Below are 56,255 nucleotides of genomic sequence, written 5' to 3'. Positions count from 1 at the left end.
GATCCATCTGCTTGAACGCTTCCGGATCGCGCATGCCCTGCGCGCGGCTGTCGCACAGTTCCACCGCGATCGCGTCGAAGCTCTCATGCGCGAGCAGTGCTTCCACGGCTTCGACACTGGTGCGTGATACGTGGGCGGTGCCAAGCACCACGTACTCCACGCCGTCTCGCGTTACACGCTCAATGGGCTGGTCGTGCAACACCGGCGGCAGGGAATCGGCGATATCGGTCTGGCTCATGCGTGGTGTCGGTGTGGTTTAGGCTAAAGACGGCATGGGGATGGTGCTGGCGCGATCCAAGCCGCGCCGGTGCGGTTGTTCAGTCGCGGAAGCGCTTGAGCAGATCGCTGTAGGCGTCGATGCGACGATCGCGTAGGAACGGCCAGATGCGGCGCACATGCTCGCTGCGCGCCATGTCCACGTCCACGATCAGCAGTCCGCGCTGGTCCGTGCTGGCCTGAGCCAGGAATTCGCCCTGCGGCCCGGCGACGAAGCTAGTGCCCCAGAACTGGATGCCGTTGGTGACGCCGGCTTTGTCGGCTTCGAAGCCTGTGCGGTTGCAGGACAGCAGCGGCAGGCCGTTGGCCACAGCGTGACCGCGCTGCACGGTGACCCATGCCTCGCGCTGGCGATCCTTTTCACCCTGATCGTCCTGCGGATCCCAGCCGATGGCGGTGGGATAGAGCAGCAGGTCCGCGCCGGCCAGCGCCATCAGACGGGCGGCTTCCGGATACCACTGGTCCCAGCACACCAGCACGCCGAGGCGGCCCACCGAGGTGTCGATAGGGTCGAAACCCAGGTCGCCCGGTGTGAAGTAGAACTTCTCATAGAACGCCGGATCGTCCGGGATGTGCATCTTGCGGTACTTGCCGGCGATGGCGGCCGAGCGGTCGAACACCACGGCGGTGTTGTGATACAGCCCGGTGGCGCGCTTCTCGAACAGCGATGCGACCACAACCAGCTTCAGCTCCTCGGCCAGCTTGCCGATGTGCGCCGTACTGTGCCCCGGGATGGTCTCGGCCAGGTCGAACTCGTCGACCGACTCGCGCTGACAGAAGTATGGGCCGTTGTGTAGTTCTTGCAGCAGCACCAGCTCCACGCCCTTGGATGCGGCTTCCCGCAGGCCAGCCTCAATGGCGTCGAGATTGGCATCACGGCTACCACGGTCGGTTTCCTGTAACAGGGCGACTTTGAGGGGCTTGCGGGTCATCGGCGGGTCTCGGTAAGGGCTGCCGGGGGAGCAGGCTGCACAGTTTAACGGATACGACGAAGCGGGCCCCATGCGGGACCGGCTGGCGGTTCATGGTTGGAGCGGGCTGGACCGGTTTTCACCGGCCCAGCGCCTCAGACGATGCCGGCGGGTAACTGCATGGTGATGCAGTGCAGACTACCGTTCTGCCAGATCAGCGGACGGCACGGCACCTGTACCACTTCGCGGCCCGGATGAGCCTCGCCGATGATGCGGGCGGCCTCGTCGTCGGCCACGTCGCCGTAGGCGGGTACCAGCACGGCGTCGTTGACGATCAGGTAGTTCGCATAGGAGGCCGCGAGGCGGCGCCCCTCGTCGATGATTGGCTTGGCCCAGGGCAGGGGGTAGAGCGTGTAGGGCTTGCCATCCGGCGTGCGCAGCGCAGCGAGCTCCTCGCCCATGCGCTTGAGCTCGTCATGGTGCAGATCGCTGACGTCGTCGCAGGCCTGGTACACGATGCGATCACCCGGAGCGAAGCGCGCCAGCGTGTCGATGTGGGCGTCGGTGTCGTCGCCTTCGAGGTAACCGTAGTCGAGCCACAGCACGCGCTTGGCATGCAGGCTGTCGCTCAGGATCTCGGTCATGTGTGCGCGAGACTGCTCAGGATGGCGCTGGGTCAGGCAACGCCAGGTGGTCAGCACGGTACCCGCGCCGTCACTCTCAATGCCGCCGCCTTCAAGAGCCCAGTCGATGCGCTTGTGCAAGGCATTGCCGAACACGCCTTCCTGCACGAGTCCGGCGATCAGCGCGTCGTCCTGGTCGGCGCCGAACTTCCCACCCCAGCCGGTGAAGCGGAAGTCGGTGAGCTGGAAGCTGCCATTCTCGGCCTTCAACGTGATCGGGCCGGAGTCGCGCAGCCAGGTATCGTCGTACGGTTGCTCGACAAAGCGGACCTTGGAGAGGTCGACGCCTTCACCCGTAAGCAACGCTTGCACACGCAGGCGCAGCGTGTTGTCACCCACCACGATGATCAGCGACTGGAAGCGCGTAACGGCGGCGGCGAGTGCCACATAGGTGGTCTCTACGTCGGCCAGACGGTCGGCCCAGTCGGTGCCGGCATGCGGCCAGGCGATCAGCACGGCCGATTGCGGCTCCCATTCCGCCGGAAGGCGAAGGCTATGGTCAGTCATCGTGAACGGTTCTCTTGCGGGGCGGCAGCCCGATGGCCTCTGAGTGGGTCAGGGCATTTCGGGCAGGGACGATGGAGGGCGCAGAGTGTAAACGATGCTGCGTGACAGCACGGAAAAGACAACGCGGCCCGTGTTTCCACGAGCCGCGCTCAAACGATTGATCTGCCGGTCAGTTGGCGGAAGCGGGATTAGTGTTGTTGCCGGCCGGTGTGTTGAGCACGGCATGGATCACGTGACTCTTCTCGAAATACACGATGAAATTCGAGTAGTCCCAACGATTGATCACCGGGTGCTTGGCACTGTCTCCGCCACGTGGCGTGAGCTTGTGCTGCGGGGCGCCGTACTTCTTTTCGACCTCCGCCATGCTCATGCCGCGAGAGGGCAGGTCCATCGACTGTTCCTGCTGCACGCGGTTGACGAGCAGACTCTCCGCATGTGCGGCAGATGGCGCGCCAAAACCGGCGGTGGCCAGCAGGACAATGGACAGGCTAATGCTGGACTTGCTGAATCCGAACTTGTTCACGGTTCCCCTCTCCGCACAAGGCGTTGCGGCGTCGTTGTAGCAGAACTGTCCGGGCTTATCCACGCGAATCTGTGGCGATTGCGACGCCGTGGGCATTCATGGTGGGGATTGGGGTGTCCGGACCGTTATCATGGGGGGCTTCGGGCGACAGAACGCCCGGTCCGGATTAAGTGCCTCCCATGATTTCGTTTCGCCATTTCGCTCTCCGCCGCGGCAGCCGGCTGCTGCTTTCCGACATCGACCTGGTGATCCAGACCGGCTGGCGGCTTGGTGTGGTGGGGCGCAACGGTTGTGGCAAGTCCAGCCTGTTCGCCGCGTTGCAGGGGCAGGTAGAAGCCGATGCCGGCGACTTGGACATGCCGGCCAAGATCCGCTTGGCCTCGGTGGCACAGGAAACCCCCTCGCTGCCTGACCCGGCCATCGAGTACGTCATGGGGGGCGACGAGGAGCTCGCCAAAGCGCTGCGCGACGAAGTCGACGCGGAGGCGCGCGGCGATACCGAGGCGATGGCGCGCGCCCATCACCGCATTGAAGAGCTGAATGGCTACGACGCACGTGCACGCGCGGGGCGTCTGCTGCATGGTCTGGGCTTTGCGCCGGAAACACACGAGACGCCTGTGAAGGAGTTCTCTGGCGGCTGGCGCGTGCGCCTCAACTTGGCGCGTGCGCTGATGGCACCATCCGAACTGCTGCTGCTCGACGAGCCGACCAACCATCTCGATCTCGATGCCGTGCTGTGGCTGGAAGAATGGTTGCGCCGCTACCAAGGCACCTTGCTGGTGATCTCGCATGACCGCGAGTTCCTCGATGGCGTGATCACCCACACGCTGCACCTCAACGATGGCAGCGGCAAGCTGTATACCGGCAACTACAGCGCGTTCGAACGCCTGCGCGCCGAACAGCTGCGCCAGCAGCAGATCGCGCATGAGCGCGAGCAGGCCGAGCGTGCGCATTTGCAATCGTTTGTGGATCGCTTCAAGGCGAAGGCAAGCAAGGCCAAGCAGGCGCAGTCACGCGTGAAGCGACTGGAAAAACTGGCCGGTACCGAGGCGGTGCGTGCGGAGCGTCCGTTCCATTTCCAGTTTGCCGTGCCCGCACGCCTGCCCGATTCGATGGTGCAGATCGAAGACGTCGATGCCGGCTACCCCGGCGACGATGGCGCCGCGCCGACGAGGATCTTGCGCGACGTGCGTTTTCGTCTGGAAGCGGGAGAGCGCATCGGCCTGCTCGGCCCCAACGGCGCCGGCAAATCCACCCTGGTGAAGACCCTGGTCGGCGAACTGACGCCGCTCGCGGGCGAGCGCAAGGGGCACAAGGATCTGAAGATCGGCTACTTCGCCCAGCACACAGTGGAAAGCCTGCACGAAGGTTCCTCGCCGTTCGACCATCTGCAGGAAAAGGCGCCCGGCGTGGCCGCGCAGGCCTTGCGCGACTTCCTGGGCTCGTGGAATTTCGCCGGTGACCGCGCATTTGAATCGGTTGACGGGTTCTCCGGCGGAGAGCGCGCGCGTCTCGCGCTGGCATTGATCGCCTGGGACAAGCCGAATCTCCTGCTGCTCGACGAACCAACCAACCACCTTGACCTGGACATGCGCGAAGCGCTGGCCGATGCGCTGGCCGAATTCGACGGCGCTCTGGTGTTGGTTTCGCATGATCGCCACCTGCTTGGCTTGGTCTGCGACAGCTTCTGGCGCGTGGCCGACGGTGCGGTGGAGTCGTTCGATGGTGATCTCGACGATTACGCGCGCTGGCTGCGTAGCCGTGGTGCGGCTGCAAAGAAGAACAAGGGCAAGGACAAGGATAAGGATGCCGGGAAGCCGGTGCCGCGCGCCGAGTTGCCTGAAGAGCGTCGGCGTGACGTCGCCGCGCAGCGCGAAAATGAGAAGGTCGCGCGCCAGCGTGTGAAGAAGCTCGAGACCCGTATTGCCACGCTAGAAGGCGAGCTGACCACACTCGAGGCCAAGCTAGCTGATCCGACGACGTACAACGGCCCCACTGCTGACATGATGCGGTTGAGTCAGAAGCAGACCGAGCTTCGCCGCGAGAAGGAAACCCTCGAAGGCGAATGGCTCGAGCTCTACGAACAGTTGGAGGCATGAGCGACCGCATGGCCGACCCGGCCCGCCAAGTGATCGATATCTGGCTGCCGGACCTCGCCCGGTTTGCGTCCGATCATCCACTGCGGGCGCTGTTGCGCAAGGCTGACCCACTGGACGATGGTGCGCGAGGCTACATGGATGGTCTTGCATCTCGCTTTGGTCTGGGCGGCTCGTTGCCAGCGGGATCATTGACGCGAGAGTTGATCGCGGGCCATGCAGGAAGCGACTCTTGGCTGTGCGCTGATCCTGCCTGGGTACAACCGGATCTCAACGGGGCACGCCTGCTAGCCTGTGGTCAGATGCAATTGTCCGATGACGACGCCAAGGCGCTTGCAGAGTCGCTGATGCCGTTGTTCGAGGAAGTCGGCATGACGCTCCGGGTGTCGTCATCCGATCACTGGCATGTGCAGTTGGCCGTCGATGCGCAGATTCCCGATTTCGCCGCGCCGGAGCAGGCACTGGGCGAGGATCTGTACCACCACCTGCCACAAGGCGAGAAGGGGCGCCCCTGGCGCATTCTGCTCAATGAAGTCCAGGTGATGTTGCATCAGCACCCCCTCAACGAAGAGCGACGCCGTCTAGGCCTGCCACCGGTCAATCATCTGTGGCTGTGGGGGGGCGGTGTTCTGCCGGCTTCCGTGCATACCGCCCTGGCGCATGTTGTTGGCGATGACCTGTTACTGACCGCACTGGCGAAACAGGCGCGCGTTTCATGCGCGCCGCGGACGAAGGAAGCCGTGTCCGCTGCGGTGCCAGGGACGCTCATCGACCTGCAGGATCTGCCGGTAGACGACATCGCAGCACAATGGACCGACGATCTTCTCGCCCTGGCCCAAAAACATGCGCTGCAGCTCAGCTTTGCTAGCGGCGAGCGCTGGGTGCATCGCCCATGGCACCGGCTTCGCTTCTGGCGAGGGAGCGGTCCGTGAAAAAGATAAGTCTTCGGCGGCGCGAGGCATTCGGCGCGCCTTCGGGTTGGGGTTCGGACGTCCATCCAGTCCTTCAGCAGGTTTTCGCAGCGCGTGGCGTGCTGTCGCCGAGCGACGCTGAGTACCGTCTTGCGCGCCTGTTATCGCCGCAGCAGTTAGGTGGACTCAACGAAGCGGTCGTGCTTTTGTCGGAAGCGATTCGTGACGATTGGACCATCCTGATTGCCGGTGACTACGACTGTGATGGCGCAACCGGCACCGCGGTTGCCGTGCGTGGGCTGCGCATGCTGGGCGCGCGTCGCGTCGACTACGCTGTGCCGAATCGTTTCATTCACGGCTACGGACTCAGCCCTGCACTGGTGGATTCATTGCAGCCGACGCCGCAATTGATCATCACCGTGGACAACGGCGTGGCGAGCGTCGCCGGAGTGGCCGCGGCGCAGTCGCGCGGTATCCGCGTCATCGTTACGGATCACCATCTTCCGGGCGAACAGCTGCCTACTGCCGATGCGATGGTGAATCCCAATCTAAGTGGCGATAGCTTCCCAAGTAAGGCATTGGCCGGCGTAGGGGTGATGTTTTATTTGCTGCTGGCGTTGCGTGCATCGTTGCGCGAGCAGGGAGCTTTCGCGCCTGGCAGCGAGCCTGATCTTTCCGTACTGCTCGATCTGGTGGCGGTGGGTACGGTCGCGGACCTGGTCCCGCTCGATTTCAATAATCGTGTGCTGGTCGAGGCGGGTATGCGGCGGGTGCGCAGTGGACGAGGCCACGCTGGCGTCATGGCGTTGGTGGAAGCCAGTCAGCGTAGCGCGGCAACCCTGTGTGCGAGCGATCTTGGCTTTGCGATCGGTCCGCGTTTGAACGCTGCTGGTCGACTTGAAGACATGCGCATCGGCGTGGAATGCCTGCTGACGGATGACCCCGTGCAGGCGCGTCGTTACGCGGACCTGCTCAGTTCGATCAACCAGGAGCGGCGCGAACTGCAGGCGGCCATGGTTGCCGAAGCCGAGGTCATGGTGTCGCGTGCGGCCGATATCGACGCGGTCGGCGTGGCCTTGTTCGAACCCAGCTGGCATGCAGGCGTGGTGGGGTTGGTGGCATCGAAGCTGAAAGAGCGACTGCATCGCCCGGTGATTGCTTTTGCACCGGCCAGCGAAGACATGCCGGATGAACTGCGCGGCTCCGGGCGATCCATTCCTGGGTTCCACATCCGCGATGCGCTAGTGATGATCGATGCGCGTCATCCGGGCCTTATTCCGCGTTTCGGCGGTCACGCCATGGCCGCTGGGCTCAGCTTGCGTACCGAGGACTATCCGCGTTTCGCGGAGGCCTTCGACGCTATTGCGCGCGAATGGCTGGACGAGGATCACCTGCAGGCCGTGCAACACACGGATGGCGAACTGCCACCGGGTGCCGCGACGCTGGAGCTCGCGCGCGAGCTGCGTGCGGCAGGGCCCTGGGGACAAGCCTTTCCAGAACCGGTATTCGACAACCTGTTCGAGTGTGCCAGCTGGCGCCTAATGGGCGAACGGCATCTGCGCCTGAGCTTGCGCGACCCGCGCGATGGCTCCGTGCACGATGCCGTGATGTTCAACGCGTATGAAGGCACTCCGCCGCCAGTGGTCCTGCGCGCTGCCTATGAACTTGTCATCAACGACTGGCAGGGGCGCGAGAGCGCGCGTCTACTACTGCGCTATATGGAGCCGGCCTGAGGCGTCAATCAGATCACCAGCTTCAACAGCTGGCTAAGAATGACCTTGGCAGGTATGACCGACAACCAGATGGGCGCGAAAGGTAGCAGCGTGACCAACGCGAGCGAAATGGCCGCGCGCGGGTCGAACAGCACCGGACGCATGGCGTAGACGTTCGCCGTCACGCTGTACAAGTCGGTTGTCGACGAGAAATCGGGTTTTTCGAGTGACTCCTGGTCCACTTTGCTTTCGGGTCCCAGCCACTTGTCCTCGAACTGGGTGCCAAGTCGACTAGCCAGGGCGCCGTACTCGAAAACGCCGCGTCGCCAGGTCATGAGCAACGAGCGCCCAAAGACCAGGGGCGGACTGATGAATATGGCGACCACCACGATGGTGGTGGCAATAGGGACGGCGGGATGATCCAGGGGGTTGAGACCAAGATGGAATACCTCGTTCGCAAAGGTTCCTGCCGTGATGATGCCTATGGTCAGGGCCAGCGACATGAACATCCGTGGTGAGAAAGCGACGAACTGCAGCCCTGCTGCTTTGTCTGGGTGGGACGAGATCAGGTGAAGGTTCATCCGAGAGACCTGATGCAGAAATCGCGTCCACACGCCGACACGCCACACCCAGCTGAGCAACAGGCCGAGAAGCAGCGGGAGGCTGATCAATAGATGCCACCAGCCGGCAAGTGACAGATGCGTTGCGTCCGCAGCGTAATGCCACGCAGGGAGCAGGCCGGCATGGATCGTGAAAGCGATGATGATGACGAACGCATAGACCAACAGGGTCATCCCTGCGGAGGGCCAGATGCCAAGACTGAGGCGGCGTGTCGACGCCACCGCGTCGTCGAACCGTTCCCGATCGGATGCGTCGATGATCTTGGAGACGAGAAAGTGACGCGCAGTCAGATCCAGGCGAGGAAGAATGATGTACTCCGACAGAATCAGGATGGGCACGGCCAGCACATAGCGCGCATGCACTGCAATGTCGACGAAGAACGCGTGTAGCAGCTCCCTATGTCCGGACATGAGGGACTGCACCGCGCTCAGTAGAGCGAGTGGCAGCCAAGCGAGCGCAACGGCGATGAATACACGCCGGAAGGCCTGGGCGCGATGCTCGGGTTTGATCAAGCGAAGCCGCCGAAGCACCACAACGTGCTTGGATTCTTCGAAAATGCTGGAGGTGGCCTCGCTCATCCGATGTGCTTCGACATTCGCGTTTCGATGCTCAGAAATGCCAGGTCAGGCTAAGCGCAGGTCCGCTCAGCTCCACGCTTTTCAGGAACTCGTCGCCGCTGTTCTTCTTGTATTCCACATCCCGGTAGTTGAGCGCGATGTCTCCCCAATGGAAGCCGTAGGCCACGCCGACCATAAGTTGGTAAGTGTTGTCTGAACCACCGGTGCCGATATCCGCGTAGTAGGGAAAGAACCAGTTGCTACCTGCGAACGGTGACCATCGGCCTCGAATGCCGACAATGCCGTCGGTCACATGCGTTTGGTTGCTGAGATGGCCGCTATCGGAGATGTTGAGATTGCCGCGGTTGCCCGTCAGGCTGAAATTCCAGTTGAGATTGCCCTTGAGCCATAGATAGCGCGCGCCGAATACCAGGTCGATGTAGCCCTGTTGGCCATGGGCCAGGGTATAGAGTCCAGCCAGCGTCACCATGCCACCCTTCATGTTCCATCGCGTGTCGAGATTGGCATTAGCGCCAAATCGCTGGCCACCGATGTCGGTGAAGCGACCTTCTTCGTTAGAAAACTTCACCCAGTCGAGGTCGCCATAAAAGCCCCAGTCTCCCTTGCGAACAGTGCCATCGAGCATGAAGGCGCCGCTGAGATAGCTGAAGATGTCGTTGTTCGACTTCTGCTCGATCGTGCCACCGTTGTCTGGCAGCTGATACCGAGTCTTGGCGCTGATGCCCGGCAGCCATCCATACGGTTGAATGCTTCCGTGCCAATCGCCGTCCCAGTAGTCCGGCGTGTCCGCCTTCGCGATGGGCACCCAAAGGAAACCCAGGCACAGCACAGCGAATAGGGCGCGGGGAGTGGCGAAGCGCGAAGACTCGATGCGGTGCATGGTTGTCGTCCTTTTCTGTCAGGGATGGACGATATGGTCCTTCGCCATCACTGACGCTCACAGCGAACTACTACCTATGTCTTGGTCGGTAAATCTACGTGACCTCCGGTTGGGTATGTCGTGGAACTGTCTGTCTAAGTAGTTTTACTGAGTTCGCTTCCGCATAAATGCAGTGGTCAATGCATGGTGTGGGGTATCAAGCTGATACGAGTGCGAGAGCTGCATGGGAGCGGCACAATGAAGACGATGAGAAGCGACGGGTTCTGGCGGATCTGCCTGCTTTGCTTTTTGTGTGTGCCTTTGCTGATGGTCGGACCGACTCTTGCGCAGAGTCAGCAGGGCGGCACGCAAAAGATCTACAGCAACCAGCAACTCGACCAGATGCTCGCGCCGGTCGCGCTGTATCCCGATGCATTGCTCTCGCAGGTGCTTATGGCCTGCACGTACCCGAGCAACGTGGCGGATGCTGCGGCCTGGTCGGCATCCCACCCGAAGACGCAGGGCGACGATGCCGTGAAACAGGTATCGAGCCAGCCATGGGATCCAAGCGTCCAGTCGTTGGTGGCGTTTCCTCAGGTGCTGGCCCAGATGAAACAACACCCCGACTGGGTGCAGAACATCGGCGACGCCTTCCTTGCCCAGTCGGACGACGTAATGGCATCGGTCCAGCGCCTGCGTCAGCAAGCGCAGAAAGCCGGCAACTTGAAGTCGACCGACCAGCAGAAGGTGGTGGTGCAGCAGGCCTCCGCGGGGTCAAGCGCACCGAGCACGACGGTCATCCAGATCGAGCCTGCCAATCCGCAGGTGGTCTATGTGCCTGCTTACAACCCGACCGTGGTCTATGGGACGTGGGCGTATCCCTCTTATCCACCCACTTATTGGCCGCCGCCGCCGGGCTATGCGTATCCGGTGGCAACGGGGCTGGCGGCGGGTCTCGCGTTTGGCACCGGCATTGCCATCGCCAACTCGCTGTGGGGTGGTTTCGACTGGGGCCACAACGACGTCAACATCAACGTCAATCGCTACAACAACATCAACGTTAATAACCGTATCAGCGGCAACGGCAACGTGGGTTGGAATCACAATCCGGACTATCGTCGCGGCACGCCCTATCACGATCAGGCCAGCCGTGAACGTTATGGTCAGGGCGTGGGCGGCGCCAATCAGCGTCAGGCGTTCCGTGGCAACGATTCGGCAGCCAACGCCAGTCGCGAACACGCCCTGCAGAGTTTCGACCGCTCCACCAACAATGGATCTTCCACGGCAGCCAGGCGTTCTGCTGGTGAAAGTGGCGGCGCCCTTAATCGTCCGGCCAGTGGAAACCGGGCGGGCGGCCAAGGCACCGGAGGTGGTGCGGAGCGCGGCAATATCGGCGGGCAGACGCGTAATGGCAACCTAGGTGGCGAAACGCGAGGGAACTTCTCGGGCGATCGGTCCGGGGCAGGTCCGCGCAACAATGCGTTCAGCGGTGGGCAGTCGCCGGGTTCGGCACGGACGCAGTTTGATAGGGGGCAGGCGAGTCAGCACTCGATGTCGAATTCCCGCGGCGCCGGTGCCGGCGCCGGGCGGCAAGTATCCCGACCGGCGCCTAGCCGGGCTGGTGGCGGATTCCATCGTCGTTGAGGAGCCAGACCATGAATCGCATTCCCAAGATCCGTAGCCTGGTCCTGAGCCTGATGGTTAGTACTGGCGTTGTCTTCGCTGGCACTACGCTGGCGCAGCAGGGGAGCTATCCAACGGCGGATGCTGCTGCCAGTGCTTTCGTGCAGGCAGTGCGCAACCATGATCAAGCCGCGCTGACCAAGGTGCTGGGCACTAACTGGAAGGACTACATTCCCGTTGAAGGCATGCAGCAGGACGACGTGGATCTGTTCCTGAAGCGCTATGACGAGAGTCATCGTATCGACACTGCGGATGGCAAGACGCATCTCGACGTGGGCTCAGAGAATTGGGTCCTGCCGCTGCCGTTGGTGCAAGGGAGCAGTGGCTGGCACTTCGACCTAGTTGGCGCCGAACAGGAAATACGTACGCGTCACATCGGCGAAAACGAACTGGCCGTGCAACAGGCCATGCTTGCTTACTACGATGCACAGCGGGATTACGCGTCGGAGGACCGTGATGGCGACAAGGTGCTGCAGTACGCACAGCGCCTGATCAGCTCACCAGGCAAGCATGATGGCTTGTACTGGCCGACGTCGGGTGATCAACCGCCGAGTCCGCTTGGTCCGAATTTCACGCACGTGAAGCCCGGTCAGGGTTACTACGGCTATCACTACAAGATACTGACGGCGCAGGGTGCGTCCGCTCCGGGTGGTGCCTATAACTACGTAGAAGGCGGGCGCATGACCAACGGTTTCGCTCTTGTCGCCTGGCCGGTTCAATACGGCGAAACAGGCGTGATGAGTTTCATGGTGAGTCACGACGGCCAGGTGTTCGAAAAGGATCTCGGAAAGAACGGCGCTGGTCTTGTGCAATCAATGAAATCGTTCGACCCAGATAGCAGCTGGAAGGACGTGGACGTTTCGCCAACCAATTGAGCTAGGTTGAACGGAAATGAGGGGCCTGAAGGTTGTGCCCAAGAGCGAGTCGCACGGTTAGGTGCATTTACCTAGGATTATTCCGAGTATTTGCGCTGTCCGTGCGTGCTCCAGTCCGGCAAAGTCACATCCATCTGATGTGACAACGATGGCCGGACAATGGAGTCGTCATGGGGACCTTCCTCGCGGCTGGCAGGTGGCTGCTGTTCTTCGGAGTAGTCCTGCTGGGCTGCACTGGTTTGCACGCACAGGATGTCGCGGTTCACTCGGATCCCGGGGAGCGAAGTTCGCCGCAGTCACCCGAATCGCCGCTTGCGACTGTTCCCGATGGCAAGAAGCCCTCCTGGTGGGACAATTTTCGTGATCCCAACGATGGCGCGCCGGACATGTCGCGCTGGCTGTTGCAGCACAAAGGCGCTTTGCTTGTTCCCATCGTCATTACCGAGCCCGCCGTGGGAAATGGCGGAGGACTGGCTGCGGTGTTCTTTCATCCGCCGAAGCAATCGGAGGAGTCCAAGGAAAGCGGGTTGCACATCCCGCCCGATATCTATGGTGCGGCGGCTTTCAAGACGGAGAACGGGACCTGGGGGTACGGTCTGGGTGGGTCGTTCCATTTTAAGGACGACACCTGGCGATATGCGGGCGTCATCGGCAAGGCCTACGTCAATCTGAACTACTACACGCAGGGTTTGCTGTCGGCTCCCAAGGAGATCGGCTACAACCTTGATGGTGTCTTTTCCTACCAGCAGGTTTCACGCAGGCTGGGTGGTAGTGACCTGTTCGTGTCGGCACGCTGGCTGTACATGGATCTGGACAGCCGGCTCAACATTCCCAGCGACGATCAATACTTCAAGCCCAAGGAATTCGCCAAGCGCGCCTCCGGCCTGGGGCTTGGGCTGAGTTACGACTCTCGGGACAACACGTTGACGCCATCGAAGGGCTGGTTGTGGCGACTCGAAGCCACTGAGTATGCGCCGGCCATTGGCAGTGACAACACCTTCCAGAGCTATCGCGCGCACGCCTACGGCTATTTCAAGCTAAGCCAGGATTGGGTGCTGGGAACGCGAGTGGACTATCGCGCGGTGCGTGGCAATGCCCCCTTTTATCAGCAACCATCAATCGACTTGCGCGGCATAGCCTACGGGCAATACCAGGACCAGAACGTCGGCATGCTGGAGGCAGAGCTGCGGTGGAACTTCACGCCGCGATGGGCGCTGTTGGGATTCGGTGGAGCCGGCAAGGCATGGGGCCGCACATTGGATTTCGGCGATGCCAGCACGCATACGGCCGAAGGGGTCGGCTTCCGCTATCTGATCGCTCGCGCCCTGGGGCTTTACGCTGGCCTCGATTGGGCATGGAGCGAGGGAGATCACGTCTACTACATCCAAGTGGGAAGCGCGTGGCGCTGAAACCCTCAGGCTCTGTAGAGCCTGAGGGTTGAAAGTGGACTATGCAGGTCAGTTGACTGTGTAACCCTTGCCTTTCATACAGGCACCGTAGGCCTGCGCCAGATTCGCTGTGTTCTGGTTCTGCGTCGCGGCGGCGGCGGTGTTCTGCTCCCGCCTTTGTTGGCGTGCTCGCATGCCGCCGGCGACCACGCCGGCGGCAGCACCGACGGCTGCGCCATGTCCGGCATCGTTATTGGCGACGCCGCCCACTACGGCGCCTGCTGCGGCACCGCGCACGGCGCCACCGACGCGTTGCCCGCCGCCGACGGCGAGGCCGGTTTCCGGTGCAGGGGATGCCTGAGTGGGTGCATTGGTTTGCGCCCAATACATGCAGGCATTCTTGTCTGTCTGCTGCTGGTTGGTGCTTTGTCCGTTGGCGGGATAGGCCACGGGAAGTTGTTGTGCCGCTGCCGTACCGGTGACGAGGAGGGCTGCAAGTCCGAGGTTGCGCAGATAATAGATAGCCATAGTTGTTCTTCCTGATGCGTCCAGGGAGTTGGGCTGCAGGGTGCCGCAGCCCAGGTGGCTTTAGCGGATGATGCCGTCCGATTTCAGCTTGGGAATAATGGTTTTCGCCAAGTCCTGCGTGGCCTGGGGAATGTTGCTGGTGCCCACGCCTTCGGTGGTTACAGACCAGATGACCTTCTGTGAGCTGACGTCCCATACGGTGGTTTCGAGCGTAACCGCGTCGTACTGGGTCACGTCGGGAGTAGATGCCCAGGCACCGCCATACCAGCCGTAGAAACCTCCGAAGCCCGGGCCGCTTGGCGTGACGTTGAGCTTCTGTTCAACACGCTGCACGCGCGTCGTAAGGATCACCTGTGCACCCGTGTCCTTGATCACGTCGGTCAGTTTTTCCGAGGCTGCTCCTGCGGGGATCTGGGAGTAGCTTTGTTCAGCCTGTACGCCAGCAGCCTGCAGTTGCTGTGCGAAGGTGTCTTCGAACACGTGACGGTAGGTGTCGCTCTTGGTGATACCCATGACGAGCACGTTGCCGGCGGGCGGCCCCGGCCATGAGGGGTCTTTCCATTGGTTGCTGACACTGAACGTTGAACAGGCGGCAAGCAGGACGGCGCCGAGTGGAGCTACATATCGGAACAGGTTCATCGTGAATCTCTCATTTGATACTTGTGAATGGGTGCTGCACTAGGGATGGAAGTCGATGACTAGGGGAGGGGCTTATCCTCCGTTGCCAGGTGTACGTCGTACGGACCCACCGGGATAAGCCCCAGTCGCTCCGCTTCTCGAATCAGCGCCACGCCATGGTGTACGCCCAGAAGATCCAGCAGCGATTGCCGGTGGCTTTCGACCGTGCGCACGGAGATGCCAAGTTCCGCGGCGATTTCGCTGGTTCGCTTGCCTTTGGCCATGGACTCGATGACCTCCCGTTGCCGCCGAGTGAGGCGGCGTAGCGCCTCGGGCGCATCGAGCAACGACGCCATCAACTGGGGGCTGATGAACTGGTTGCCCGCGCTGACCTCTGCCATGGCAGAGAGCAGCTCACTGCTGGGCGATTGCTTGAGCACATAGCCGTTGGCGCCAGCTTGCATGGCCTCGCGCACGATTAAGGGTTCGCCATGAGTCGAAAGCACTACGACGGGAATATCGCTGCCTTGTTGTCGCAGGCTACGCAATGCCTGCAAGGCGCTGAAAGGCGGCATGGCAATGTCAGTGATGACGAGGTCGACCTGGCCGGCCATAACGGCTTCGATGAGTGCCTCTCCGTCGTGCACGAGCAGGACGGAACGGGCGCTCTTGGCAAGGAGGCCGGCCAAGCCCTCGGCGACGCACCGGTGCTCATCAGCAAGCAATACACGCAACCGGCGTGTGCTCTTCGCCCTCGGCCGAGCATTTGTCTTCATGTGGGAACGATGGGCAACGCCCAGCGCCCGATGATCTGCGTCGGAAAAGAGGCCGGGGCGCGCCAGGGTGGGCTGGTGCTTCCCGATGCGGGTTGCGCGTGCTTCAGTTCCATGGTCGGTCGAGTCTCGTCGGGCCGCTGATTGTTCTATCTCAGCTTGTCTTGTCGAGGCTCGCTTGGTAAGCGAACTTTCACTCAAATAGGGTCGGTAAATTTACCGATCAGTACGAAAATTCTTTAGCTTTGGCAGTTGAGTGCCGCAGTGAATCCAGCCAGGTCAGCCATCACCTCAGGTTCTGATTTGGGTCTATAAGAACGATCTAGTGTCAGAGTTCAAAGCGATCCGCCACCGGCCTCGTAGAACTACGTAAATCGTCACGAAGCGATGACGGCTGGTGTGGGCCAATGCTGATTGGCTTCGGTTGTCCGACGATGTCTACTCCTTAGGGGCGGCAGCTGCTAATCAGCGGCGAGGCGAAAGGATGTACGGAGCGGAAGGGGTCATGAGCGGGAAAGCACCCATAGGTGCGTGGTCCCAATACCTGTCACGTGGCATAGGCGTTGGCCTGGCCGTGTTAGTGGCTCAGTGGGTGTCTTTGGCGCTCTGGGATCATTCGCTCGATTCGCAGATCATCTGTCTACCCGGCGCCATGTTGCTCGCGTTGCTGTTGTGCGCAAGCTATCGGTATTGGCTGGCCTACGTCATCGGTTGGCTGGGTGGCATGCTGCTGATGGCATTGATGATGGGCTTGCCAGGCAAGGGCATCGCCATCGTCAGTGTTGCCGTGCTGTTGCTCGTCAACGTCACGGCTTGGCTGTTGAGTCGCCTGCGCAAGGGCCAATCAGTCGACAACTTCTTCCAGCTTCTTGTTTTCCTGGCTATTGCGGCAGTTGCATTGCCCACGGCAACTGGCGTGTTGGTGTTCTGGTTGTCCGACTTGGTGGAGCTACCTAGCTGGCTGTCCCGTGCGTGGTGGCACGTCGCGTTAGCGAACTCACTGGGCTATGTCTTGCTCACGCCCGCGATCCTCAGCCTTGTCCATCCCAGTTCGTCCGCGCGCCGTGCTGCCCTGCCTGGATGGGACGTGGTGCTGATCACTGCCGGAGCTCTGTTCGTCCTCTGGCTAGGCTGGCGTGAACTCGGGGCGTTCACCTTGATAAGGCCGCTCATGCTACTGGCGCCCGTGCCGTTAGCCATCTTTGTTGCGATGAGGGCACAGGTGGTTGGTACATGCGCGGTCAATCTGGTCGTAGGGCTGATCGCTATCCAATTGAGCCTCGCCCATGAAGGGCCATTCGTTCAAATGGAATCCGAACTGACAACAATCAGTGTGCAGTTGTGGATGCTTGGTGTGGCCGTCGCATCGCTGTACCTCTCGGTACTCGTGGAACAACGCAGGGCGACACAGCATGCGTTGCTCGTCAGCAGCACCGAGGTTCGCGAGCTCGCGGGTCGACTGATCGTGGCGCAGGAACAGGAGCGCGCCCGCATCGCGCGCGATCTTCACGACGACATCAACCAGCGCCTGGCCGTGGCATCCATTCGGCTGAGCGCGTTGCGCCGCAAGGTAAGCGAGAACAACAAGCAGGACGTAAGTCAGCTGCAAAGCGAGCTGATCGCGCTATCAGAAGATGTGCGGCATCTATCCCATGATCTCCATCCGAGCATGCTTACGCAGACAGGGCTTACCGCGGCGCTTGCCGGCTTATGTCAGAACATGCGCCACCGAAGCGGGCCGGTCATTGAGTTGCGCGTCTCGCCACAAGCAAAGGATCTACCGGAGGATGTGGCGCTTTGCTTGTACCGCGTTACGCAGGAGGCCCTCGGTAATGCCTTGCGTCATGCCGAGGCGAAACGTGTCGAGGTGGCGCTGCAGATCGAGCACCATCAGGTAGACCTTACCATCGCAGACAACGGCAAGGGATTTGTCGCAGAGGGAGAGGGGCGTCGAGGGCTGGGATTGATGAGCATCGACGAGCGCACGAAGTTGCTCAATGGCAGCTATCGACTGCAATCAACTCTAGGAAAAGGGACTGAACTATGCATACGAATACCGTTAGAAATCCACGAGTCAGTTTGAAACCAAAACTGATCATTGCCGACGACCATCGCATGGTAGCCGAAGGCGTACAACACATCCTCGATGAGGATTTCGACTTGCTTGATATCGTTGCGGACGGCGAAGCGCTGGTCGATGCGGTTCAGCGCTTGGAGCCAGACCTTGTGGTCGCGGACATCAATATGCCGCGTTGCAATGGCATGGACGCTCTAAAGCGGTTGCGCCAGGCAGGAATGGAAACGCGATTCGTGTTTCTGACCATGCATATGGAGCCCGCATTGGCGGTAGCGGCGCTTCGTGCGGGTGCCCGTGGCTACATTCTCAAGAATTCGGCGGGCGAAGACCTGCGCAATGCCGCGCAACAGGTCATGTCTGGAGGTACTTATGTGACGCCAGCGCTTGGCGCTCGCTACATCAGCGGGCAAATGGCAGATATGCGCAATCTCACCGCCAAGCAATTGCAGGTGCTTCGACTGGTGGGCTCTGGTCTGCGCTCCAAGCAAATTGCACTGCAGCTGGGGCTGTCGGTGAGAACCGTTGAGGCGCACAAGTACACCATGATGCAGGTGCTTGGCGTGCATTCCACGCTGGAATTGGTGCGGCGCGCTGAGGATCTCGGCCTGTTGTTCTGAGCGGATGGCAGGAGGCGCGGTCGCCAGGCGTATCGGTAGTACTTTTACTTAGCGGCGACTGGGTTTTCTTTCTGTGGCGGAAGCTTTTACGTTGGAAGATGCTGCAACCGATGCATAACTATGCATGGGAGCCAGCGTGAGACGAGCCACTCTCGTATTGGCCGAGGACCACCTGCCCATTGCCGAACAACTGCGGGAGTTGCTCGGCGAAGAGTTTGACGTGCTTGCTGTCGTAACCCACGGTGAAGCCTTAGTCAAAGCTGCGCGCCGGTTGCGGCCGGATGCAGTGGTGACCGATATCAGCATGCCTGGCATGGATGGCATGAAGGCGGCGAGGGAGATTCTGGCGGATCGGCCGGAGACGCCTGTGGTCTTCATTACGGTGCAGGATGATCCGATGCTGGCCCGTACCGCGCTGTCCGTGGGCAGAGGCTATGTGCTCAAGGCGTCGGCTGGCGAAGAGCTCATCGATGCCGTTCGTCATGTCTTGAAAGGGAGCTACTTTGTTTCCCCTGCGCTGGGTCGAATCGATCTGCTCATGGACGATCAGGCATCGGGTGGAGCCAGCTAAGCTTTCGATGGCGCATATATGCGCAACGGCTTCTCGAGGCTTTGCCGCATCGTGGCGAAGCCTTCCCAGGGTTCGCTGCGCAAACGCGACAAACGTCGCCGCGCGGATCGGATGTCAAACGCATCGCCGCTCGCGCAGCGGCCGAGGTCTTGCCATCGCATGGGCATGGCAACCGGAGCGCCGGGACGTGCACGCAAGGACCACGATGCTACGCTCGTAGCCCCCCGCGTATTGCGAAGGTAGTCGATGAAGATGCGGCCTTTGCGCTCAGCCTTGCTTGCTTTTGCAGTGAAGGAGGCGGGCTGTTCGTCGGCCAGGCCATGGGCAAATGCGTTGGTGAATTGGCGGGCGTCATCCCAGCGGCACGATGTATGGAGAGGTACGACAACGTGCAGTCCCTTACCGCCCGTTGTTCGTACGAAACTCTGGAGAGAAGCTTCTACGAGGCGCCCTCGTATCCATCGAGCTGCATCGGTTGCCTCCGGCCACGATACGCCATCGCCAGGGTCAAGATCGAAGACGAGATAGTCGGGCTCTTCAAGCGAGGTCGCTCGTGATGCCCAAGGATGGAATTCGATGGCGTTGTATTGCACCAGCTCGATGACAGCACCTGCGTCGCTGGGGCAGATGTAGTCGGCCATAGCGCCACTTTCCTCGTGCAACGTTATGTGTTCCACGTGCTGCAGTCCGCGCATAGGGTGCTTCTGAAAGAAGCCGGGCTTGGTGGTGCCTTCCGGAAAGCGATAGACCGACGTGGGGCGACTCGCGATGCCTGGGAGAAAGCGCGGCATGACAGCCTGGTAGTAGTTGGCAATGTCCTGCTTGGTAATATCGTCGGCAGGAAACACCAGTCGTTGGGGATGAGTCACGACCGGCTCAGGGCGTGGGGTGATGGTCATGGTTGATGCTCTCCATCTTCCCCGGCGATGGCGCATCGTTCGGGCCATGCGGCCAGCAGAGCCATCAGTCGCTCCGGTATCGCCGGTGGCGTATCACCACGAATCTCGACCATTTTGCGCTCGGTTTCGCGGATCTGCAGCTCACCCACGGGATGCCGCCGCAATTGGCCGCGAAGAAGCTCGTTCTCTTGCTCGAGTTGACGATACAGACGGAGCAGTTCGTCGAACGCCTCGAACGTTGGGAGATGTAGCTCTTGCATGCCATCTGTCATCAGCACAACTCCACGACGATGGGGTTCCGAAACTGACGAGAGGGCGGTTAATGACAGGTGATATATCCATGTGCACAGAGCCTGTTGTTCATCTGTGTACGTCCTCGCGTTCACGGACAACAAGCGCACGTGTATCTGTTGTGAAACAGGTAACACGTCGTGCCTATTTCTATTGTCGTAGTCGCTTTCCTACATAATATCAGGGGCACTTCTGATAGGCATGTCGGTGTAACAAAGGCATGCTCTTTTAGTATTTGATGGATAGGTCGCGTCGTGAAGAACGGGCGTGATCAGCTGGCGGCAGGACTCTTCCCCCCAAAGGGCTGCATGATGGTCACCTATTCGCTGAAGCAATGTCCTGACGGCTCGTGGTGTGTCTGTCGTCTAGGCTTTTCTCTGTTCAATGATCTCCGGCTTGGTGCGGCCATCAAGCTTGCGCGTGAAGTTGCACGCGATGAGCACCTGCGCTCGGGGCGCTCCGTTTGTGTCGAAATGCCCGGTACGGATGGTGCGATCCGCTTGGCTCAGTACGCTCGCCCAAAGCCGTCGCTGGAGCAGGCGGCGTAAACACACCGCGGCCAAAGCGTAGGGGCGCCTTGGCTATCGGACGTGTCGCATGGGGCCGGCTTAGCAAAGTCAGCGAACTTCCGTGCATTGCTGGCGCGTGGAGCACGCACAAAACGTCGTGTTCGGCGAGGTTCCACGCTTCGCTTCATTGCATCGGATCGCGTCGACGCAACCCTCGCGCCAGATTGCCTACCTCAAACCGTTGAGCACTTAGGGCGACAGCAACGCCCCGTGTCTCGCTGAAACGACAAACGCCGCACCCTGGGGCGCGGCGTTTGCCGGGGGACGGTGGTGCTTGTGTGGCTTAGGCGGCCTTGCGGGCAACCGTACCGATAGAGGCGTGAGCCGACTTCACCGATTCGACCTTGTTGTCTTCGCCCAGGTTCACACCTTCGGCGCGAACGAACTCGATGTCGGTGACGCCTAGGAAGCCAAACACTGCGCGCAGGTAGGTCTCCTGGAAGTCCATGGGCTGGGCCGCACTGCCCTGGCTGTACACACCACCACGCGAGGACACAACGATCAGGCGCTTGCCACCAGCCAAGCCTTCGGGGCCATTGGCGGTGTAGCGGAACGACTTGCCGGCGACGGCGACTCGATCGATCCACGCCTTGAGCTGGCTCGGGATGCTGAAGTTGTACATCGGGGCACCCATGACCACCACGTCGGCAGCCAGAAATTCCTCGATCATCTGGCTACCCAGCACAGCGGCCGGATCGCTAGCGTCGGCCACGGGGGTCCAGTGGGGAAGCGGATTGGCAGCCAGATCGTGGTAGATGACTTCCGTACCGGGGTTGTTATGGGTGAGTTCGGCTACGATGGCAGCGGTCAGACCGCGCGAAACGGAGTGGCTACCCAGGGCGCTTGCGTCGAGATGCAGCAGTTTCATGGTATTTCCTCAGTTGACGGGCCGGGTCGACCGGCGACGTGACTAAGGTATTCTTCGGACAATCGGCTGATAAGTCCGGTAAAGTTGAACGTATTGTTCTAATAAGGAAACAGCGATGACCGTGCTGGATGGCGCCCTGCAGGATCTCAACGATCTGTATTTCTTCGCCGCGGTCGTTGAACACGGCGGGTTTTCGTCCGCCGGGCGTGCCCTGGGTATCCCGAAGTCCCGCCTGAGCAAGCGTATAGCCCAATTGGAGGAACGCCTAGGCGTACGCCTGCTCCAGCGAACCACGCGCCGTTTCGTCGTCACCGAGGTGGGGGAACGCTTCTACGGCCACTGCCGCGCCGTGCTGGAAGAGGCGCGGGCCGCGCAAGAGGCTGTGGAAGAAGTGCGTTCCGAGCCACGTGGCGTAGTGCGTGTCAGTTGCCCGGTGTCATTGGTGCAGACGGTGGTGGGTCACATTCTTCCCGATTTCCTGGCGCAGCATCCGAAGATGCAGGTGCGTCTGCAGGCGACCGACCGTCGCGTGGACGTCATCGGTGAAGGATTCGACATCGCTATCCGCGTGCGCAGCAAGCTCGACACTGACGCAACGCTCGTCGTGCGTACCTTCGGCCAGTCGAACGTCCTGTTGGTGGCCAGCCCCGAACTGCTCAACCGCCTTGGACGACCCAATGAGCCATCTGATGTCTCGCAGATGCCGGCGCTCAGCAACCACGAGCACGAAGGCGCGCAGAGTTGGGAGCTGCTCGACAAGGAAGGCGAGCGTGTCGTCGTGGATATCAAGCCGCGCCTGATCTGCGGCGATTTCAATGCATTGCTGCAAAGTTGCAAGAGCGGTATCGGTGTAACGCTGCTGCCTGAGTTTGTCTGCGGCCCGGCTATTGGGCGCGGTGAGCTCGAGGTTGTTCTGCCTGATTGGAGTGTGCCCCAGGGCACCATGCACTTTGTTTATCCCAGTCGGCGCGGCCTGTTGCCCGGCGTGCGGGCCTTCGTCGATTTTCTTGCGGAGAAACTGCCCAATGCTGTGCGCGAGAATCACGCGCAGTGCGGCAAATACCTCTAACGCTGGCTCGCAATGGGTGCCGTGTTAGCATCAATGTTTAGCCCTCCAGACATCCGGACCATGCAGATCGATACCAAGCTTCCGAAAGTCGGCACCACCATCTTCAGTGTCATGAGCCAGCTGGCGGTGGAACACAAAGCGGTGAACCTGGGGCAGGGCTTTCCGGACTTCGAGCCGCCGCAACCACTGCGTGATGCGATTACGCGAGCAATGGCCGAAGGGCGCAATCAGTACGCACCGGGTATTGGCCTGCCTACCTTGCGTGAGCAGATCGCGCTGAAGACCGAGCGCCTATATGGTCACAAGCTGAGCGCCGACACGGAAGTGACGGTGACGTCGGGTGCCACTGAGGCCTTGTTTGCCGCTATCGCCGCCGTAGTGCGAGCGGGCGACGAGGTCATCGTGTTCGATCCCGCCTACGACAGCTACGAGCCAGCCATCGAGTTGCAGGGTGCGCGCGCGGTGCATATTCCGCTGCAGGCGCCGAGTTTCTCCGTTGACTGGCAGCGCGTGCGTGATGCGATTACGCCGAAGACGCGCATGATCCTCATCAATAGCCCGCACAACCCGACGGGCGCGGTGCTTTCCGCCGCGGACCTGGACGAACTGGCCGCGATCGTTCGCGATACCGAGATCGTGGTGCTGTCCGACGAGGTGTACGAACACATCGTGTACGACGGTGAGCAGCATCAGAGCGTGCTTCGCCATGCGGAGCTGGCAGGCCGCAGCTTTGTCGTGTCCTCGTTCGGTAAGACCTATCACTGCACTGGTTGGAAGCTGGGCTATGCGGTGGCGCCAGCGGCGCTCAGCGCAGAGTTTCGCAAAGTGCACCAATACCTTACGTTCTGCACGTTCCATCCCGCGCAGGTAGCCTTTGCCGAGTTCATGGCAAGCACGCGAGAGCATTATCTGGAGCTGCCAGATTTCTATCAGGCCAAGCGCGACCGCTTTCGCGAGCTCATCAAGCCTTCGCGCTTCAAGTTGCTCGATGTGCCGGGTGGCTATTTCCAGCTGGTCGATTATTCCGCCATCAGCGACAAGGACGACGTATCGTTCTGCGAGTGGATGGTGAAGGAAGGGGGCGTAGCAGCGATTCCGCTCACGCCGTTCTACGAGAAAGCGCCGGGCACGCACCTGTTGCGGCTGTGCTTCGCCAAGAGCGACGCCACGATGGATGCCGCAGCGGAGCGTCTATGCAAGCTTTGAGGATAAGCCTGGTCCAGGGCGCGACTCGATGGCACGACGCGCCCGCCAATCGCGAATACTACGGCGAACTGGTTCGCCGCGTGGCCGGGCAGACGGATCTCGTCGTGTTGCCAGAAACCTTTCTTTCCGGCTTCAGCAACGACACGCGTGCCAGCGCCGAGATGATGGACGGCGAGGGCGTGGCTTGGATGCGTGCGTTGGCGCAGGAAGTCGGCGCTGTGTTGTGCGGCAGCCTCGCTATCCGCGAGGGCGAAACGGTCTACAACCGGTTGATCTGGGCGCGCCCGGACGGCAGCTTCGCGCAGTACGACAAACGTCATCTGTTCCGCATGGCCGGCGAACATACGCGCTACGGTGGTGGCAGCGAGCGCCTTATCGTGGAGCTAAAGGGTTGGCGCATCCTGCCGCAAGTTTGCTATGACTTGCGTTTCCCGGTGTGGCTGCGCAACGGGCGTTGCGAGGAAGCGACTGGCGGCATGGAGTACGACCTTGCCTTGTTCGTTGCCAACTGGCCGGCTCCGCGCCGACAGCCGTGGCGCACGCTGTTGCGTGCACGCGCCATCGAAAACCTGAGCTATGTGGTGGGGCTGAATCGCGTGGGCGTGGACGGCAACGATCTGCCCTATGCCGGCGACAGCGTTGTGCTTGATCCCGTGGGTGAACCGCTGGTGGAACTGGGGGCGCAAGAGCAGGTGGTGACGGTGACGGTTGATCCCGCGCCACTGCTCGCGCATCGCGAGCGTTTCCCGGCGTGGATGGACGCGGACAGCTTTACGCTTGACGCAGGCTGATCCGTTCGGGGTGCGCGCGATCATTCCGCGCGCGGTTTGGCCGTTGGCTTAGCCAACGGTTTTCCCACTTCGAACTGCATGCGTTGGAAATCGATCGTCCAATGATCGAAGGCTTGCAGAATATCGCCGCCAAGCACGTTCGGGGCCTTGACGTTGCCTGCATCGCTCAGCGAAATCGCCAAGGTCGGCAACACCGTCTGTTGATCGCCAATGCGCACGTTGACCTGCGGCCACGCGGCCGATTCGTTGTCCCGCGAACCTCCAGCGCCCGCAACGTGTTCTTTATGCGTCTTCAATCCCTTGATCACGGACGGATGCTCCGTGGCGAAGCCTGACGAGAGAGCGGAGCGCGCCCCGCCGCTGTCCAGGTGCATGGCGACCGGGATGTTATTCAGGAAGACGTTTACGTAGAGATCGCTTCCAGCCATGCGCAGATTGCCGGTGGCAGCGGATGAGGCATCGCTGCGCGACGGCAGGAGTTTGCCGCCACTGGTGAACTCTAGGCGCTGAAGCTGGCGCAGCACAGGGAAGCCGAGGATGGCATCGATGTGATAACCACCGGGCACCGGCATGCTCAGCTGATCGTCGTCGAGGACCAGGAAGGCCACATGGTTCAACGACAGACCTGCGAACTCAAGGTGATCGGCGATACCGATCCGTGAAGCAACGGCCTGGCGACTGGCACTGCCGACGCTGGCGGTGCCATCGAGCAGACGCAGGCCCAGCTTATGTGCGGTAGACAGTGACACGGTGGACAGATTGGCGCCGGTGTCGAGTACGACCTCCTGCGGCTTGCCATTGATCACTGTGATGGAACGGGGCAGGCCAACTTTGTCGCGGGTCACATCCTCTGGCTTTGGCGCGTAAGCCTCCACCTGTTGCTTCGGTGCCGCGGCGAACTGTTCGGCGACCGCAGCCATCTGGAGCGCGTTAGCCCGGTCATCGGCGCTGGCGCCTTGCTCGGTCAGCGCCTTTTCCCACGCGTGTGCCGCGTCGGCAGCCTGGCGGTAGTCCCCATCGGCAAAACTGGCATCGGCCACAATGGGCCATGCCAGCACGCGCTCCGCCGGGGAGCGAGCGCCATCGGCGAAATAGCGGGTGACCAATTGACGTGCTTCTGCGGCATTCAGCTGAGTTGCGGCCAGCCGTGCCTGCGCGAGCAAAGCCAGGCCGGGATCCTCAATACGAGGAAGTGAATTTGCCAGCGCAAAGACTTCGCCGTCGGCAGCGTTGCGCAAGCTGTCTTCCGACTGTTGGCGCGAGAGGGCCTGTGCTGCTGGGGAGCCACCTGTTGCGAGGGCGAGGCTTGCGTAAGTGACCAGCAGGGCGAACGGCAGGAGCCGGTTCAGGGCTGATTGTTTCATGATATGGTGCCTGTATGACGGATAGAAATTATCGTAATACAGAAAAAAAGTATCATGCAACAGCGTTACTCGTGGCGCGGGCGGCGCGTCGGCTGGCGATGGTGGCTTGGCTGGCTGCTTTAGCCTGCCTTGTGGTCACTGCCGCGGGCATATGGGGCAATGGCGGAATGCAAGGTGGCATGGCAGCGGTCTTGTCGACCGGTGGCTTGCCTCGCGGATGGGCTGCGCTCATGGCAGCACTGCTGGCGCTGGTGACATGTGCCGCGCTAGTTGAGTTAGCGCGCATGCTCGGCCGCGTTCGTCCCGAGTCTCTGTTTTCGAGCGCGGTGACGAGACATTTCAGACGTTTTGCGGGTTTGCTGATGATCGCCGCGGTGCTTCGGGTGCTATTGCCGGCAGCCGCTTCGCTCTGGCTGGCCGCGCAATCCGGCGCACATTCGGCGAGTCTTGAATTCAGCGGCGATGACTTGCTGTCGATATTGCCTGTTGCAGTGTTCTTCTTCGTGGCGCGGCTGTTTGACCAGGCAGCGCAACTGGAAGATGACCAGCGCTCGATCGTGTGAGGTACTGATGGCGATCGTGGTTCGACTCGACGTCATGCTGGCGATGCGCAAAGTGCGCTCGCGCGAACTTGCCGAGTTCGTCGGTATCACCGAATCCAATCTGTCTTTGCTCAAGTCAGGCCACGTGCGTGGCGTGCGTTTCGAAACGCTGAGCAAGATCTGCGAATTCCTCGCATGCCAGCCCGGTGACCTGCTGGTCTATGTGCCGGACGAGGAAGACGAAGGGAGTTGAAGTGCGACCGCCGAATCCTTGCCTGTCGACAAGGATTCGGTGGCTCACAAGATAGACAGCACGGCTTCCGGTGGACGCCCCAAGGCGGCCTTGCCGTTTGACACCACGATAGGGCGTTCGATCAGGCGCGGGTGGCTCGCCATCGCCGCGATCAGCGCGGTGTCGTCGAGCGACGGATCGTCGAGGCCGAGTTCGGTGTACTCGGCCTCGTTCTTGCGCATCAGTTCACGCGGCGTCATGCCGAGCATGTCGAGCAGCTGCGCGAGCTCGACAGTGCTGGGTGGCGTATCCAGATAATTGACTACGTCGCACACAACGCCGCGTTCCTCCAGCAGCGCCAGTGTGGCGCGCGATTTGGAACAGCGGCTGTTGTGATAAATGCGGACGGTCACGGTGTCTGATTCGTTCAGCGGTTACCCGAGCGGTTGCCGCCACGGCCACCGCCACCTTGCGGACGACCACCACCACCCTGCGGACGGCCACCCGTACCGCCCTGCGGACGGCTACCGCCACGGCCTTGCGGACGACCGCCTTGACCACCCTGGCTGGCACCCGGACGACCGCCGGGCTTGCCACCGCGGTTGCCACCGGCTCCACCACCAAAGCCGCCGTACGGACTGCCACTGCGTCCTTCCGCGCCGCCAGCGCGGTTACCGAATGGTTTACCGCCCGCTGCGCCGCCGCGGCTGCCCGTGCCCGCCGCCGCGCCGCGACGGTTACTCGCCGGGCCGCCACGACCGCCAGTGCCACCACCACCCTCGCGAGATTCACCAGCGAACCAGGTGCGAACCGACGGCAGCTCCTGGCCCGGGGCCACGCCACGACGGTTCTTGCGTTGCATCCCGCCGCCGCCGCCACCACGTTCCGGGCGAGCAACGTTGCCGTTCACTTCCTTGCCCGGGTGTCGACGCTGCTGCTTGCCGCGTGCGGGTTCTTCGCGAATACGGTCATAGGCGCGCAGCTCGCGCGCTTCGTCCTGGTAGCCGGCGCTATAGGAGCCGCTTGCGCCGCCTGCGGGACGGTACTCGGTGACATTGCGCGGCGCGCGGCGCTGGTGCAGCACCGGGCTCAGCGTGAGTACCGGCTGCGGTGCGCCGAGGCCGGTGGTCTTGCGCAGGTCCTTGACGATTTCTTCGCCCAGCGACTCGCAGTCGCCACGACGCAGTGCGCGCGGCAGTTCAACGCTGCCGTAGCGGATACGCTTGAGGCGGCTCACCAGGAAGCCCTGAGAGTCCCACAGGCGACGCACTTCGCGGTTGCGGCCTTCGCGGATAACTACGCGGAACCAACTATGGCTACCGCCGCGGCTGATCACGGCGATCTCGTCGAAGCGGGCGGGGCCGTCTTCCAGTTCCACGCCGGCCTTGAGCTTCTCGATCATCTCATCGGGCACTTCGCCGTGCACGCGACACAGGTATTCGCGCTCGAGCCCACTCTTGGGGTGCATCAGCGCGTTGGCGAGTTCGCCGTCAGTGGTGAGCAGCAGCAGGCCGGTGGTGTTGATATCAAGGCGACCCACGGCGACCCAGCGCGCACCCTTCAGGCGCGGCAGCTGTTCGAACACGGTGGGGCGACCTTCTGGATCTTCGCGAGTGGTCACCACGCCTTCCGGCTTGTGATAGACCAATACTTCGGTCTCATCGCGGTTATCGGTGGCAACGATGAACTGCTTGCCATCCAGCACGACGCGATCGCCCGCGTGCACGCTGGCGCCGATGGTGGCGGGCGAGCCATTGAGTTCCACCTCACCGGCCTGGATGCGCTGTTCGAGCATGCGACGCGAGCCGAGGCCTGCGTTGGCGAGCACCTTGTGCAGGCGCTCCTCGATGGCGGGGGTGCTTTCGTCGCGCGGTGCGCGCTTGAGGGTCAAAACGGATTTCTGGGGCGCAGTCATGCGCGGTACTCCTCGGTGTCTTGCGTGGCGTCGCCTTGGTCGGCGTCCGCGTGGGTCGCTGCCTCGTCGGCAGTGTCAGAAAGGACCTCGACGTGCATGGCAGCGTCGGGTTCGGTGGTAGCGACTTCTATCGCCTCGGGTGTTTCGTGATGAGGTTCTTCGACGGCGTCGGAGGCTTCGCTCTCCGTTTCGCCGTTCACCGGGGCATCATTTCCGGTGGGTTCGGTGACGTCGGTTTCTTCGCCGGCAACCACCAGGATTTCGTCTTCTTCGTCCGGATCGATCGGCAGGTCACGCGCCACGCGGACAGGCAGCGGTTCCGGCGCAATGCTCATCTGCGGGTCTTCCATGTCGCGGATTTCCGACAGTGGCGGCAGTTCGTCCAGTGATTTCAGGTTGAAGTAGTCAAGGAAGGCGCGTGTGGTGCCAAACAGGGCGGGCTTGCCGGGCACGTCGCGGTAGCCCACCACGCGGATCCACTCGCGCTCTTCCATCGTCTTGATGATGTTGGAGGACACCACCACTCCGCGGATCTGTTCGATCTCCGGCCGGGTAATGGGCTGTCGGTAGGCGATGAGGGCCAAGGTTTCCAGCAGGGCACGCGAGTAGCGGCTGGGCCTTTCGGTCCACATCCGCGAAATCCACGGATGCACATGCTGCTTCACCTGATAGCGGAAGCCCGAGCCCACTTCGCGCAGCTCAACGCCGCGCTGAGCGCAGTCTTCCGTCAGCGCTTCGAGGGTCTTGGCGATCTCTTCCCGACCGACCTCGTCCTCTTCGCCGAACAGTTCCAGCAGTTGAGGCACGGTCATCGGCTGGGTAGATGCCAGCAGCGCCGCCTCGATGATGGGTTTGAGTTGTTCGATCTGCATAGCCTCGGATGGGATGCGATGCTTCGGTGAATAATTCAGGCCGGGCTGCTTATTCAGCAGCAGCGGCCCGCTCGTCGTCGGCGAACAAATCTTCCGCGCCTTCTTCGGCGCTCACGACCTTCGCCCTGACATAAATCGGTCCCAGTGGTTCTTCCTGCACAATCTCCACCAGCATTTCCTTGGCCAGCTCCAGCACGGACAGGAAGGTGACGACTACGCCCAGGCGACCTTCGGTAATGTCAAACAGCGTCTCGAAGCGCTGGAAATTTCGATCGCCGGTTAGTCGGCCCAGCAATTCGCCCATACGCTGTCGAACACTCAGCGCCTCACGCTTGATGGCGTGATGGCCAAACAATTCGGCGCGGCGCATCACGTCCTTCAGCGCCAGCAGCAGTTCCTTCAGATCAAGCGGCGGTGGCAGCTTGATCACATTGCGCTCGCCCGTGTCCGCGTGGGCGGGTGCGAAATCGCGCTCCATGCGGGGCAGGGCGTCGATATCCTCTGCTGCCCTCTTGAAGCGTTCGTACTCCTGCAGGCGTCGGATCAGTTCGGCGCGGGGGTCCTCTTCCACGCCTTCCTCGGCTGGAGGCCGGGGCAACAGCAAGCGCGATTTGATCTCGCCGAGAATAGCCGCCATCAGCAGGTATTCGGCGGCCAGCTCCAAGCGCATCACATCCCGCATCATCTCGATGTAGTCCATGTACTGCCGGGTGATCTCGGCGACAGGGATGTCCAGGATGTCCAGGTTTTGCCTGCGAATCAGGTACAGCAACAGATCGAGCGGCCCTTCGAATGCTTCGAGGATGACCTCGAGTGCATCCGGCGGGATGTACAGGTCCTGCGGCATCTGCAACAGCGGCTCGCCGCGCACGATGGCCAGCGGCATTTCCTGCTGTTGAGGTACCGACGCAAATGCGTCTTGCGGTGCGGGGACCGCCTGAGGCTCGATTGGCTCAGTGCTCATTAATGCATGTCGTTGGGCCGTCCGCGACGGCTTGCTCTGCGTTTAACACGTTAGGAAACGGTTTATCCCACCGGCATTCGCTCGACGAATGTCCCGACCGGATCGTGGCCCACAGGCGCGATCCGTTAAAACTGACTTGCGCGATGCCTAGCCGGTGCGCATGACGTCACCGTCGCGGGCATGCATGATGAAATCGCGCGTCCGGCGTTTCGATCAGGCTGACCGTGAGCGACCCTTGAGCGTCTCTGGCGTGTCTGGACCACGACAATAGGCGCGAGCCATAACGTGACGAAACCCGCGTCACTGGCTTCTCAATCGGTCGGCTGAGTGCATCGGGACGGGTGCCGTAGCGGTCGATCTGGCCGATCGTGCGCGCACCCTTATAACCCTGGCGACTCCAAGATTAGCCGCTGAAGCCGGGCAAGTCCAGTACACCCGATGCGCGTGGCACGGCAAAATAGCTTCGACATGCTGCCCGATGAACGCACCATCATCCACGTCGACATGGACGCATTCTACGCGTCCGTGGAGCAGCGTGACCGGCCCGAGCTGCGGGGGCTGCCGGTGATCGTGGCGGGCCTGGGGCCGCGCGGGGTGGTATCCACCTGCAGTTACGAGGCGCGGCGCTTCGGCGTGCGTTCGGCCATGCCTACGGCGCAGGCCCGCCGGCTCTGTCCCGATGGTGTCTACTTGTGGCCAGATCTGGCGCGCTATGAGGAGGTTTCCTGCCAAGTGTTCGAGGTTTTCCATGAGGTGACGCCCCTTGTCGAAGGGCTTTCGCTGGATGAGGCGTTCCTTGATGTCACCGCCAGCCAGCGCCTGCTGGGGTCCGTGGAAGCCATGGGGCTGAGGATCAAGGAGGCCATTCGCGAGCGCACCCAGCTCAACGCCTCGGTGGGCATGGGGTCCAATAAGCTGTTGGCGAAACTCGCCAGCGAGATATCCAAGCCGGACGGGTTCCGACGCATCGCCTCAGACCGCGCGGCGGCGGAACTGGCGCCCTTGCCGGTGGGCCGACTATGGACCGTAGGAAAGGTGACAGAACAGGCTCTGCACCGACTGGGCATCCGGACCATGGGTGAATTGGCAGCAAGTGACACGGCGCGTCTGGCGAGTGCGCTAGGACGTCAGGCCGGCGCTCTGCAGGCGCTGGCCCGGGGCGAGGACGATCGCAGCGTCGAGCCCGAGCTGGCTGAACAATCCATTGGCGCGGAGCACACCTTTGACGTGGACTTAGCCGAACTGGCCATGGCTGAAGCATGGCTACTGAGGCATTGCGAGCGCATTGCCGCAAGGGCGCGCCAGCGGGGTTTGCATGGCCGCACGGTGACGGTGAAGCTACGCGAGCCGCCATTCGTGACGCATACCCGGCAGGCGCAATTGGCATCGCCAAGCGCGTCCGCAAGTGAACTCTATCGACTGGCACGACGCTTGCTTAGTGCGTGGTGGGAGTCCCAACAGCGGCCACGCTTGCGCTTGTTGGGCGTCAATTTGTCGGGATTTGCGGTCGAGCCGCAACAGGATCTGTTCGATGCCGCGCCGGAACAGCGCGTCGCGGATCAGTTGCAGGATCGGATCAACTCGCGGTTTGGGACGGGGAGTCTGGTTCGCGCAGGTGTGTTGAAGACGCGACGGCCGGATTGAAGTTAGAAGGAGGCACTCCACATCGGTCGATGAGGCAGTGTTCTTCAGGATGAAGCAGTCGGCGCCGGGTGGCGCGCGACGTGGGGAGAAAGAGCAGGATGAGCAAGGCGGAAGACAAAGCCAGGAGCGGGGTCGACCCGGAGCAGCTGCGCCCTGCGCGCATGCGGATCGAAACCACGGTACTGATGAGTCGTGGCGACGAGTCGCATCCTACGGAGCTGGTGGATATCTCCGCGACCGGCGTGTTGCTGCGCCGTCCGTTGGGCTGGCACGGTGAGCAGGGGCAGAGCTGGATCCTCGATATGATTTTCGGCCACGACCTCCACATTCACCTGGAAGCGCAGGTGGCGCGTATTTCAGAGCGGCATTTGGGGTTTGCCTACACGCGCATCCCCGAGGATAAGCAGGTGCCGTTGTGGAATCTGCTGGGTGGCTACGCGGACATCCTGGAGATGTGGCACGACTGATCGCCGGTGATTCTCGTGGTTCCCGCGCGCTGCCAAGCCAGAAACGAAAACGCCCGCATTCGCGGGCGTTTTCTTATTCTGCACACAGGCCGGATCAGGCTGGCGTCTTCTTTTCGTCGCGCAGTTCGCGGCGAAGAATCTTGCCCACGTTGCTCTTGGGCAGCGAATCGCGGAACTCGATGATCTTCGGGCGCTTGTAGCCGGTGAGGTTGTCGTGGCAGAACTTCTTGAGTGCTTCCACGGTGAGGTTCGGGTCCTTGCGCACCACGAACAGCTTCACCACTTCGCCCGAGTGTTCGTCGGGCACGCCGACGGCTGCGACTTCGGCCACGCCAGGGTGCTGCATCACCACGTCTTCGACTTCGTTCGGATATACGTTGAAGCCAGACACGAGAATCATGTCCTTCTTGCGGTCGACGATGTAGATGTAGCCGCTTTCGTCCATGCGGGCGATGTCGCCGGTATGCAGCCAGCCATCAGCGCCCAATACCTTGACGGTTTCGTCGGGGCGCTGCCAGTAGCCCTTCATCACCTGCGGGCCATGCACCATCAGTTCGCCCACCTGACCGATCGGCAGCGGCTGATTGTCTTCCGACCAGATCGCCACGTCGGTGGAAGGAATCGGCAGGCCGATCGAGCCGTTGTAGTCCTTCAGATCCAGCGGATTGATGCACGCGGCGGGCGAGGTCTCGGTGAGGCCATAGGCTTCGGCCAGTGTGCAGCCGGTGACCTTCTTCCAGCGCTCCGCTACCGCGCGCTGCACGGCCATGCCGCCACCTAGGCTCAAGTGCAGCCGGGAGAAATCCAGCTCAGCGAACCCCGGCGTATTGAGCAGGCCATTGAACAACGTGTTGACGCCGGTAAGCGCAGTGAACTTCGACTTCTTCAGTTCCTTGACGAAGCCGGGCATGTCGCGCGGATTGGTGATCAGCCAGTTCAGGCCGCCCAGGCGCATGAACACCAAACCGTTCGCTGTCAGCGAGAAGATGTGATAAAGCGGCAGCGCCGTGATGATAATTTCTTCGCCGGGTTTGGCGTTCTTACCAATCCAGGCGCCGGCCTGCATCATGTTGGCAACCATATTGCCGTGCGAGAGCATCGCGCCCTTGGCGACGCCAGTGGTGCCGCCCGTGTACTGCAGGAACGCGAGGTCGTCGTGACCCAGTTCTACCTTCAGCAGTGGGTGAGGAGCGCCGCGCGACAGGGCGTCGGTGAAGCGCACGGCATGGGGCAGGCTATACGCAGGCACCATCTTCTTGACGTGCTTGAGCACGAAGTTGATCACCATGCCCTTGGCGCCCAGCAGGTCGCCGATGCCGGTGGTGATGATGTGCTCTACCTTGGTCTCGCCGATCACCTGCTGCAGCGTCGAGGCGAAGTTATCCAGCACCACGATGGCCTTTGCGCCGGCATCCTCAAGCTGATGCCTGAGTTCGCGCGCGGTGTACATCGGGTTGGTGTTGACCACCACCAGACCGGCGCGTAGCGCACCGAACAGGGCGATAGGGTATTGGAGCACGTTGGGCATCATGATGGCGATGCGATCGCCCTTGCTCAGCTTGAGCTCGCCGGTGAGGTAGCCGGCGAACTGGCGACTCAGCTCATCGATCTGGCCGTAGTTGAGCACCTTGCCGAAGCTGGCGAACGCGGGGCGCTGGCGGAAACGCTCGAAGGCTTCTTCCACCACCGCAGCCACCGACGCGTACTGGTTGACGTCGATCTGCGGAGGAACGCCTTCGGGGTAATGGGCCAGCCACGGACGTTCAATGCTCATGTTGTATCCAACGCTCCTGTATGTGTCTGCCTGATGGCGACGTAGGGCAAGATAATGTCGCGGCATTGGAGCATACGCTCGCGTATAGCAGCAAGCCGCGCCGCAGCGAGAATTTCCCATGCCCCGAGTACAAAAACTGTTTGTAAATCCGTTGTTTTGCCTGTTGCTGATGGCTGGCCTGTCGGCCTGCCATCACACGCCCGACGAAAGTCGGGTGCGACAGGGTATCGAAAAGGCCGAGCATGCTGCTGAGCAGGCGGATGCCTCGGCACTGGATGCCGTGCTGAGCGATGACTTCGACGGGAACCATGGGGAGATGGAACGTCGCCAACTGCTTGGTCTGTTGCGCGCGGCATCGTTTCGCGGCGAGACGATCCACGCGTTGACGGGCCCCATTGAGGTCGAACAGCACGGCGATCGCTACGTGGCACGCTTCACCGTTACCTTGACCAGCGGAGGCAAACTGCTTCCCGCGCAGATCGGCATGTATCAAGTGGAGACTGCATGGCGGAAGGATGGAGGGGAATGGCGTTGTTATTCGGCGACATGGACATCTGCGGGCTGATGCTCCTGACCAGCGCAAAGAAAACGCCGCACGTTGGCGGCGTTTTCCTCTTGCTTATTGGCGCTTACTTATTGGCGCTTACCTGACACTCAGGCCGCCTTCTTCCCTGCGAGTTGGCGCAGCACGTACTGCAGGATGCCGCCGTGACGGAAGAACTCGCGCTCCTTTGGTGTGAGCAGCAGTACCTTCACGGTGAACTCCTTCTTCTTGCCGTCTTCGCCAGTGACCACGACCTTGGCCGTCTTCGACTCGCCACCGTTCAGGCCGGTGATATCGAAGGTTTCCTTGCCGGTGAGGCCCAGCGACTGCGCGTTCTGGCCGTCCTCGAACTGCAACGGCAGCACGCCCATGCCCACCAGGTTGGAGCGGTGGATGCGCTCGAAGCTTTCCGCGATCACTGCCTTCACGCCGAGCAGCAGCGTGCCCTTGGCCGCCCAGTCGCGCGACGAGCCGGTGCCATATTCCTTGCCGGCGATGACCACCAGCGGCGTCTTGTCGGCCTTGTACTTCATGGCCGCGTCGTAGATGGCCATCTGCTCGCCGTTAGGCACATAGAGCGTATAGCCACCCTCGACACCGTTGAGCATCAGGTTCTTGATGCGAATGTTCGCGAAGGTGCCGCGCACCATCACGTCATCGTTACCGCGACGCGAACCGTAGGAGTTGAAGTCCTTCGGCTCCACGCCCTTGCCGATCAAGAAGCGGCCCGCCGGGCTGTCCTTCTTGATCGAGCCGGCCGGCGAGATGTGATCGGTAGTGATGGAGTCGCCGAATAGGCCAAGCACTCGGGCGCCGTGAACGTCTTCGATGGAGCCCGGCTCCTTGCTCATACCTTCGAAATAGGGCGGGTTCTTGATATAGGTGGAGTCGTCCCACTTGTACACGTCGCCATCGGGCGAGGCGATGTGATTCCAGCGCGAGTCGCCCTTGAACACGTCGGCGTAGCTCTTCTCGAACATCTCGGGATTGAGGGCGCTGCCCACAAGGTCTGAGATTTCCTGGTTGGTCGGCCAGATGTCCTTGAGGTACACCGGCTTGCCATCGCTGCCGGTGCCCAGCGGATCTTTGCTGAGGTCCACGTCGAGCGTGCCGGCCAGTGCATAGGCGACCACCAATGGCGGCGAGGCCAGGTAGTTCATCTTCACTTCCGGATGCACACGGCCTTCGAAGTTGCGGTTGCCCGACAGCACCGAGGCCACGGCCAGATCACCCTCGCCAATGCCCTTGCTGATTTCGGGCGGCAGCGGGCCGGAGTTGCCAATGCAGGTGGTGCAGCCGTAGCCGACGATGAAGAAGCCGACCTTCTCCAGCTCCTTCAGCAGGCCGGTCTTCTCCAGGTAGTCGGTGACCACCTTGGAGCCAGGACCAATAGAGGTCTTCACCCACGGCTGCGCTTTCAGGCCCCTGGCGGCGGCCTTCTTGGCGAGCAAACCGGCACCGAGCATCACACTGGGGTTGGAGGTGTTGGTGCAGGACGTGATGGCAGCGATCACCACCGCGCCGTCGCCGAGCTTGAACGATTCGCCATCCTTCTCCACGCGCACGCCGCTGTCGGTGATGTCGTTGGCCGGGTTGCCAATGGCTGCCGAGCCGCCTTCAGCGATGAAGGCCGAGGTATCGTCATTGCGCGGGCGGCGGTTGGCGGTCAACGGGCCCACTGCGTCATGGAAGCTCTTCTGCACACCTTCCAGCAACACACGGTCCTGCGGGCGCTTGGGGCCGGCCAGCGAGGGCTTCACCTCGGCGAGGTCGAGCTCCAGCGTCGTGGTGAAGCGCGGCTCCACGGCGTTTTCGTCGTGCCACAGGCCCTGTGCCTTGGCATAGGCCTCCACAAGTCGGATCTGCTCTTCGCTGCGGCCAGACAGGTGCAGATAGTTCAGCGCTTCCTGGTCGATCGGGAAGATGCCGCAGGTAGCGCCGTATTCCGGGGCCATGTTGCCGATGGTGGCACGGTCGGCCAGTGCAAGGTGCTTCAGGCCGCTGCCGAAGAACTCCACGAACTTACCCACCACACCGAGCTTACGCAGCGTCTGAGTGACGGTGAGCACCAGGTCAGTAGCCGTCACGCCCTCGGACAACTTGCCGGTCAGCTTGAAGCCCACCACCTGCGGAATCAGCATGGACGATGGCTGTCCCAACATGGCGGCTTCCGCCTCGATGCCGCCCACGCCCCAGCCCAGCACGCCGATGCCATTGATCATGGTGGTGTGCGAGTCGGTGCCAAACACGGTGTCTGGATAGGCCCACTGCTTGCCGCCCTTTTCCGCGGTGAACACCACGCGGGCGAGATGCTCCAGGTTCACCTGGTGCACGATGCCGGTGCGCGGCGGCACCACCTTGAAGTTGTCGAACGCCTTCTGGCCCCAGCGCAGGAAGGCGTAGCGCTCCTGGTTGCGGTGGAACTCGATCTCGACGTTCTTCTCCAGCGCGGATTCCGAGCCATACACGTCCACCTGCACCGAGTGGTCGATCACCAGCTCGGCAGGGGCCAATGGGTTGATCTGCTTGGCGTCGCCGCCCAGCTTCACCACTGCATCGCGCATGGCGGCCAGATCGACCACGCAGGGCACGCCGGTGAAGTCCTGCAACACCACACGCGCCGGCATGAAGGCGATCTCGGTGTCGGGCTCCGCCTTGGCGTTCCAGTTGGCTACGGCCTCGATTTCCTTGGCCGTGACGTTGACGCCATCCTCGTGGCGCAACAGATTTTCCAGCAGGATCTTCAGCGAGAAGGGCAGGGTCTTGAGGTCAAAGCGCTGGCCGAGCTTGGTCAGGCTGGCGATCTGGTACTGGCTGCCGTTGACAGTGAGGGTGTCGCGGGTGGCGAATGAATCCAGCATGGGGGCTAACTCCTGTTGCGTGAGTCTGGCGAACGCGCGAACGCGTAGCTTGAGGATCCTAAGGCACGGAACGTGAGGGGAATTGCAAAGGCCTGGGTCGCTTATCGAGCCGGTTGCGGCGGATATGGCGGGGGAGGGCCTTCGGTGATCAACCTCTTCGTTGACGGGCGCTGCCATTCAGTTTGGGACAAAAGCCGTATCGCGCAAGAGACCCGATCGGGGATTGCGCCATATTTGCGTTGCAAGATTTCGCACGCTCGCGGAAGCATGATGCGTGGTTGCCGGGAGCGCAGGGGTTTGCGTCTTCCTTGTCCGGCTTGTTGCTGGCGTAGGGATGACTTTCAGTGACTCGGCGTCAGGAAAAAACGACGGCACACGAAGCGTTGGCTTCGCGTGCCGTTTGACGATGCAGGCCTGCGTGCAGTTTCGACGGCGCGCCGTCAGCGCGAACCGCCATCGATGTCGATCAATGCGCCTGTGGTGAAGTCGTTGGTGATGACGAACTCCATAGCCTGCGCCACTTCTTCCGATGTGCCCGCCCGACCGACATGAAGGTCCTTGATCATGCCGTCGAACAGAGCGGTCTTGGCCTCGCGTGACAAGTGATCGTAAGCAGGCGTGTCGATCAACCCTGGCGAAACCACATTCACGCGCAGCGGTGCCAACTCCATGGCCAGGGTTTGCCCCATCTGCGTGATGGCGCCGTTGATCGCCGCCAGTCCGGCGGTGTGCATGAGTGCTGTGCGTGACGCCGTGCCCGACAACAGGGTGACGGAGCCGTCCTTGCGCAGGTGAGGCAGCGCGGCCCGAATGGATTGCCAGTAACCCAGCGCTTTCTGCTCGAAGGCTTTGAGCAAGACCGCACCGCTGACGTCGCGGAACGGACCCCATGCGGCACTGCTGGAGGCGGCCAGGACCAGATGATCGATGCGTCCGACGGCGGAGAACAGTGCTTCCAGTGAGGACTCGCTGGAGAAGTCCACAACATGAGCGCTGGCGCTGCCCGGGACGGTGGTGAGGGCGGCGTCGAGGCTCGCCTGCGAGCGGCTGGCGATGATGACGTGAGCCCCTTTCGAGGCTAGGCGCCGTGCACAGGCCAGACCCATGCCGGAGCTACCGCCAATGATCAGAATGCGTTGATTTTTAAGATTTTCCATGATGACTCCACCATTCCGGACGACAGGTGCCGGCATGTGGAACAGCATGGGTTTGTCCGTGGAATCCGTAAAATGGATTGTAGTGATGGATACTATCCATGGATTAAATACTTATGGGGCATCCATGTCGCTCGGGCGTTTCGACCTCAATCTGCTCCGGTCGTTGGACGTGCTGCTGGTCGAGCGCAACGTCACCCGCGCGGCTGCGCGGCTTCATCTGTCACAGCCGGCGCTTTCCAGTCAGCTCAAGCAGTTGCGTGCGCTGTTCAATGACCCGCTGCTGGTGCCCAGCGGCCCGCGGGGCATGCTGCCGACGCCGCGTGCGTTGGCGCTGCAGGAATCCTTGCGCGATTACCTGGCGCAACTGACCGCGCTGGTCGTCGAGCAAAAAGGGTTTGATCCGGCAGCGTCGAGCCGCACCTGGCGAGTCAGTGCGGCGGACTCGGCGCACTCTGTCGTAGCCCCCGGCTTGCTGCGTCGCCTTCAGGCGTCCGCACCGGCGTGCCGGCTGGCGTTGTTGCCGTCCTCCCAGCAGAACCTGCCGGAACTCATGAGCAGCAACGAGATCGACCTGCTCCTTGCGCCATCGACATCCATGCCGGAATCACTCAAGTGTCGGGAGCTGTATCGCGAGTCGTTCGTCTGCGTGCTGCGCAAAGGGCATCCGGCGGCGAAAAAACCACTTAGCCTGGATCAGTTCTGCGAGATGCTGCATGTGTTGACGTCACCCAGTGGCGGCGGCTTCGAAGGTGTCGTCGACGAGATGCTGGCCCACGTCGGGCGCCGTCGCCGCGTGATGGTATCCACGCCCAGCTTCTTGTTGCTTCCCTCTCTGGTGGAGGCGAGTGACTTGGTGGCTACGGTGCCGCGTCGCGTTGCTCAGTTCTGGACAAACCGGGTTGCACTGTTGGCGCCACCACTGGAAATCGAGGGTTTCTCCATGCAGATGGGCTGGCATCCGCGCAATCACGCCGACCCCGGCCTACGCTGGCTGCGCGAACAGGTTCAAAGCGTTGTAGCGGAAACCGCCCGCACCTGAACTGTCGATTCAGGCAATGGCAAAGCTCGACATCACCACCAGGCAACGCGCTGTGGTGTGCGGCATGCCAAGATTTCGAACGCTGCCGGAAGCGTTGTCTTGCGTTGCGGCACCAGGGGCTCGGCTGGCAAAATAGCGCGTTGTAATGCCGCCAAAAACGGCATGGCGACAAGACCTTGCGTCTTGTCGAGCGCCGGTAGCGGCCACGCGGAACCATCCCCTCGGGCGACCTCCGCCGCGGTTGTGCAAACAACTGCTCGCTGCCTCTTTGTTCTAGTTCACCGGACGAGACCACATGCTTAACGCCTACCGCCAACATGTCGCCGAGCGCGCCGCGCTGGGAATCCCGCCGCTGCCGCTGTCGGCCCAGCAGACCGCCGACCTGATCGAGCTCCTGAAGAATCCGCCTGCCGGTGAAGAGGCGTTCCTCGTTGATCTGATCACCAACCGCGTCCCGGCCGGCGTGGACGATGCGGCCAAGGTCAAGGCGTCGTATCTGGCCGCCGTGGCGTTCGGCACCGAAAAGAGCGCGCTGATTTCGCGCGAGAAGGCCACCGAACTGCTCGGCACCATGCTGGGTGGCTACAACATTCATCCGTTGATCGAGCTGCTCGACGACGCGCAGATCGGCACCGTCGCCGCCAATGCGCTCAAGCACACGCTGCTGATGTTCGACGCCTTCCACGACGTCAAGGAAAAGGCCGACAAGGGCAACGCCAACGCCAAGGCCGTGCTGCAGAGCTGGGCCGACGCCGAGTGGTTCACCAGCAAGCCGGAAGTGCCGGAGAGCCTGACCATCACCGTGTTCAAGGTGCCGGGCGAAACCAACACCGACGACTTGTCGCCGGCGCCGGACGCCACCACGCGCCCGGACATCCCGCTGCACGCGCTGGCCATGCTCAAGAACAAGCGCGACGGCGCACCGTTCCAGCCGGAAGAAGACGGTAAGCGCGGCCCCATCGCCTTCATCGAATCGCTGAAGGAAAAGGGTCACCTGGTTGCCTACGTCGGTGACGTGGTCGGCACCGGTTCCAGCCGCAAGTCCGCCACCAACTCGGTGCTGTGGTTCACTGGCGAGAACATCCCCTTCATCCCGAACAAGCGTTTCGGTGGCGTGTGCCTGGGCAGCAAGATCGCCCCGATCTTCTACAACACGATGGAAGACGCCGGCGCGCTGCCGATCGAACTCGACGTGTCCAGTATGGAGATGGGTGACGTCGTCGAGCTGCGTCCGTACGACGGCAAGGCGTTGAAGAACGGCGAAGTCATCGCCGAATTCCAGGTCAAGTCCGACGTGCTGTTCGACGAAGTGCGCGCCGGTGGCCGTATTCCGCTGATCATCGGTCGTGGCCTCACCGCCAAGGCGCGCGAAGCGCTGGGCCTGCCGGTCTCTACGCTGTTCCGTCTGCCGCAGCAGCCTGTCGATACGGGCAAGGGCTTCACGCTGGCGCAGAAGATGGTGGGTCGTGCCATCGGATTGCCGGAAGGCCAGGGCGTGCGCCCGGGCACCTACTGCGAGCCGAAGATGACCTCGGTGGGTTCGCAGGACACCACCGGCCCGATGACCCGCGACGAGCTGAAGGACTTGGCCTGCCTGGGCTTCTCAGCCGACCTCGTCATGCAGTCGTTCTGCCATACCGCCGCTTATCCGAAGCCGGTGGACGTGAAGACCCACCACACGCTGCCGGAATTCATCAGCACCCGTGGCGGCATCTCGCTGCGTCCGGGCGACGGTGTGATCCACAGCTGGCTCAACCGCATGCTGCTGCCGGACACCGTCGGCACCGGCGGCGACAGCCACACGCGTTTCCCGATCGGTATTTCCTTCCCGGCGGGCTCGGGCCTGGTGGCCTTCGCCGCCGCCACGGGCGTGATGCCGCTGGACATGCCGGAATCCGTGCTGGTGCGCTTCAAGGGCGAGCTGCAGCCGGGCGTCACGCTGCGTGACCTCGTCAACGCGATCCCGCTCTACGCCATCAAGCAGGGCCTGCTGACCGTTGCCAAGCAGGGCAAGAAGAACATCTTCTCCGGCCGCATCCTGGAAATCGAAGGTCTGCCGAACCTCAAGGTGGAGCAGGCATTCGAGCTGTCCGATGCCTCGGCCGAGCGTTCGGCTGCCGGTTGCACGGTGCATTTGGACAAGGCGCCGATCATCGAGTACATCACCAGCAACATCACGCTGCTGAAGTACATGATCGCTCAGGGCTACAAAGACCCACGCAGCCTGCAGCGCCGCATCAAGGCGATGGAAGCGTGGCTCGCCAACCCGCAGTTGCTGGACCGCGATGCAGACGCTGAATACGCTGCGGTCATCGAGATCGACCTGGCCGACGTGCACGAGCCCATCGTGGCTTGCCCGAACGACCCGGATGATGTGAAGACGCTCAGCGACGTGGCTGGTGCCACCATCGATGAAGTGTTCATCGGTTCGTGCATGACCAACATTGGTCATTTCCGTGCCGCGTCGAAATTGCTGGAAGGCAAGCGCGACATCCCGACCAAGCTCTGGGTGGCCCCGCCGACCAAGATGGACCAGCAGCAGCTGACCGAGGAAGGCCACTACGGCGTGCTCGGCACCGCCGGCGCCCGCATGGAAATGCCGGGTTGCTCGCTGTGCATGGGCAACCAGGCGCAGGTGCGCGAAGGCGCTACGGTGTTCTCCACCTCTACCCGCAACTTCCCCAACCGTCTGGGCAAGAACTCCAACGTGTACCTGGGTTCGGCCGAACTGGCCGCGATCTGCTCGCGTCTGGGCAAGATCCCGACCAAGGAGGAGTACATGACTGACGTAGGCGTGATCAACGCCAATGGCGACAAGATCTACAAGTACATGAACTTCGACCAGATCAAGGATTACTCCGAGGTAGCCGCCGCCGTTCCTGTCTGATCGGTGGAGTCAAAAAAACAGTGAAAAAAGGCCGACGATAAGTCGGCCTTTTTTTGTTGAAAAGGGCGGCAAAAAACAGAGTTTTCCGGTCTTCTTCTTGAGGATCAGGCTGCTACGGTGCCTGTTCGACCTCACGGCACTGAAGGGGCAAGAACATGCCGACGGCAAAGAAGACTGGACACACCGCAACCAAGAAGAGCGCTTCTACCCGCGCGCAAAAACGGACCCCATCGCACGTCCAGACCCCAAACCATTCATCCCGTAACAACTACCCCAACGTGTTAGTGCATGGCATGTGCGGCTGGGGCAAGGATGAGATCTTCGGCCAGCATTTCCGCTACTGGGGCGGCCTCAAGGGCGATATCCAGGAGTATCTGAAGAGTAAGGGGTATGAGACCTTCGTCGCTTCGATGGGACCGATCTCCAGCAACTGGGATCGAGCCTGTGAGCTCTATGCATTTTTGCGTGGAGGCATGGTCGACTATGGTGCCGTTCATTCGGCCCGCTACGGCCATTCGCGCTATGGGCGCAGCTATCCCGGTGTGTTTCCGCAGTGGAGTGAAACCAACAAGGTGCATTTGATCGGACACAGCCAGGGTGGTCCGACGTCACGCACGCTGATCCAGTTGCTTGAGCACGGCGACGCTGACGAGGTGGCCTTTGTGCCTGGCTCGCACGAGGCGCCTTCGTCTGATCTTTTCAAAGGCGGCAAGCGCTGGGTGCACAGCCTTACATCAGTGGCCGGCGTACATAACGGCACTCCAGTCGCCGATGACATGGGGGCGCTCATTGCCGACTTGCTGCATGCGGCTGCGTCGACCGCCGGCCTTGCAGAGAACGAACCCATCTTTGATTTCTCTTTGCAGCAGTGGGGGCTTGAGCGTGAAAAAGGCGAGGGGTTCGCGGAGTACATTCGCCGCTGCCTTGGCAGCAAGATCTGGAAGACCAACGATTGCTGCGCCTATGACCTGTCGCTGGTTGCTGCGCACTTTCAGAACGCACTGGTGCTCACGTCGCCGGATGTTTACTACAGCTCCTATGCTGTAGATGGCACGTTCGAGGGGCCTTTGGGAGTGCGCCTTCCGGCGCCTAACATGAATCCTGCGCTCAAGCTGGGCGGTGTCTTGATCGGCAAGAATGAGCGTGATTTGCCAGGTGGTGCGGATGCCTGGCGCCCGAACGATGGTGCCGTTCCCGTGCCATCGGCCCAGTACCCGTTTGGTCATGCACACGACGCCGTGGTGGCCGGCAAGACCGAGAAACCCAAGAAGGGAGTCTGGTACGTTCATCCCACACTCACCGGCAAAGATCACATCAGCGTTATTACCCCATGGCTGGATGTCACCATCGAAGAGCTCAACGCCTTCTATGAAGGCATCGCCAGCCACAACCGCTCCTTGCCTGCATAAATCCGGGCTTATGGCCATTCCGGCTAAAGTCTCGGTATCTTCCTTTACAAACGACAAAGCCCGGCACTGTGCCGGGCTTTGTCGTTTATGCTTCGCCACGTATTTCCATCAAGTCGACAGGCAGCGGATGATCTCCTCCCACTTATCGGTAGTCTCGTTGCGCGACCTGATGTTGGTGCAGGCGGTGCGCCGCCATGGCAGCTTCAATAGTGCCGCGCGCGCCATGCACATCAGTCCTTCGGGCCTTTCGCATCAGGTGCAGAAGGTAGAGCAGGCGTTGGGGGCGCCGCTGTTCGAGCGCGGAGGGCGGCGCATCGTGCCGACGGCGGGTGGTCAGCGATTGCTCGAACAGATCGACGCCGTGCTCGCCGCCGCCGAACACCTGCAGCAGGTCGCCCGCGCTGGTGAGGTTGCCTTTGGTGGCGAGCTACGCCTGGGTGTACCCGCATCGCTGGGCCCTTATCTGCTTCCCCATCTGATCGGGCCGTTTCCCCAGCATTTCCCTGGTACCCGGCTTAGCCTGTCCGAAGGCAAGCCGCGTGGTCTGTTGCGTCGTTTGAACGAAGGTGAGCTCGATGCTGTGCTCGCTCCGCGCGTTCCGCCGGTGAGCGGCGTGGCAATGCGCCCGCTGTTCTTCGAGCCTTGGGAGGTGATGTTTCGCGCCGATCATGCGCTCGCCGGCAAGCGGAGCGTGGGCATCGAGCAACTCGAAGCCAGCGATGCCACGCTGATGACCGAGAGCCATTGCGAGGATGTGCTCGGCGGCGGTCACGTGCAGGACGTGAGCCTGGAGAGCCTGGCTGCACTGGTAGAACTGCGAGGAGGCTATGCACTCGTGCCGGCACTGGCCCATGACCGCCTCGCTTCCATGCCCAATGTGGTGCTCGCCAAGCTCAAGGGTCAGGCGCCAGGGCGCGAGATTGCGCTGTACTGGCGCGAGGCCTCACCGTGGCATGCGGACCTGCAGAATTTCGCGGTCTTGCTGCGCAAGCTTGCGAAGCAGAGGCCGGGGCTAAAGCCGGCGGACGAAGCGAGCTGAGGCTCGCTTCGTCCGCCCTATCGTCAGAAATCCAATTCCTGCGACGCACAAAGATAGTCGATCATCGGCGACACGCGCTTGTACGTGTCCACCAGCCACGGTAGCAACTCGGCGGAGCAGGCCAGCTTTTCGTCGAAGCCTTCACCGCAGGCGAAATCCTTGCGCTTGATGTCATCGATCAGCTCGTGCGTGGCGTCGAACCCGCGCGGTGGGCGACTAAGTGATTCACCCCAGAACTGGAAATGATCGCGGAAGGCCTTGCTGCGCGTCGCGCGCTTCCAGGCCTCGGGGTTGTCGGCGAGGAACTCGCGGATCTTCTTCAGCGCGTCGGACTCCGGATGCCAGATGCCGCCGCCCGCGAAGCAGTCGCCCGGCTGGATATGCACGTAGAAAGACGGCGCAGGGATCTCGTGGCGGCGTTCGTGGAAGAAGCGCGCGCCTTGCCACGGTTTGTATGGCTGCTTGTCGTTGGAGAAGCGCGTATCGCGATAGATGCGGAACAGCGAACCGCCGCTCTTGCGCGGGTCGGCCCGGTAGTGCTTGCTGATCTTGGCAATGGGCGCCTGGATGTCGGTGATCAGCGCGAGGAATGGATCGCGTACGTCGCGTTCGTACTCCGCCTTGTGAGCATGAAACCACTCGCGGTTGTTGTTGCGATCCAGCGAACGCAGGAAACGGAAAGTGGCGGGCGAAAAGTAAGTCTTGGCCATGATGTCAGTGGTCAGGCGGAGAGAAGGGCGATGTCGGCAGCCAGCATCTCGCCCCAGGCTTGCAACTGGTCGAGAATGTCGAGCTTGTTTCGGTGGGCCTCATCCGCACGCAGCGCGGCGATGTGGGCGAAATACTGGTCCAGCGTCAGGTTCGTCAAAGGTGTGGGCCGGGTCAGCCGATCACGGCAGAAGGCCTGCCAACGCGCCTGTTCTTCAAGGTTGAGGGTTTCCGGCCAGTTGCGTGCACGGTAGCGGAATAGCAGTTCCGGGTAACGCGAATCGCGGAATGGAAAGCTGCGCTGGCCCAGCTGCTCTGGTGGCGTTGCGCGGATGTCCGCCAGCAGGCGTTTGTCCGCATCTGGCAGAAAACCGCCGTACAGCGCCAGCTCCGGATCCTGCGGTGGTGGCAGGTCGGCCCCGCGCTGGAACACGCGGCGAAGCTTGGCCGCCAGCCCCTCGGCAGAGGCAAGCATGTCGCGGTGTGCGTGCACGCGGTCGAGATCGATCTGCAGGCGCTCGAGGTCCACGCCCTTCAGCGTGGAGAGCGGAGCGAGCGCTGGCGAGCGGTTCGCGCGAACGGTGCGTAGCGGAATCCGTTCGACGCCTTCGGGCAGATCGGCCCGTGCGGTAAATACACGGTCGGCAATCTCATCCTCGTCCAATGCCAGTAGCTCGGATGGATCGTTCGCCAGGTCGTACACGATGATCTCCGCCGGCCGGCTCGGGTGCGCAGCCAACGGTGCGACCACGGCCAGGCAATGCCGGCTGGACGGGTAGCGGGAAGACACATGTACCACCGGCGTCATCGCCACCACGTCGAGCATTTCGAACACGCGCTGCTTGCGCCGCAGGTTGAAATACCAATCCCACAGGCGTGGCTGGCGCACGCGGATCAGGCGGGCCAGGTCGATCAGCGCATAGACGTCGGACAACGCGTCGTGCGCGCGCTCCTGTCGAAGATGGTTGGCGGTGGCCAGGTGTTCCAGCTTGAAGCTGGGCGAGCCATCCTCGCGCTTGGGCCACTCGATGCCTTCGGGACGCAGCGCCTGGCACATGCGCACGAGGTCGATCAGGTCCCAGCGAGAGTTACCGTTCTCCCATTCACGGCCGTAAGGCTCGAACATATTCCGATAAAACAGCTGGCGGCCAATTTCGTCGTCGAAACGCAGTGAGTTGTAGCCCACCCCGCAGGTACCTGGCTGGGCCAACTGCTCATGTACGCGCGCTGCGAAGTCCGACTCCAGGCAGCCCTCGCGCTCGGCCTGTTGCGGCGTGATGCCGGTGATCAGACAGGCCTCGGGGTGCGGCGGCATCTCCCTAGGCGGTTTGCCGAAGAACATCACCGGCTCGCCCACGACCTCCAGGTCCATCGTGGTGCGGATGCCGGCGAACTGCACCGGGCGGTCACGCCAAGGGTCGGCGCCAAACGTCTCGTAGTCGTGCCAGAAGAAAGTCTGCATGCCGCGATCATCGCATGGCCCTTCTGCGTGCTCCATGCGGCCCACCCCTGGCAGGCGCCCCGATCGTGCCGAATTCAGCGGCCTGGTCGGTGCGCTGCTGTTAGACTCCGCGTCCAGGAGGGCGCATGAGCCAAGCGAACGAAGACAATCTGATCTGGATCGATCTGGAAATGACCGGTCTCGATACGGACAACGATTCCATTCTCGAGATCGCCACCATCGTCACCGACAAGGATCTTCGCATTCTGGCGGAAGGCCCGGTGTTCGCGATTCGCCACCCGCTGGAGCGGCTGGAAGGCATGGATGCGTGGAACCGTAACCAGCACCGACGGTCTGGCTTGTGGGACCAGGTGGTGGCTTCCAGTGATGACCACGCAGCGGCGGAACAGGCCACGCTCGATTTTCTCAAAGAGTGGGTGCCGGCCGGCAAGTCGCCCATGTGCGGCAACTCGATCTGCCAGGATCGCCGCTTCCTGCACCGTGAGATGCCACGGCTGGAGCGCTACTTTCACTACCGCAACCTCGACGTGTCCACGCTGAAGGAGCTCGCGCGCCGCTGGGCGCCGGCTGTCGGCAAGGGCTTCTCCAAGGAATCCGCGCACACCGCGTTGTCGGACATCCGCGACTCGATCGACGAACTGCGCTACTACCGCCGCTTCATGGGGCCGCTGGGCGGCGAGTTCTGAGTCTTCCTACGGGAGTCACCATGTCCTTCGATCTGTTCGCTCCCGTGCTCGACTGCAACGGGCGGTCGCTCAAACTTGACCGCCCGCGCGTGGTCGGCATCCTCAACGTCACGCCCGATTCGTTTTCCGATGGCGGTAACTACGCATCGTTAGATGACGCCGTGGCGCATGGTCTGCGCATGGTGGAAGAGGGTGCGGACATGCTGGACATCGGCGGCGAATCGACCCGCCCCGGATCCGGCGACGTTCCCGTTGAGGAGGAGTTGCGGCGCATCGTGCCCGTGCTCGAGCAACTGGCAGCGCGTACCAGCGTCCCGCTGGCCATCGATACCTCCAAGCCAGAAGTGATGCGTGCGGCCGTGGCGGCTGGCGCGGGCATGATCAACGACGTCTATGCCCTGCGACGCGAAGGCGCCTTGGATGCCGCGGCCGAACTCGGCGTACCGGTGTGCCTGATGCATATGCTGGGCGAACCGCGCAGCATGCAAGACGATCCGCACTACGACGATGTAGTCGGCGAGGTGCACCGGTTTCTGACCGATCGGCTATTTGCCTGCGAGTTGGCCGGCATCGATCGTCGCAAGGTTATGGTCGACCCCGGTTTCGGCTTCGGCAAGAACCTAGAGCACAATCTGGCCTTGCTGCGGGCGTTGGAGCGTTTTGCGAATCTTGGCAGTGGCGTCTATGTCGGTATGTCGCGAAAATCGATGATCGGCGCGATGACGGGACGGCAGGTGCCTGCTGAGCGCGTGGCGGGCTCGGTCGCCGCGGCCGTCATTGCAGTGCAGCGCGGCGCACGGATGGTGCGCGTTCATGACGTGGCGGCTACCGTCGACGCGCTCGCGGTGTGGCATGCCGTGCAGGCTGGCGATGTGCCGGCGCGCCGTGACGACAAACCCACCATGCCGCGCTGGCCGGATGACGAGTAATCACCCAGAACAGGATGTCTGGCGCATCAACGCGCCGACTTCGGCAGGAGTAATGCCATGACGCAACGGAAATATTTTGGAACCGACGGTATCCGCGGCCTGGTAGGGCAGTGGCCCATCAGTGCGGATTTCATGCTGCGGCTGGGTCGCGCGCTCGGCGTGGTGCTGGCGCGCCATGGGCGCGCACGGCCGAAGGTGGTGATCGGCAAGGACACCCGCGTATCCGGCTACATGTTCGAATCCGCCCTCGAAGCAGGGCTGGTCGCTGCAGGGGCCGACGTGGCATTACTCGGGCCCATGCCTACACCGGGCGTGGCGTTCCTCACGCGCTCGCTGCGCGCCGACGCAGGCATTGTGATCAGCGCATCGCATAACCCGCATCATGACAACGGCATCAAGTTCTTTTCGGCGAATGGCGAAAAGCTCTCCGATGACGTGGAGCAGGCCATCGAGGAAGAGCTGGAGCTGGAGTTCACTACCGTTCCCTCCGAACAGCTCGGCAAGGCCACCCGTATCGCGGACGCCGTGACGCGCTACGCGGAGTTCTGCAAATCGACAGTGTCTGAAGATTTCAGTCTGCGTGGCATGAAGATCGTGCTCGACTGCGCCAATGGGGCGACCTATCAGGTGGCGCCGAAGGTGTTCTCCGAACTCGGCGCGGTGGTGAACACCATTGGCGATCGGCCCGACGGTTTCAACATCAATCGCGACGTAGGCTCCACGCACCCACAGGCACTGGAGCGCGCCGTGTTGGAACAGGCTGCCGACATCGGCATCGCCTTCGATGGCGACGGAGACCGCGTCCAGTTGGTCGACCGCCACGGCAAGCTGGCTGATGGCGACGACATTCTTTTCGTGTTGGCCAACGCATGGCATGCGCAGGGCCTACTGCTCGGCCCGGTGGTCGGCACGCTGATGAGTAACTATGGCCTTCAGCTCGCACTGGCCCAGCACGACGTAAAGCTGATCCGCGCCAACGTGGGTGACCGCTACGTGCTGCAGCAGCTCAAGGAACACGGCGGCAACCTGGGTGGCGAAACCTCCGGCCACATCCTGTGCCTGGACCGCGCCACCACGGGTGACGGCATTGTCTCCGCACTGGCCGTGCTGGAGGCGCTGACCTATGCCGGCACGGATTTCGCCGAGGCGCGGCAGGGGCTGCACAAAATGCCCCAGATCATGATCAACGTGCGCGCGGACGGCGCCCGCGAGGCCTTGCACAGTCAGCCGGTACGCGAAGCGCTTGCTGAGACCGAGCGCGCGCTGTCGGGCCGTGGTCGAGTGGTGCTGCGTGCCTCGGGTACGGAGCCGCTGGTGCGCGTGACGGTAGAGGCTGCCGACGAGGGCGAAGTGCGGCAGTTGGCCGAAAAGCTCGCCGGTGTCGTAAAATCCTCCGCAGAACGTTCGTGAGCCTGTAAGAAGTTCGGGGATCTTGCATCCCACCCAGGTCGCCAAGGATTGGCCCGACGTGCCCCGCCCCTGCGGTGGCGGACAGACAAGTGGACCGCACGCACAACCTGTGGACAAGCCATGAAGAAAGTTCCAACCCTCGACATCCGTCGTTACGACACGGACCGTGCCGCATTCGTTGCCGAGCTGGGTAACGCCTACCGTGAATACGGCTTCTGCTGCATCAGCGGCCACGGTATTCCGCGCGAGCTGATCGACGGCGCGTACGAGTCGTTCCAGCAGTTCTTCGCGCTGCCGGCCGACACCAAGATGAAATACCACGTGCCTGGCAGTGGCGGCGCGCGCGGCTACACGCCGTACAAAGTGGAAACGGCGAAGGACAGCAAGCACGCCGACCTCAAGGAGTTCTGGCACGTTGGTCGCGAGATTCCGCGCGACTCGAAGTTCGCCGACGTGATGCCGCCCAACATCTGGCCGGCCGAAATCTCGGACTTCAAGAAAAACGGCTACGGCCTGTTCGAAGCACTCGACCAGCTCGGCTCGCGCGTGCTGCGCGCGCTGGCCTTGCATATCGAACTGCCCGAGCACTTTTTCGATGACAAGATCGACCAGGGCAATTCTATCCTGCGCCCGATCCACTATCCGCCGATCACCGAAGACAACATCCCGAACGTGCGCGCCGGTGCCCACGAGGACATCAACTTCATCACGCTGCTGGTCGGCGCGAGCGCGGAAGGCTTGGAAGTGCTGACGCGTGAGGGCGAATGGTTGCCGATCACCACCGAAGGCGACGCCATCGTGGTCAACATCGGCGACATGCTGCAGCGCCTGACCAACCACGTGTATCCGTCCACGTCGCATCGCGTGGTGAATCCGCAGAACGATAACGCACGCAAGCCGCGTTACTCGGTGCCGTACTTCCTGCACCCGAACCCGGACGTGGTACTCGACCCGCTGCCGCAAACGGTTACGCCGGACAACCCGAGCCGGTACGACACCAGCATCACCTCGCACGAGTATCTGCTCGAGCGCCTGCGCCAGATCAAGCTGATCTGATCCCGCTTTGTGCTCCCTCTTCGTATGGAGAGGGAGCACTTGTTCCGCGTTTCATGCGCGCCGCCCGGCCCAAGCCGGAATGGGAGCCATGACTTCCGATCGATTCCCCTGGCTCAGGCGCGTACTACGCTGCACTCCCTCGTCGCGGGAGTTCGCCATGCGCCTGAAGTCGTTGCTGTGGATCGCCTGTTTCCTGAGTGGCAACGTCATGGCGACAGCCGATGACCCTTTTCGCGACTTTACGGACCTGACGGGTCACTGGACCTGTCACGGTGTCTTTCCCGCCTCGGGAAAGACAATCGACTCCACCATTCGTTTCGACTTCGATCTCAACGGCAAGGCGCTGATCAAGCACCACGACGACACGTCACCGTCCGCGACGTATCACGCGCTTGAGGCATGGGGATACGACGCCAAAAATGGCCGCTACAACGCGGCCATTCTCGACAGCTTCGGTGGTGCTCGGCTGTTTTCGTCTGACGGCTGGAAAGACGGGCGCCTGGTCTGGCGTTCCGCCCCCGAGATCAAGCCAGCCCAGCGCTTCACCTATATTCGAGAGCCCAAGAAAGGCTTGCGCATTGATTGGGAAGTGGAGCGTGAGGGCAACTTCGTGGTTGGCGATACGCTGCAATGCTCGCTCGAAGGTACCGATCAGTGAGTGGCTTCCAGCGCGCGATAACGCTTCGATTCGCGGGCCGATAGCCAGAGCGTGAACCGGTCGGGTAGCAGCTTCGTCAATGCTTTGATGAAGCGGTTGACGCCCCCGGTCACATGCACGATGTCGCCACGTTCCGCCGCTTCATAGCCTTCGCGCACCACGGCCTCGGCGCTCTGCCACATAAAGCCCGGCAACTTGTTCATCAGCAGCCGCGTACCAGTGACGTCGTGGAACTCCGACCAAGTGAAGCCTGGGCATAGCGCGCAGACGTTGATGCCAAGATGACGGTTCTCGAGACCAAGCGATTGAGAGAATTTGATCAGATACGCCTTGCTCGCCGCATACAGAGTGTGGCCGGCTGAGCCGGGTATATGCCCCGCCAGCGAGGCAACATTCACGATGCGGCCGTAGCCGCGTTCACGCATACCGGGCAGCAGGCGCCACGCCAACTCAGCGGGAGCGGTCATCAATACCCGGATAAAGGCCTCATGCATCGGCCAGTCGACCGCCTCGAACGTGCCTGGCACGCCGTAGCCCGCATTGTTGATGAGCCAGTCCACCCTAAGTCCACGTGCGTCCAATGCATCGCACAGTTGCGCCACGGCGGATGGGTCGGCGAGGTCCGTCGGGAGCACGGTCACTGTGGCCTGGTGGCGATCACTCAGCTCCTGGGCCAGCGCTTCGAGCCGCTCCACCCGGCGGGCCGTCAGCACCAGATCATGGCCGCGGGCCGCGAGCTCCCGGGCGAAGGCGGCGCCAATGCCGGCGGAAGCGCCTGTGACCAGGCTGAGTGGACGGGTCGTGGTCATAAAGTGGTCTCCTTGTGGTTCTTCTGATTTTTTCCGTAAAGGCAATGGCTTGTCGTTGACTCGTTGCCAGTGGCATGGTCCGACGTTAAGCTTTCGGGTTTATACGCAAGGGAAGACGCGCATGCGCAAGAAACTCGTCGCCGGCAATTGGAAGATGCATGGTAGCCGCAGCATGGCGACTGCCCTGGTCGGCGACGTCGCTGCCGCGCTACCAGCGGACATCGACGTCGTCGTCATTCCGCCGTTTCCTTACCTGGGCGAGCTGGCCATGCAGCATGCCGGTTCCGGCCTGGGCTTTGGCGGCCAGGATGTGAGTGAACACGAAGGGCAGGGTGCCTACACGGGTGAAGTGTCCGCTGCCATGTTGGCCGACGTGGGTGCGCAATGGGTCTTGGTGGGCCATTCCGAGCGCCGCCACTACCATCACGAAACAAGTGAGCTGGTAGCACGCAAATTCGCCGCCGCCAGGGCCGGCGGGCTTACCCCCATTCTCTGCGTGGGTGAAACGCTGGCCGAGCGAGAGAACGGACTCACCGACGCCGTCGTGGCGCGCCAGCTCAAGGCCGTGATCGAGTTGAACGGCATCGCCAGCTTCGATACGGCCGTGATCGCATACGAGCCCGTGTGGGCCATTGGCACCGGGCACACGGCCTCACCCGAGCAGGCCCAGCACGTTCATGCGTTCATCCGTAGCCAACTGGAAAAAGAAGATGCTATGATTGCACGTCTGACCCGACTGCTTTACGGCGGTAGCGTCAAAGCGGCAAATGCTGCGGATTTGTTCGCACAGCCGGACGTGGATGGTGGGTTGATCGGGGGCGCCTCGCTGGCATCGGCTGATTTCCTCGGTATCTGCGCCGCAGCCTATTGAGCATCACGGACTCTTAAAGAGAACCATGTTCGTCATTTTCAGCGTCTTCTACATTCTGATCGCCGCGGCGATGATCGTGCTGATTCTGATGCAGCGCGGCGCTGGTGCGGACGCGGGCTCCGGTTTCGGCGGCGGTGCATCCGCCACTGTGTTCGGTGCACGTGGTTCGGCGAGCTTCCTGACGCGTACCACAGCGGTGCTGGCCGCGCTGTTCTTTGCGCTGAGCCTGGGCATGGGTATGTACCTGAGCCACAGCGGCAAAACGCAGAGCGATAACAGCGGTGATCTGGGCGTGATGTCGGGTCTTGCCAACAAGCCGGCGGCAACGCAGAATGCGCAGCCCGCCGCACCGGTCAATGCGGAAATCCCGCAGGCCACCAAGTCGGCCCAGGGCGATGTTCCTGCCGCGACGACGCCGGCCAAGCCTGCAGGCGATGTGCCGGCCGCGGAACCTGCAAAGAAAACTAAGTAAGACACCTGCCCAGGTGGCGGAATTGGTAGACGCACTACCTTGAGGTGGTAGCGCCGTAAGGCGTGGGGGTTCGAGTCCCCCCTTGGGCACCAACAGAAGTTTCAGCGAGTCTCAGTGAGTCTCATGAAACGCACTAAACCCCGCATTTCGCGGGGTTTTTTGTGTCTGACGTTCTCAGGGCGTCTCAGCAGATCCCAAAATGTTGTGTATGCTCTTGTGTATGAATATGGATTTCATGCACAAGACGGTCCCCGCTCATGCCTAAGCACGCAAAGCCTCTTACGGAATTGGAAGTCCGCAACGCTAGAGCGAAGCAGAAGGCCTACACGCTTCCAGATGGCAAGGGGCTGTATCTGCAGGTCAGCAAGGCTGGATTGAAGACGTGGGTGGTCCGCTTTCGACTTCCGGGCAGCAAGACAGCCACCCCGGCCAGCATCGGCTATTACCCTGCAATGTCGCTGGCAGACGCGCGTGTGCGGGCTATCCAGATTCAGCAGGACGCTAAGGCGGGGAAGGCAACGCCGGGTGTTCGCAAGGTCCAGCAAATTGCTTTGGCATCTACTGCTGCCGAGGATGAGGCGCAGAAGCAGGCTGAAATAGCAGCCGAGCGCTCGACATTGAAGGCGACTGCACGAAGGTGGCTTGCAGACAATCACACTCATTGGGCTGAGGAAACGTACCGCAAAGCACGACTTGTCGTGGAGGGGTACTTTGTTAAAGAAATTGGCGACCTAGATATTCGCAGCCTGCAGAGTAAGGATGTTCGGTCGCTCCTGCTTAGGATGGCTGAGAGCACGCCCCAGCTGGCAAGAAAGGCGAAACAATACATCGGGCGGATAGTTGAGCAAGCTATCGACGAAGGGCTAAGGCCTGAAGAGAGTGCACTTCGGTTGGATCGATTGCTTCCCGCGCGTCGTCCGGGTCATATGCCCGCAGTAACCGATGATGAGAGCCGACTCGGCGATTTGATGCGAGCGATTGACGCGTACAGCAATCGAGTGGTTCGCGCTGCGCTACTTTTGGCTGCGTGGACAACCGTGCGCTCGGGTGTCGTGGCAAGTGCCCGTTGGTCGGAAATTGACCTTGAGCGGGCAGAGTGGCGTATTCCGGGCAAGGAACCGGATGGGCGCAATCGTATGAAGACTGGTATCGACTTCGATACATCTCTACCAACTCAAGCCATCGACGTACTAATGGAAATGCGTCAACGAAGTCATGGCGCAGAGTATGTTTTTCCGCCTCAGGCAAGACAGCAGTCCGCGCATCTATCACGTGATTCTCTAAGTAAGGCGCTGCGTGAGATGAACTTTAAGGGGGAGCATACGACGCACGGCTTCAGGGCGTCTTTTCGTACGCTAGGTCGCGAGCGGTTGGATATCGACGCCGATGTATTGGAAGCACAGCTTGCGCATGCTCCGAAGAACGAGCTCGAAGCCGCCTATGCTCGGGTGAAGTTTCGAGACAAGAGGCGACTGATCGTGCAGTCATGGGCTGACTATCTGGAAGAACTGAAGATCCGGGGCGGCATTCCAAAACTTCTGCGCCAAACTGGGTAGGGCGGATTGGTGTCGCCAGTGTAGTGTTGGCTCCCGCGCAATTACTTCGCCTTGTTGTAAGTAATTGTTTTTATTTGTGTATTAAATCTGGTTTCTATAATTCTTAGGGGGGGGCTGTGGCACGCAACATGCGGGGGCATCAACAGGGATCTCAATTTGCGCGACACTATGCTTGGATGATCGCGGCACACCGACGTCCCCCCGCTTTTGAGTAGCGATTCGATTTGGAGTCCAATCCCCCAACCGAAGGAGATTGGACGTGAAGAAGCGTTTTACCGAAGAGCAGATCATCGGCTTCCTGCGAGAGGTTGAAGCCGGCATGCCAGTCAAGGAGCAGTGCCGCAAGCACGGCTTCAGTGAGGCTTCTTATTACCTGTGGCGCAGTAAATTCGGAGGCATGAGCGTGCCCGAAGCAAAGCGACTGAAGG

The 56,255-nt window shown here is 61.7% G+C and carries 55 protein-coding genes and 1 tRNA gene (1 of these 56 running past the window's edge); 32 read left to right on the top strand and 24 right to left on the bottom strand.

Features of this window, described 5'->3' with window-relative positions; all coding sequences use genetic code 11:
- The 4 genes from DyAD56_RS21695 to DyAD56_RS21680 form a co-directional block, all read right to left on the bottom strand.
- Positions 1-238, bottom strand: partial view of a TraB/GumN family protein gene (locus DyAD56_RS21695; RefSeq protein ID WP_102304917.1) — the 5' end (the start) only. The gene continues 995 nt to the left of window position 1, outside the view; only the first 238 of its 1,233 coding nucleotides appear in the window; the start codon lies at positions 236-238; the stop codon falls past the left edge of the window.
- Between the two features lie 79 nt (positions 239-317).
- A complete protein-coding gene (locus DyAD56_RS21690) occupies positions 318-1,208 on the bottom strand; it encodes a carbon-nitrogen hydrolase (protein WP_102304916.1) in 891 nt (296 codons plus the stop codon).
- A gap of 134 nt (positions 1,209-1,342) precedes the next feature.
- A complete protein-coding gene (locus DyAD56_RS21685) occupies positions 1,343-2,377 on the bottom strand; it encodes an agmatine deiminase family protein (protein WP_102304915.1) in 1,035 nt (344 codons plus the stop codon).
- 169 nt (positions 2,378-2,546) lie between these two features.
- The gene (locus DyAD56_RS21680) at positions 2,547-2,864 is read right to left on the bottom strand and encodes a hypothetical protein (protein ID WP_233202806.1); all 318 of its coding nucleotides are present in this window, start codon (positions 2,862-2,864) and stop codon (positions 2,547-2,549) included.
- Between the two features lie 215 nt (positions 2,865-3,079).
- On the opposite strand from DyAD56_RS21680, the gene DyAD56_RS21675 reads away from it, so the two are divergent.
- The 3 genes from DyAD56_RS21675 to recJ are packed head-to-tail and all read left to right on the top strand — an operon-like array spanning position 3,080 to position 7,640.
- Positions 3,080-4,999, top strand: coding sequence for an ATP-binding cassette domain-containing protein (locus DyAD56_RS21675; RefSeq protein ID WP_102304914.1), 1,920 nt, complete (start codon positions 3,080-3,082; stop codon positions 4,997-4,999).
- Positions 4,996-5,928, top strand: coding sequence for a phosphoglycerate mutase (locus tag DyAD56_RS21670; RefSeq protein WP_233202805.1), 933 nt, complete (start codon positions 4,996-4,998; stop codon positions 5,926-5,928). Before DyAD56_RS21675 ends, DyAD56_RS21670 begins: the two co-directional genes overlap by 4 nt.
- On the top strand, positions 5,889-7,640 hold the full coding sequence (gene recJ / locus DyAD56_RS21665) for a single-stranded-DNA-specific exonuclease RecJ (RefSeq protein WP_102304913.1): 1,752 nt from the start codon (positions 5,889-5,891) through the stop codon (positions 7,638-7,640). The genes DyAD56_RS21670 and recJ overlap by 40 nt, the downstream gene beginning before the upstream one ends.
- A gap of 8 nt (positions 7,641-7,648) precedes the next feature.
- Here the strand turns inward: recJ and DyAD56_RS21660 are convergent, their stop codons facing one another.
- Positions 7,649-8,818 (bottom strand): hypothetical protein, encoded by a 1,170-nt coding sequence (locus DyAD56_RS21660; protein ID WP_102304912.1) that lies wholly within the window; start codon positions 8,816-8,818, stop codon positions 7,649-7,651.
- 31 nt (positions 8,819-8,849) lie between these two features.
- Entirely contained in the window at positions 8,850-9,698 is an 849-nt protein-coding gene (locus DyAD56_RS21655; RefSeq protein WP_102304911.1) for a hypothetical protein, read from the bottom strand.
- A 306-nt stretch (positions 9,699-10,004) separates the two neighbouring features.
- Here DyAD56_RS21655 and DyAD56_RS21650 point away from each other — a divergent pair, with 306 nt between their 5' ends.
- Together DyAD56_RS21650 and DyAD56_RS21645 are read left to right on the top strand one after the other, a co-directional pair.
- Positions 10,005-11,321 (top strand): DUF3300 domain-containing protein, encoded by a 1,317-nt coding sequence (locus DyAD56_RS21650; protein ID WP_233202804.1) that lies wholly within the window; start codon positions 10,005-10,007, stop codon positions 11,319-11,321.
- A gap of 11 nt (positions 11,322-11,332) precedes the next feature.
- A complete protein-coding gene (locus DyAD56_RS21645) occupies positions 11,333-12,235 on the top strand; it encodes a DUF2950 domain-containing protein (protein ID WP_102304910.1) in 903 nt (300 codons plus the stop codon).
- Positions 12,236-12,312: 77 nt separating this feature from the next.
- On the opposite strand, the gene DyAD56_RS24400 is transcribed toward DyAD56_RS21645, so the two are convergent.
- On the bottom strand, positions 12,313-12,501 hold the full coding sequence (locus tag DyAD56_RS24400) for a hypothetical protein (RefSeq protein WP_233202803.1): 189 nt from the start codon (positions 12,499-12,501) through the stop codon (positions 12,313-12,315).
- A gap of 120 nt (positions 12,502-12,621) precedes the next feature.
- On the opposite strand from DyAD56_RS24400, the gene DyAD56_RS21640 reads away from it, so the two are divergent.
- Positions 12,622-13,644 carry a BamA/TamA family outer membrane protein gene (locus DyAD56_RS21640; protein ID WP_233202802.1) on the top strand — a complete coding sequence of 341 codons (1,023 nt, stop codon included), beginning with the start codon at positions 12,622-12,624 and terminating at the stop codon, positions 13,642-13,644.
- A 48-nt stretch (positions 13,645-13,692) separates the two neighbouring features.
- Here the strand turns inward: DyAD56_RS21640 and DyAD56_RS21635 are convergent, their stop codons facing one another.
- The 3 genes from DyAD56_RS21635 to DyAD56_RS21625 are packed head-to-tail and all read right to left on the bottom strand — an operon-like array spanning position 13,693 to position 15,545.
- Complete coding sequence (locus DyAD56_RS21635; RefSeq protein WP_102304908.1) at positions 13,693-14,151, bottom strand: YMGG-like glycine zipper-containing protein; 459 nt, start codon at positions 14,149-14,151, stop codon at positions 13,693-13,695.
- Between the two features lie 60 nt (positions 14,152-14,211).
- Positions 14,212-14,790: a hypothetical protein gene (locus DyAD56_RS21630; protein ID WP_102304907.1), complete on the bottom strand. Its 579-nt coding sequence runs from the start codon at positions 14,788-14,790 to the stop codon at positions 14,212-14,214.
- A 59-nt stretch (positions 14,791-14,849) separates the two neighbouring features.
- Positions 14,850-15,545: a response regulator transcription factor gene (locus DyAD56_RS21625; RefSeq protein WP_102304906.1), complete on the bottom strand. Its 696-nt coding sequence runs from the start codon at positions 15,543-15,545 to the stop codon at positions 14,850-14,852.
- A 421-nt stretch (positions 15,546-15,966) separates the two neighbouring features.
- Here DyAD56_RS21625 and DyAD56_RS21620 point away from each other — a divergent pair, with 421 nt between their 5' ends.
- The 3 genes from DyAD56_RS21620 (at position 15,967) to DyAD56_RS21610 (ending at position 18,807) form a co-directional block, all read left to right on the top strand.
- Positions 15,967-17,625, top strand: a complete 1,659-nt coding sequence (locus DyAD56_RS21620) for a sensor histidine kinase (RefSeq protein WP_233202801.1) — start codon at positions 15,967-15,969, stop codon at positions 17,623-17,625.
- Positions 17,622-18,236: a response regulator transcription factor gene (locus tag DyAD56_RS21615; RefSeq protein WP_233202800.1), complete on the top strand. Its 615-nt coding sequence runs from the start codon at positions 17,622-17,624 to the stop codon at positions 18,234-18,236. The genes DyAD56_RS21620 and DyAD56_RS21615 overlap by 4 nt, the downstream gene beginning before the upstream one ends.
- 136 nt (positions 18,237-18,372) lie before the next feature.
- A complete protein-coding gene (locus DyAD56_RS21610) occupies positions 18,373-18,807 on the top strand; it encodes a response regulator transcription factor (protein WP_158241424.1) in 435 nt (144 codons plus the stop codon).
- Here the strand turns inward: DyAD56_RS21610 and ligD are convergent.
- Positions 18,804-19,706: a non-homologous end-joining DNA ligase gene (gene ligD, locus DyAD56_RS21605; RefSeq protein ID WP_102304902.1), complete on the bottom strand. Its 903-nt coding sequence runs from the start codon at positions 19,704-19,706 to the stop codon at positions 18,804-18,806. The two genes, DyAD56_RS21610 and ligD, sit on opposite strands and share 4 nt — an antisense overlap.
- On the bottom strand, positions 19,703-19,978 hold the full coding sequence (locus DyAD56_RS23745; RefSeq protein ID WP_146010594.1) for a hypothetical protein: 276 nt from the start codon (positions 19,976-19,978) through the stop codon (positions 19,703-19,705). The genes ligD and DyAD56_RS23745 overlap by 4 nt, the downstream gene beginning before the upstream one ends.
- A gap of 273 nt (positions 19,979-20,251) precedes the next feature.
- On the opposite strand from DyAD56_RS23745, the gene DyAD56_RS21595 reads away from it, so the two are divergent.
- Positions 20,252-20,545 carry a hypothetical protein gene (locus DyAD56_RS21595; RefSeq protein ID WP_233202799.1) on the top strand — a complete coding sequence of 98 codons (294 nt, stop codon included), beginning with the start codon at positions 20,252-20,254 and terminating at the stop codon, positions 20,543-20,545.
- 304 nt (positions 20,546-20,849) lie between these two features.
- Here the strand turns inward: DyAD56_RS21595 and DyAD56_RS21590 are convergent, their stop codons facing one another.
- Positions 20,850-21,434 carry an FMN-dependent NADH-azoreductase gene (locus DyAD56_RS21590; protein WP_102304900.1) on the bottom strand — a complete coding sequence of 195 codons (585 nt, stop codon included), beginning with the start codon at positions 21,432-21,434 and terminating at the stop codon, positions 20,850-20,852.
- A 115-nt stretch (positions 21,435-21,549) separates the two neighbouring features.
- Between DyAD56_RS21590 and DyAD56_RS21585 the strand changes: the two genes are divergently transcribed.
- Genes DyAD56_RS21585 through DyAD56_RS21575 form a run of 3 tightly spaced genes read left to right on the top strand, consistent with a single transcriptional unit; the run spans position 21,550 to position 24,500 of the window.
- Positions 21,550-22,503: a LysR substrate-binding domain-containing protein gene (locus DyAD56_RS21585; protein WP_102304899.1), complete on the top strand. Its 954-nt coding sequence runs from the start codon at positions 21,550-21,552 to the stop codon at positions 22,501-22,503.
- Between the two features lie 60 nt (positions 22,504-22,563).
- Positions 22,564-23,709: a pyridoxal phosphate-dependent aminotransferase gene (locus DyAD56_RS21580; protein WP_102304898.1), complete on the top strand. Its 1,146-nt coding sequence runs from the start codon at positions 22,564-22,566 to the stop codon at positions 23,707-23,709.
- Entirely contained in the window at positions 23,697-24,500 is an 804-nt protein-coding gene (locus tag DyAD56_RS21575; RefSeq protein WP_102304897.1) for an amidohydrolase, read from the top strand. Before DyAD56_RS21580 ends, DyAD56_RS21575 begins: the two co-directional genes overlap by 13 nt.
- Before the next feature lie 20 nt (positions 24,501-24,520).
- On the opposite strand, the gene DyAD56_RS21570 is transcribed toward DyAD56_RS21575, so the two are convergent.
- Positions 24,521-25,864: a retropepsin-like aspartic protease gene (locus DyAD56_RS21570; protein WP_102304896.1), complete on the bottom strand. Its 1,344-nt coding sequence runs from the start codon at positions 25,862-25,864 to the stop codon at positions 24,521-24,523.
- A 230-nt stretch (positions 25,865-26,094) separates the two neighbouring features.
- Between DyAD56_RS21570 and DyAD56_RS24395 the strand changes: the two genes are divergently transcribed.
- Together DyAD56_RS24395 and DyAD56_RS21560 are read left to right on the top strand one after the other, a co-directional pair.
- Positions 26,095-26,427 carry a DUF2975 domain-containing protein gene (locus tag DyAD56_RS24395; RefSeq protein ID WP_233202798.1) on the top strand — a complete coding sequence of 111 codons (333 nt, stop codon included), beginning with the start codon at positions 26,095-26,097 and terminating at the stop codon, positions 26,425-26,427.
- Between the two features lie 7 nt (positions 26,428-26,434).
- Entirely contained in the window at positions 26,435-26,659 is a 225-nt protein-coding gene (locus DyAD56_RS21560; RefSeq protein WP_102304894.1) for a helix-turn-helix transcriptional regulator, read from the top strand.
- A gap of 44 nt (positions 26,660-26,703) precedes the next feature.
- Here the strand turns inward: DyAD56_RS21560 and arsC are convergent, their stop codons facing one another.
- The 4 genes from arsC to DyAD56_RS21540 are packed head-to-tail and all read right to left on the bottom strand — an operon-like array spanning position 26,704 to position 30,389.
- Positions 26,704-27,051 (bottom strand): arsenate reductase (glutaredoxin), encoded by a 348-nt coding sequence (gene arsC, locus DyAD56_RS21555; RefSeq protein ID WP_102304893.1) that lies wholly within the window; start codon positions 27,049-27,051, stop codon positions 26,704-26,706.
- A gap of 14 nt (positions 27,052-27,065) precedes the next feature.
- A complete protein-coding gene (locus DyAD56_RS21550; RefSeq protein ID WP_102304892.1) occupies positions 27,066-28,553 on the bottom strand; it encodes a pseudouridine synthase in 1,488 nt (495 codons plus the stop codon).
- Positions 28,550-29,425: an SMC-Scp complex subunit ScpB gene (scpB, locus tag DyAD56_RS21545; RefSeq protein ID WP_102304891.1), complete on the bottom strand. Its 876-nt coding sequence runs from the start codon at positions 29,423-29,425 to the stop codon at positions 28,550-28,552. Before scpB ends, DyAD56_RS21550 begins: the two co-directional genes overlap by 4 nt.
- Positions 29,426-29,474: 49 nt before the next feature.
- Positions 29,475-30,389 (bottom strand): ScpA family protein, encoded by a 915-nt coding sequence (locus tag DyAD56_RS21540; RefSeq protein ID WP_102304890.1) that lies wholly within the window; start codon positions 30,387-30,389, stop codon positions 29,475-29,477.
- A 468-nt stretch (positions 30,390-30,857) separates the two neighbouring features.
- Here DyAD56_RS21540 and DyAD56_RS21535 point away from each other — a divergent pair, with 468 nt between their 5' ends.
- Both DyAD56_RS21535 and DyAD56_RS21530 read left to right on the top strand, forming a co-directional pair.
- Positions 30,858-32,033, top strand: coding sequence for a DNA polymerase IV (locus tag DyAD56_RS21535; RefSeq protein WP_199179082.1), 1,176 nt, complete (start codon positions 30,858-30,860; stop codon positions 32,031-32,033).
- Between the two features lie 98 nt (positions 32,034-32,131).
- Positions 32,132-32,500: a PilZ domain-containing protein gene (locus DyAD56_RS21530; protein ID WP_102304888.1), complete on the top strand. Its 369-nt coding sequence runs from the start codon at positions 32,132-32,134 to the stop codon at positions 32,498-32,500.
- Between the two features lie 94 nt (positions 32,501-32,594).
- Here DyAD56_RS21530 and DyAD56_RS21525 read toward each other — a convergent pair whose 3' ends face one another.
- Complete coding sequence (locus DyAD56_RS21525) at positions 32,595-34,274, bottom strand: long-chain-fatty-acid--CoA ligase (RefSeq protein WP_102304887.1); 1,680 nt, start codon at positions 34,272-34,274, stop codon at positions 32,595-32,597.
- A 118-nt stretch (positions 34,275-34,392) separates the two neighbouring features.
- Between DyAD56_RS21525 and DyAD56_RS21520 the strand changes: the two genes are divergently transcribed.
- Positions 34,393-34,839 (top strand): nuclear transport factor 2 family protein, encoded by a 447-nt coding sequence (locus tag DyAD56_RS21520; protein ID WP_102304886.1) that lies wholly within the window; start codon positions 34,393-34,395, stop codon positions 34,837-34,839.
- Positions 34,840-34,928: 89 nt separating this feature from the next.
- Here DyAD56_RS21520 and acnA read toward each other — a convergent pair whose 3' ends face one another.
- Positions 34,929-37,679, bottom strand: coding sequence for an aconitate hydratase AcnA (gene acnA, locus DyAD56_RS21515; RefSeq protein ID WP_102304885.1), 2,751 nt, complete (start codon positions 37,677-37,679; stop codon positions 34,929-34,931).
- Positions 37,680-38,119: 440 nt separating this feature from the next.
- A complete protein-coding gene (locus DyAD56_RS21510; RefSeq protein WP_158241422.1) occupies positions 38,120-38,836 on the bottom strand; it encodes an SDR family oxidoreductase in 717 nt (238 codons plus the stop codon).
- An 85-nt stretch (positions 38,837-38,921) separates the two neighbouring features.
- On the opposite strand from DyAD56_RS21510, the gene DyAD56_RS21505 reads away from it, so the two are divergent.
- The 4 genes from DyAD56_RS21505 (at position 38,922) to DyAD56_RS21490 (ending at position 45,210) form a co-directional block, all read left to right on the top strand.
- Positions 38,922-39,875, top strand: a complete 954-nt coding sequence (locus DyAD56_RS21505) for a LysR family transcriptional regulator (RefSeq protein ID WP_158241421.1) — start codon at positions 38,922-38,924, stop codon at positions 39,873-39,875.
- 295 nt (positions 39,876-40,170) lie between these two features.
- A complete protein-coding gene (gene acnB / locus DyAD56_RS21500; protein ID WP_102304883.1) occupies positions 40,171-42,762 on the top strand; it encodes a bifunctional aconitate hydratase 2/2-methylisocitrate dehydratase in 2,592 nt (863 codons plus the stop codon).
- 293 nt (positions 42,763-43,055) lie between these two features.
- Entirely contained in the window at positions 43,056-44,171 is a 1,116-nt protein-coding gene (locus tag DyAD56_RS21495; protein ID WP_102304882.1) for a lipase, read from the top strand.
- A 127-nt stretch (positions 44,172-44,298) separates the two neighbouring features.
- Entirely contained in the window at positions 44,299-45,210 is a 912-nt protein-coding gene (locus DyAD56_RS21490; RefSeq protein ID WP_102304881.1) for a LysR family transcriptional regulator, read from the top strand.
- Positions 45,211-45,233: 23 nt separating this feature from the next.
- On the opposite strand, the gene DyAD56_RS21485 is transcribed toward DyAD56_RS21490, so the two are convergent.
- Positions 45,234-45,920, bottom strand: coding sequence for a DUF2461 domain-containing protein (locus DyAD56_RS21485; protein WP_102304880.1), 687 nt, complete (start codon positions 45,918-45,920; stop codon positions 45,234-45,236).
- A gap of 11 nt (positions 45,921-45,931) precedes the next feature.
- Complete coding sequence (gene sbcB, locus DyAD56_RS21480; RefSeq protein WP_102304879.1) at positions 45,932-47,380, bottom strand: exodeoxyribonuclease I; 1,449 nt, start codon at positions 47,378-47,380, stop codon at positions 45,932-45,934.
- Positions 47,381-47,505: 125 nt separating this feature from the next.
- Here sbcB and orn point away from each other — a divergent pair, with 125 nt between their 5' ends.
- From orn to DyAD56_RS21455, 5 genes are all read left to right on the top strand, one after another.
- Positions 47,506-48,066, top strand: a complete 561-nt coding sequence (orn, locus tag DyAD56_RS21475; protein WP_102304878.1) for an oligoribonuclease — start codon at positions 47,506-47,508, stop codon at positions 48,064-48,066.
- Between the two features lie 20 nt (positions 48,067-48,086).
- Positions 48,087-48,995: a dihydropteroate synthase gene (gene folP / locus DyAD56_RS21470; protein WP_102304877.1), complete on the top strand. Its 909-nt coding sequence runs from the start codon at positions 48,087-48,089 to the stop codon at positions 48,993-48,995.
- A gap of 57 nt (positions 48,996-49,052) precedes the next feature.
- Positions 49,053-50,405, top strand: a complete 1,353-nt coding sequence (gene glmM / locus DyAD56_RS21465; protein WP_102304876.1) for a phosphoglucosamine mutase — start codon at positions 49,053-49,055, stop codon at positions 50,403-50,405.
- A gap of 120 nt (positions 50,406-50,525) precedes the next feature.
- Positions 50,526-51,461 carry a 2-oxoglutarate and iron-dependent oxygenase domain-containing protein gene (locus DyAD56_RS21460; RefSeq protein ID WP_102304875.1) on the top strand — a complete coding sequence of 312 codons (936 nt, stop codon included), beginning with the start codon at positions 50,526-50,528 and terminating at the stop codon, positions 51,459-51,461.
- Positions 51,462-51,549: 88 nt separating this feature from the next.
- The gene (locus tag DyAD56_RS21455) at positions 51,550-52,119 is read left to right on the top strand and encodes a hypothetical protein (RefSeq protein WP_146010592.1); all 570 of its coding nucleotides are present in this window, start codon (positions 51,550-51,552) and stop codon (positions 52,117-52,119) included.
- Here the strand turns inward: DyAD56_RS21455 and DyAD56_RS21450 are convergent.
- The gene (locus DyAD56_RS21450) at positions 52,113-52,928 is read right to left on the bottom strand and encodes an SDR family oxidoreductase (RefSeq protein WP_102304873.1); all 816 of its coding nucleotides are present in this window, start codon (positions 52,926-52,928) and stop codon (positions 52,113-52,115) included. The genes DyAD56_RS21455 and DyAD56_RS21450 overlap by 7 nt on opposite strands.
- A gap of 121 nt (positions 52,929-53,049) precedes the next feature.
- On the opposite strand from DyAD56_RS21450, the gene tpiA reads away from it, so the two are divergent.
- From tpiA to DyAD56_RS21420, 5 genes are all read left to right on the top strand, one after another.
- Positions 53,050-53,799, top strand: coding sequence for a triose-phosphate isomerase (gene tpiA, locus DyAD56_RS21445; RefSeq protein WP_102304872.1), 750 nt, complete (start codon positions 53,050-53,052; stop codon positions 53,797-53,799).
- A gap of 25 nt (positions 53,800-53,824) precedes the next feature.
- Positions 53,825-54,271 (top strand): preprotein translocase subunit SecG, encoded by a 447-nt coding sequence (secG, locus tag DyAD56_RS21440; protein ID WP_102304871.1) that lies wholly within the window; start codon positions 53,825-53,827, stop codon positions 54,269-54,271.
- 7 nt (positions 54,272-54,278) lie between these two features.
- Positions 54,279-54,363, top strand: a tRNA-Leu gene (locus DyAD56_RS21435).
- 165 nt (positions 54,364-54,528) lie between these two features.
- Entirely contained in the window at positions 54,529-55,827 is a 1,299-nt protein-coding gene (locus DyAD56_RS21430) for an integrase arm-type DNA-binding domain-containing protein (RefSeq protein WP_102304870.1), read from the top strand.
- Between the two features lie 259 nt (positions 55,828-56,086).
- Positions 56,087-56,255 (top strand): transposase (locus tag DyAD56_RS21420; RefSeq protein WP_146010591.1); only part of this gene is annotated, 169 nt, incomplete at its 3' end.

The sequence above is a fragment of the Dyella sp. AD56 genome, from assembly GCF_002878475.1.
In the GTDB taxonomy this organism is placed as follows: domain Bacteria; phylum Pseudomonadota; class Gammaproteobacteria; order Xanthomonadales; family Rhodanobacteraceae; genus Dyella.
This window is presented reverse-complemented; position numbering and strand designations above follow the sequence as displayed.

Coding starts and splice junctions, on each gene's coding strand:
- DyAD56_RS21460 (WP_102304875.1), top strand. CDS start 50,526: ATGAAGAAAGTTCCAACCCTCGACATCCGTCGTTACGACACGGACCGT.
- secG (WP_102304871.1), top strand. CDS start 53,825: ATGTTCGTCATTTTCAGCGTCTTCTACATTCTGATCGCCGCGGCGATG.
- DyAD56_RS21670 (WP_233202805.1), top strand. CDS start 4,996: ATGAGCGACCGCATGGCCGACCCGGCCCGCCAAGTGATCGATATCTGG.
- DyAD56_RS21640 (WP_233202802.1), top strand. CDS start 12,622: ATGTCGCGCTGGCTGTTGCAGCACAAAGGCGCTTTGCTTGTTCCCATC.
- DyAD56_RS21635 (WP_102304908.1), bottom strand. CDS start 14,151: ATGGCTATCTATTATCTGCGCAACCTCGGACTTGCAGCCCTCCTCGTC.
- DyAD56_RS21560 (WP_102304894.1), top strand. CDS start 26,435: ATGGCGATCGTGGTTCGACTCGACGTCATGCTGGCGATGCGCAAAGTG.
- DyAD56_RS21450 (WP_102304873.1), bottom strand. CDS start 52,928: ATGACCACGACCCGTCCACTCAGCCTGGTCACAGGCGCTTCCGCCGGC.
- DyAD56_RS21525 (WP_102304887.1), bottom strand. CDS start 34,274: ATGAGCATTGAACGTCCGTGGCTGGCCCATTACCCCGAAGGCGTTCCT.
- DyAD56_RS21490 (WP_102304881.1), top strand. CDS start 44,299: ATGATCTCCTCCCACTTATCGGTAGTCTCGTTGCGCGACCTGATGTTG.
- DyAD56_RS21590 (WP_102304900.1), bottom strand. CDS start 21,434: ATGAAACTGCTGCATCTCGACGCAAGCGCCCTGGGTAGCCACTCCGTT.
- DyAD56_RS23745 (WP_146010594.1), bottom strand. CDS start 19,978: ATGACAGATGGCATGCAAGAGCTACATCTCCCAACGTTCGAGGCGTTC.
- DyAD56_RS21535 (WP_199179082.1), top strand. CDS start 30,858: ATGCTGCCCGATGAACGCACCATCATCCACGTCGACATGGACGCATTC.
- tpiA (WP_102304872.1), top strand. CDS start 53,050: ATGCGCAAGAAACTCGTCGCCGGCAATTGGAAGATGCATGGTAGCCGC.
- DyAD56_RS21650 (WP_233202804.1), top strand. CDS start 10,005: ATGGTCGGACCGACTCTTGCGCAGAGTCAGCAGGGCGGCACGCAAAAG.
- folP (WP_102304877.1), top strand. CDS start 48,087: ATGTCCTTCGATCTGTTCGCTCCCGTGCTCGACTGCAACGGGCGGTCG.
- DyAD56_RS21505 (WP_158241421.1), top strand. CDS start 38,922: ATGGATACTATCCATGGATTAAATACTTATGGGGCATCCATGTCGCTC.
- DyAD56_RS21570 (WP_102304896.1), bottom strand. CDS start 25,864: ATGAAACAATCAGCCCTGAACCGGCTCCTGCCGTTCGCCCTGCTGGTC.
- DyAD56_RS21655 (WP_102304911.1), bottom strand. CDS start 9,698: ATGCACCGCATCGAGTCTTCGCGCTTCGCCACTCCCCGCGCCCTATTC.
- glmM (WP_102304876.1), top strand. CDS start 49,053: ATGACGCAACGGAAATATTTTGGAACCGACGGTATCCGCGGCCTGGTA.
- DyAD56_RS21630 (WP_102304907.1), bottom strand. CDS start 14,790: ATGAACCTGTTCCGATATGTAGCTCCACTCGGCGCCGTCCTGCTTGCC.
- DyAD56_RS21685 (WP_102304915.1), bottom strand. CDS start 2,377: ATGACTGACCATAGCCTTCGCCTTCCGGCGGAATGGGAGCCGCAATCG.
- DyAD56_RS21645 (WP_102304910.1), top strand. CDS start 11,333: ATGAATCGCATTCCCAAGATCCGTAGCCTGGTCCTGAGCCTGATGGTT.
- ligD (WP_102304902.1), bottom strand. CDS start 19,706: ATGACCATCACCCCACGCCCTGAGCCGGTCGTGACTCATCCCCAACGA.
- orn (WP_102304878.1), top strand. CDS start 47,506: ATGAGCCAAGCGAACGAAGACAATCTGATCTGGATCGATCTGGAAATG.
- DyAD56_RS21530 (WP_102304888.1), top strand. CDS start 32,132: ATGAGCAAGGCGGAAGACAAAGCCAGGAGCGGGGTCGACCCGGAGCAG.
- DyAD56_RS21660 (WP_102304912.1), bottom strand. CDS start 8,818: ATGAGCGAGGCCACCTCCAGCATTTTCGAAGAATCCAAGCACGTTGTG.
- DyAD56_RS21495 (WP_102304882.1), top strand. CDS start 43,056: ATGTGCGGCTGGGGCAAGGATGAGATCTTCGGCCAGCATTTCCGCTAC.
- DyAD56_RS21455 (WP_146010592.1), top strand. CDS start 51,550: ATGACTTCCGATCGATTCCCCTGGCTCAGGCGCGTACTACGCTGCACT.
- DyAD56_RS21575 (WP_102304897.1), top strand. CDS start 23,697: ATGCAAGCTTTGAGGATAAGCCTGGTCCAGGGCGCGACTCGATGGCAC.
- DyAD56_RS24395 (WP_233202798.1), top strand. CDS start 26,095: ATGGCAGCACTGCTGGCGCTGGTGACATGTGCCGCGCTAGTTGAGTTA.
- acnB (WP_102304883.1), top strand. CDS start 40,171: ATGCTTAACGCCTACCGCCAACATGTCGCCGAGCGCGCCGCGCTGGGA.
- DyAD56_RS21675 (WP_102304914.1), top strand. CDS start 3,080: ATGATTTCGTTTCGCCATTTCGCTCTCCGCCGCGGCAGCCGGCTGCTG.
- DyAD56_RS21585 (WP_102304899.1), top strand. CDS start 21,550: ATGACCGTGCTGGATGGCGCCCTGCAGGATCTCAACGATCTGTATTTC.
- DyAD56_RS21625 (WP_102304906.1), bottom strand. CDS start 15,545: ATGAAGACAAATGCTCGGCCGAGGGCGAAGAGCACACGCCGGTTGCGT.
- DyAD56_RS21510 (WP_158241422.1), bottom strand. CDS start 38,836: ATGGAAAATCTTAAAAATCAACGCATTCTGATCATTGGCGGTAGCTCC.
- sbcB (WP_102304879.1), bottom strand. CDS start 47,380: ATGCAGACTTTCTTCTGGCACGACTACGAGACGTTTGGCGCCGACCCT.
- acnA (WP_102304885.1), bottom strand. CDS start 37,679: ATGCTGGATTCATTCGCCACCCGCGACACCCTCACTGTCAACGGCAGC.
- DyAD56_RS21540 (WP_102304890.1), bottom strand. CDS start 30,389: ATGAGCACTGAGCCAATCGAGCCTCAGGCGGTCCCCGCACCGCAAGAC.
- scpB (WP_102304891.1), bottom strand. CDS start 29,425: ATGCAGATCGAACAACTCAAACCCATCATCGAGGCGGCGCTGCTGGCA.
- DyAD56_RS21520 (WP_102304886.1), top strand. CDS start 34,393: ATGCCCCGAGTACAAAAACTGTTTGTAAATCCGTTGTTTTGCCTGTTG.
- DyAD56_RS21690 (WP_102304916.1), bottom strand. CDS start 1,208: ATGACCCGCAAGCCCCTCAAAGTCGCCCTGTTACAGGAAACCGACCGT.
- recJ (WP_102304913.1), top strand. CDS start 5,889: ATGGCACCGGCTTCGCTTCTGGCGAGGGAGCGGTCCGTGAAAAAGATA.
- DyAD56_RS21430 (WP_102304870.1), top strand. CDS start 54,529: ATGCCTAAGCACGCAAAGCCTCTTACGGAATTGGAAGTCCGCAACGCT.
- DyAD56_RS21485 (WP_102304880.1), bottom strand. CDS start 45,920: ATGGCCAAGACTTACTTTTCGCCCGCCACTTTCCGTTTCCTGCGTTCG.
- DyAD56_RS21550 (WP_102304892.1), bottom strand. CDS start 28,553: ATGACTGCGCCCCAGAAATCCGTTTTGACCCTCAAGCGCGCACCGCGC.
- DyAD56_RS21580 (WP_102304898.1), top strand. CDS start 22,564: ATGCAGATCGATACCAAGCTTCCGAAAGTCGGCACCACCATCTTCAGT.